This window comes from Sphingomonas sp. EC-HK361 (assembly GCF_902498785.1).
Taxonomy (GTDB): Bacteria; Pseudomonadota; Alphaproteobacteria; order Sphingomonadales; family Sphingomonadaceae; genus Sphingomonas.
Window position 1 is genome coordinate 921,304 of record NZ_LR701493.1, and the last position, 56,366, is coordinate 977,669.

50 protein-coding genes (2 of these 50 only partly in view) are annotated in these 56,366 nt (G+C 66.6%); 28 read left to right on the forward strand and 22 right to left on the reverse strand.

What is annotated here, in order from left to right; all coding sequences use genetic code 11:
• The 4 genes from rsmA to BOS5A_RS05835 form a co-directional block, all read right to left on the reverse strand.
• Positions 1-811: the 5' portion of a 16S rRNA (adenine(1518)-N(6)/adenine(1519)-N(6))-dimethyltransferase RsmA gene (gene rsmA / locus BOS5A_RS05820; protein WP_151954216.1), read on the reverse strand. 26 nt of this gene lie to the left of the window's left edge; the window shows 811 of its 837 coding nt (coding positions 1-811); its start codon is at positions 809-811; the stop codon falls past the left edge of the window.
• Complete coding sequence (pdxA, locus tag BOS5A_RS05825) at positions 808-1,818, reverse strand: 4-hydroxythreonine-4-phosphate dehydrogenase PdxA (RefSeq protein WP_151954217.1); 1,011 nt, start codon at positions 1,816-1,818, stop codon at positions 808-810. Before pdxA ends, rsmA begins: the two co-directional genes overlap by 4 nt.
• Before the next feature lie 17 nt (positions 1,819-1,835).
• A complete protein-coding gene (locus BOS5A_RS05830) occupies positions 1,836-3,230 on the reverse strand; it encodes a peptidylprolyl isomerase (RefSeq protein ID WP_151954218.1) in 1,395 nt (464 codons plus the stop codon).
• A gap of 77 nt (positions 3,231-3,307) precedes the next feature.
• Positions 3,308-5,539: an LPS-assembly protein LptD gene (locus BOS5A_RS05835; protein ID WP_199857226.1), complete on the reverse strand. Its 2,232-nt coding sequence runs from the start codon at positions 5,537-5,539 to the stop codon at positions 3,308-3,310.
• A gap of 205 nt (positions 5,540-5,744) precedes the next feature.
• On the opposite strand from BOS5A_RS05835, the gene BOS5A_RS05840 reads away from it, so the two are divergent.
• The 4 genes from BOS5A_RS05840 to BOS5A_RS05855 all read left to right on the forward strand — a co-directional run bounded on the left by BOS5A_RS05840 (position 5,745) and on the right by BOS5A_RS05855 (position 8,679).
• On the forward strand, positions 5,745-7,196 hold the full coding sequence (locus tag BOS5A_RS05840) for a leucyl aminopeptidase (RefSeq protein WP_151954220.1): 1,452 nt from the start codon (positions 5,745-5,747) through the stop codon (positions 7,194-7,196).
• Positions 7,197-7,209: 13 nt separating this feature from the next.
• The gene (locus BOS5A_RS05845; protein WP_151954221.1) at positions 7,210-7,650 is read left to right on the forward strand and encodes a DNA polymerase III subunit chi; all 441 of its coding nucleotides are present in this window, start codon (positions 7,210-7,212) and stop codon (positions 7,648-7,650) included.
• Between the two features lie 80 nt (positions 7,651-7,730).
• Entirely contained in the window at positions 7,731-8,153 is a 423-nt protein-coding gene (gene ndk / locus BOS5A_RS05850) for a nucleoside-diphosphate kinase (RefSeq protein WP_088366166.1), read from the forward strand.
• 4 nt (positions 8,154-8,157) lie between these two features.
• Positions 8,158-8,679 (forward strand): GNAT family N-acetyltransferase, encoded by a 522-nt coding sequence (locus tag BOS5A_RS05855; RefSeq protein ID WP_151954222.1) that lies wholly within the window; start codon positions 8,158-8,160, stop codon positions 8,677-8,679.
• A 106-nt stretch (positions 8,680-8,785) separates the two neighbouring features.
• Here BOS5A_RS05855 and BOS5A_RS05860 read toward each other — a convergent pair whose 3' ends face one another.
• The 4 genes from BOS5A_RS05860 to purM all read right to left on the reverse strand — a co-directional run bounded on the left by BOS5A_RS05860 (position 8,786) and on the right by purM (position 11,467).
• The gene (locus tag BOS5A_RS05860; protein WP_151954223.1) at positions 8,786-9,379 is read right to left on the reverse strand and encodes a hypothetical protein; all 594 of its coding nucleotides are present in this window, start codon (positions 9,377-9,379) and stop codon (positions 8,786-8,788) included.
• Complete coding sequence (locus BOS5A_RS05865; protein WP_151954224.1) at positions 9,376-9,741, reverse strand: MmcQ/YjbR family DNA-binding protein; 366 nt, start codon at positions 9,739-9,741, stop codon at positions 9,376-9,378. Before BOS5A_RS05865 ends, BOS5A_RS05860 begins: the two co-directional genes overlap by 4 nt.
• On the reverse strand, positions 9,719-10,291 hold the full coding sequence (purN, locus tag BOS5A_RS05870) for a phosphoribosylglycinamide formyltransferase (RefSeq protein WP_151954225.1): 573 nt from the start codon (positions 10,289-10,291) through the stop codon (positions 9,719-9,721). Before purN ends, BOS5A_RS05865 begins: the two co-directional genes overlap by 23 nt.
• A 69-nt stretch (positions 10,292-10,360) precedes the next feature.
• Entirely contained in the window at positions 10,361-11,467 is a 1,107-nt protein-coding gene (purM, locus tag BOS5A_RS05875) for a phosphoribosylformylglycinamidine cyclo-ligase (RefSeq protein WP_151954226.1), read from the reverse strand.
• 63 nt (positions 11,468-11,530) lie between these two features.
• On the opposite strand from purM, the gene BOS5A_RS05880 reads away from it, so the two are divergent.
• Genes BOS5A_RS05880 through BOS5A_RS05895 form a run of 4 tightly spaced genes read left to right on the forward strand, consistent with a single transcriptional unit; the run spans position 11,531 to position 17,069 of the window.
• Positions 11,531-12,769: a heavy-metal-associated domain-containing protein gene (locus BOS5A_RS05880; protein WP_151954227.1), complete on the forward strand. Its 1,239-nt coding sequence runs from the start codon at positions 11,531-11,533 to the stop codon at positions 12,767-12,769.
• Positions 12,766-13,383 carry an HdaA/DnaA family protein gene (locus BOS5A_RS05885; protein ID WP_151954228.1) on the forward strand — a complete coding sequence of 206 codons (618 nt, stop codon included), beginning with the start codon at positions 12,766-12,768 and terminating at the stop codon, positions 13,381-13,383. Before BOS5A_RS05880 ends, BOS5A_RS05885 begins: the two co-directional genes overlap by 4 nt.
• Before the next feature lies 1 nt (position 13,384).
• A complete protein-coding gene (locus BOS5A_RS05890) occupies positions 13,385-15,565 on the forward strand; it encodes an RNA degradosome polyphosphate kinase (protein ID WP_151954229.1) in 2,181 nt (726 codons plus the stop codon).
• Positions 15,522-17,069 carry a Ppx/GppA family phosphatase gene (locus tag BOS5A_RS05895; RefSeq protein WP_151954230.1) on the forward strand — a complete coding sequence of 516 codons (1,548 nt, stop codon included), beginning with the start codon at positions 15,522-15,524 and terminating at the stop codon, positions 17,067-17,069. Before BOS5A_RS05890 ends, BOS5A_RS05895 begins: the two co-directional genes overlap by 44 nt.
• Positions 17,070-17,072: 3 nt before the next feature.
• On the opposite strand, the gene BOS5A_RS05900 is transcribed toward BOS5A_RS05895, so the two are convergent.
• Together BOS5A_RS05900 and rnd are read right to left on the reverse strand one after the other, a co-directional pair.
• Positions 17,073-17,360 carry an I78 family peptidase inhibitor gene (locus BOS5A_RS05900; protein WP_151954231.1) on the reverse strand — a complete coding sequence of 96 codons (288 nt, stop codon included), beginning with the start codon at positions 17,358-17,360 and terminating at the stop codon, positions 17,073-17,075.
• Positions 17,357-18,529: a ribonuclease D gene (gene rnd / locus BOS5A_RS05905; RefSeq protein ID WP_151954232.1), complete on the reverse strand. Its 1,173-nt coding sequence runs from the start codon at positions 18,527-18,529 to the stop codon at positions 17,357-17,359. The genes BOS5A_RS05900 and rnd overlap by 4 nt, the downstream gene beginning before the upstream one ends.
• 165 nt (positions 18,530-18,694) lie before the next feature.
• Here rnd and aspS point away from each other — a divergent pair, with 165 nt between their 5' ends.
• Complete coding sequence (gene aspS, locus BOS5A_RS05910) at positions 18,695-20,488, forward strand: aspartate--tRNA ligase (protein ID WP_151954233.1); 1,794 nt, start codon at positions 18,695-18,697, stop codon at positions 20,486-20,488.
• A 77-nt stretch (positions 20,489-20,565) separates the two neighbouring features.
• Positions 20,566-21,342 (forward strand): polyphosphate kinase 2 family protein, encoded by a 777-nt coding sequence (locus BOS5A_RS05915; protein WP_151954234.1) that lies wholly within the window; start codon positions 20,566-20,568, stop codon positions 21,340-21,342.
• A gap of 140 nt (positions 21,343-21,482) precedes the next feature.
• Here the strand turns inward: BOS5A_RS05915 and BOS5A_RS05920 are convergent, their stop codons facing one another.
• Entirely contained in the window at positions 21,483-22,112 is a 630-nt protein-coding gene (locus BOS5A_RS05920; RefSeq protein WP_151954235.1) for a carbonic anhydrase, read from the reverse strand.
• A 137-nt stretch (positions 22,113-22,249) separates the two neighbouring features.
• Between BOS5A_RS05920 and lipA the strand changes: the two genes are divergently transcribed.
• Together lipA and BOS5A_RS05930 are read left to right on the forward strand one after the other, a co-directional pair.
• Positions 22,250-23,170 carry a lipoyl synthase gene (gene lipA / locus BOS5A_RS05925; protein ID WP_199857229.1) on the forward strand — a complete coding sequence of 307 codons (921 nt, stop codon included), beginning with the start codon at positions 22,250-22,252 and terminating at the stop codon, positions 23,168-23,170.
• Positions 23,170-23,649, forward strand: coding sequence for a type II toxin-antitoxin system RatA family toxin (locus BOS5A_RS05930; RefSeq protein WP_151954236.1), 480 nt, complete (start codon positions 23,170-23,172; stop codon positions 23,647-23,649). Before lipA ends, BOS5A_RS05930 begins: the two co-directional genes overlap by 1 nt.
• On the opposite strand, the gene BOS5A_RS05935 is transcribed toward BOS5A_RS05930, so the two are convergent.
• The 3 genes from BOS5A_RS05935 to BOS5A_RS05945 are packed head-to-tail and all read right to left on the reverse strand — an operon-like array spanning position 23,589 to position 25,770.
• Entirely contained in the window at positions 23,589-24,113 is a 525-nt protein-coding gene (locus BOS5A_RS05935) for a CinA family protein (protein ID WP_151954237.1), read from the reverse strand. The genes BOS5A_RS05930 and BOS5A_RS05935 overlap by 61 nt on opposite strands.
• A complete protein-coding gene (locus BOS5A_RS05940) occupies positions 24,110-24,646 on the reverse strand; it encodes a hypothetical protein (RefSeq protein WP_151954238.1) in 537 nt (178 codons plus the stop codon). Before BOS5A_RS05940 ends, BOS5A_RS05935 begins: the two co-directional genes overlap by 4 nt.
• Positions 24,643-25,770, reverse strand: a complete 1,128-nt coding sequence (locus BOS5A_RS05945; RefSeq protein ID WP_151954239.1) for a bifunctional 2-C-methyl-D-erythritol 4-phosphate cytidylyltransferase/2-C-methyl-D-erythritol 2,4-cyclodiphosphate synthase — start codon at positions 25,768-25,770, stop codon at positions 24,643-24,645. The genes BOS5A_RS05940 and BOS5A_RS05945 overlap by 4 nt, the downstream gene beginning before the upstream one ends.
• A 73-nt stretch (positions 25,771-25,843) precedes the next feature.
• Here BOS5A_RS05945 and dusB point away from each other — a divergent pair, with 73 nt between their 5' ends.
• From dusB to ntrX, 5 genes are all read left to right on the forward strand, one after another.
• Positions 25,844-26,842, forward strand: a complete 999-nt coding sequence (dusB, locus tag BOS5A_RS05950) for a tRNA dihydrouridine synthase DusB (protein WP_151954240.1) — start codon at positions 25,844-25,846, stop codon at positions 26,840-26,842.
• 67 nt (positions 26,843-26,909) lie between these two features.
• The gene (locus BOS5A_RS05955; RefSeq protein WP_151954536.1) at positions 26,910-27,908 is read left to right on the forward strand and encodes a two-component system sensor histidine kinase NtrB; all 999 of its coding nucleotides are present in this window, start codon (positions 26,910-26,912) and stop codon (positions 27,906-27,908) included.
• A gap of 10 nt (positions 27,909-27,918) precedes the next feature.
• Positions 27,919-29,337 (forward strand): nitrogen regulation protein NR(I), encoded by a 1,419-nt coding sequence (gene ntrC / locus BOS5A_RS05960; RefSeq protein ID WP_151954241.1) that lies wholly within the window; start codon positions 27,919-27,921, stop codon positions 29,335-29,337.
• A gap of 53 nt (positions 29,338-29,390) precedes the next feature.
• The gene (locus tag BOS5A_RS05965; protein ID WP_151954242.1) at positions 29,391-31,637 is read left to right on the forward strand and encodes a sensor histidine kinase; all 2,247 of its coding nucleotides are present in this window, start codon (positions 29,391-29,393) and stop codon (positions 31,635-31,637) included.
• Between the two features lie 3 nt (positions 31,638-31,640).
• Positions 31,641-33,011: a nitrogen assimilation response regulator NtrX gene (gene ntrX / locus BOS5A_RS05970; protein WP_151954243.1), complete on the forward strand. Its 1,371-nt coding sequence runs from the start codon at positions 31,641-31,643 to the stop codon at positions 33,009-33,011.
• A gap of 112 nt (positions 33,012-33,123) precedes the next feature.
• On the opposite strand, the gene BOS5A_RS05975 is transcribed toward ntrX, so the two are convergent.
• From BOS5A_RS05975 to BOS5A_RS05990, 4 genes are all read right to left on the reverse strand, one after another.
• Complete coding sequence (locus tag BOS5A_RS05975) at positions 33,124-34,200, reverse strand: PA0069 family radical SAM protein (protein ID WP_151954244.1); 1,077 nt, start codon at positions 34,198-34,200, stop codon at positions 33,124-33,126.
• 311 nt (positions 34,201-34,511) lie between these two features.
• Positions 34,512-35,039, reverse strand: a complete 528-nt coding sequence (moaB, locus tag BOS5A_RS05980) for a molybdenum cofactor biosynthesis protein B (protein ID WP_151954245.1) — start codon at positions 35,037-35,039, stop codon at positions 34,512-34,514.
• Positions 35,029-36,846 (reverse strand): lytic transglycosylase domain-containing protein, encoded by a 1,818-nt coding sequence (locus BOS5A_RS05985; RefSeq protein ID WP_151954537.1) that lies wholly within the window; start codon positions 36,844-36,846, stop codon positions 35,029-35,031. The genes moaB and BOS5A_RS05985 overlap by 11 nt, the downstream gene beginning before the upstream one ends.
• Before the next feature lie 2 nt (positions 36,847-36,848).
• On the reverse strand, positions 36,849-37,571 hold the full coding sequence (locus tag BOS5A_RS05990; protein WP_151954246.1) for a uracil-DNA glycosylase family protein: 723 nt from the start codon (positions 37,569-37,571) through the stop codon (positions 36,849-36,851).
• A gap of 120 nt (positions 37,572-37,691) precedes the next feature.
• Here BOS5A_RS05990 and BOS5A_RS05995 point away from each other — a divergent pair, with 120 nt between their 5' ends.
• The 6 genes from BOS5A_RS05995 to BOS5A_RS06020 all read left to right on the forward strand — a co-directional run bounded on the left by BOS5A_RS05995 (position 37,692) and on the right by BOS5A_RS06020 (position 44,640).
• A complete protein-coding gene (locus BOS5A_RS05995; protein ID WP_151954247.1) occupies positions 37,692-39,353 on the forward strand; it encodes an electron transfer flavoprotein-ubiquinone oxidoreductase in 1,662 nt (553 codons plus the stop codon).
• A complete protein-coding gene (locus tag BOS5A_RS06000; RefSeq protein WP_234419222.1) occupies positions 39,322-40,938 on the forward strand; it encodes a tetratricopeptide repeat protein in 1,617 nt (538 codons plus the stop codon). The genes BOS5A_RS05995 and BOS5A_RS06000 overlap by 32 nt, the downstream gene beginning before the upstream one ends.
• Positions 40,935-41,762, forward strand: a complete 828-nt coding sequence (locus BOS5A_RS06005; RefSeq protein ID WP_151954248.1) for a 4-(cytidine 5'-diphospho)-2-C-methyl-D-erythritol kinase — start codon at positions 40,935-40,937, stop codon at positions 41,760-41,762. The genes BOS5A_RS06000 and BOS5A_RS06005 overlap by 4 nt, the downstream gene beginning before the upstream one ends.
• A 101-nt stretch (positions 41,763-41,863) precedes the next feature.
• Positions 41,864-42,937: a recombinase RecA gene (gene recA / locus BOS5A_RS06010; protein WP_151954249.1), complete on the forward strand. Its 1,074-nt coding sequence runs from the start codon at positions 41,864-41,866 to the stop codon at positions 42,935-42,937.
• A 231-nt stretch (positions 42,938-43,168) separates the two neighbouring features.
• Positions 43,169-44,011: a class I SAM-dependent methyltransferase gene (locus BOS5A_RS06015; protein WP_199857230.1), complete on the forward strand. Its 843-nt coding sequence runs from the start codon at positions 43,169-43,171 to the stop codon at positions 44,009-44,011.
• Positions 44,008-44,640, forward strand: a complete 633-nt coding sequence (locus BOS5A_RS06020) for a glutathione S-transferase family protein (protein WP_151954251.1) — start codon at positions 44,008-44,010, stop codon at positions 44,638-44,640. Before BOS5A_RS06015 ends, BOS5A_RS06020 begins: the two co-directional genes overlap by 4 nt.
• 6 nt (positions 44,641-44,646) lie before the next feature.
• Here BOS5A_RS06020 and BOS5A_RS06025 read toward each other — a convergent pair whose 3' ends face one another.
• Positions 44,647-45,936, reverse strand: coding sequence for a dicarboxylate/amino acid:cation symporter (locus tag BOS5A_RS06025; RefSeq protein WP_151954539.1), 1,290 nt, complete (start codon positions 45,934-45,936; stop codon positions 44,647-44,649).
• A gap of 111 nt (positions 45,937-46,047) precedes the next feature.
• On the opposite strand from BOS5A_RS06025, the gene BOS5A_RS06030 reads away from it, so the two are divergent.
• The 3 genes from BOS5A_RS06030 to BOS5A_RS06040 all read left to right on the forward strand — a co-directional run bounded on the left by BOS5A_RS06030 (position 46,048) and on the right by BOS5A_RS06040 (position 50,999).
• Positions 46,048-47,301 carry a M24 family metallopeptidase gene (locus tag BOS5A_RS06030; RefSeq protein ID WP_151954540.1) on the forward strand — a complete coding sequence of 418 codons (1,254 nt, stop codon included), beginning with the start codon at positions 46,048-46,050 and terminating at the stop codon, positions 47,299-47,301.
• 489 nt (positions 47,302-47,790) lie between these two features.
• The gene (gene alaS / locus BOS5A_RS06035; RefSeq protein ID WP_151954252.1) at positions 47,791-50,448 is read left to right on the forward strand and encodes an alanine--tRNA ligase; all 2,658 of its coding nucleotides are present in this window, start codon (positions 47,791-47,793) and stop codon (positions 50,446-50,448) included.
• A 65-nt stretch (positions 50,449-50,513) separates the two neighbouring features.
• On the forward strand, positions 50,514-50,999 hold the full coding sequence (locus BOS5A_RS06040; protein ID WP_199857231.1) for a hypothetical protein: 486 nt from the start codon (positions 50,514-50,516) through the stop codon (positions 50,997-50,999).
• Between the two features lie 37 nt (positions 51,000-51,036).
• Here the strand turns inward: BOS5A_RS06040 and BOS5A_RS06045 are convergent, their stop codons facing one another.
• Both BOS5A_RS06045 and BOS5A_RS06050 read right to left on the reverse strand, forming a co-directional pair.
• Positions 51,037-51,609 carry a hypothetical protein gene (locus tag BOS5A_RS06045; RefSeq protein ID WP_234419223.1) on the reverse strand — a complete coding sequence of 191 codons (573 nt, stop codon included), beginning with the start codon at positions 51,607-51,609 and terminating at the stop codon, positions 51,037-51,039.
• Positions 51,610-51,698: 89 nt separating this feature from the next.
• On the reverse strand, positions 51,699-53,465 hold the full coding sequence (locus BOS5A_RS06050) for a cation:proton antiporter domain-containing protein (RefSeq protein WP_151954254.1): 1,767 nt from the start codon (positions 53,463-53,465) through the stop codon (positions 51,699-51,701).
• Here BOS5A_RS06050 and BOS5A_RS06055 point away from each other — a divergent pair.
• Positions 53,464-54,711 carry an FAD-dependent oxidoreductase gene (locus tag BOS5A_RS06055; protein WP_151954255.1) on the forward strand — a complete coding sequence of 416 codons (1,248 nt, stop codon included), beginning with the start codon at positions 53,464-53,466 and terminating at the stop codon, positions 54,709-54,711. The two genes, BOS5A_RS06050 and BOS5A_RS06055, sit on opposite strands and share 2 nt — an antisense overlap.
• A gap of 3 nt (positions 54,712-54,714) precedes the next feature.
• Here the strand turns inward: BOS5A_RS06055 and BOS5A_RS06060 are convergent, their stop codons facing one another.
• On the reverse strand, positions 54,715-55,935 hold the full coding sequence (locus tag BOS5A_RS06060) for an NADP-dependent isocitrate dehydrogenase (protein WP_151954256.1): 1,221 nt from the start codon (positions 55,933-55,935) through the stop codon (positions 54,715-54,717).
• 139 nt (positions 55,936-56,074) lie between these two features.
• On the opposite strand from BOS5A_RS06060, the gene BOS5A_RS06065 reads away from it, so the two are divergent.
• Positions 56,075-56,366, forward strand: partial view of a phosphatidylserine decarboxylase gene (locus tag BOS5A_RS06065; protein ID WP_151954257.1) — the start only. Its footprint extends 449 nt past the window's final position; the window shows 292 of its 741 coding nt (coding positions 1-292); the start codon lies at positions 56,075-56,077; its stop codon lies beyond the right edge, outside the window.

Genomic DNA, 56,366 nt, shown 5'->3' on the forward strand with positions numbered 1-56,366 from the left:
CGCGGGCGAGTGCCACGAAGGATTCGACCGGCACAGTCTCAGCACGACGGGTGACGTCGATATCGATCGCGTCCAGCGCGTCGATCGCGCCGGGCACGCCCTTTAGACTCTGCCGCAGCATCTTGCGGCGCTGACCGAACGCAGCCGCTGTCAGCCGTTCCAGCACCGCCAGATCCACGCGGTCAGGCCCATCGGCGGGGACGATATGAACGACCGCCGACATGACCTTGGGCGGCGGCGTGAATGCCGACCGGTGAACGGGCATCGCGATTCTGGCGGTCGATCGCCACTGCGACAGCACGGCGAGGCGCCCATAGGCGTCGTCATTCGCCTTCGCGACGATGCGGTCGGCGACCTCGCGCTGGAACATCAGCGTCAGGGTCTGCCACCACGGCCGCCATTCGGCCGACAGCCATCGCACCAGCAGGGCGGTGCCGACATTATAGGGCAGGTTGGAGACGATGTGCGGCGCGGTATCGAACAGCGCGGCGGCATCGATCTCCAGCGCATCGCCCTCGATGACATGCAATTTGCCGGGATAGGCCGTGCTCAACTCCGCTAGGGCGGGGATGCAGCGCCGGTCGCGCTCGATCGCGGTGACATTTGCGCCGGCGGCGAGCAGCGCCCGAGTCAAGCCTCCCGGGCCGGGGCCGATCTCCAGCACGGGCTGTCCCGTCAGATCGCCGGGGATGCGGGCGATCCGTGCGAGCAGCTGGGCGTCGAACAGGAAATTCTGTCCCAGCGCTTTCGACGCATTCAGCCCGTAGCGCGCGATGACCTCGCGCAGCGGCGGCAGATCGGCGCTACTCACGGGGCGGATGGGCAGGCCGACGCTGCGGCGCGGTGCCGAACCGCCTCGTCCGCCATCCGGATCGCGGCGATCATGGCGCCGGGATTGGCCTCGTCCTTGCCCGCGATCGCGAAGGCGGTGCCGTGGTCGGGCGAGGTGCGGACGATCGGCAGGCCGAGCGTGATGTTGACACCGTCGTCGAAGAACAGCGTCTTGATCGGGATGAGTGCCTGATCGTGATAGCAGCAAAGCGCCGCGTCGTAGCGGGCGCGGGCGCGGGGGTGGAACATCGTGTCGGCGGCCAGCGGCCCGGTGCCGTCAAGCCCCTCGGCGCGCAGGATGTCGATCGCGGGCACCAGGATATCGATTTCCTCGCGGCCAATCGCGCCCTGTTCGCCGGCATGCGGGTTCAACCCAGCAAAGGCGAGGCGCGGCGCCGCGATCCCGAAATTGCGGCATAGCCCACGGGCGGTCGCGCGCGCCTTTGCGACCACGAGCTCGACGCTGAGCAACCCGGGCACGTCGGCGATCGGGACGTGGGTCGTCATCGGCACGACCCGCAGATCGGGACCGGCAAGCATCATCACCGCATTGTCGCCGGCGATCCCGCAGCGTTCGGCGACGAATTCGGTCTGGCCCGGATGCGTGAAGCCAATGGCGTAGAGCTGAGCCTTCGAAACGGGTGCGGTGACGAGGCCGCTCGCGGCACCCGACCGGGTCAGGCCGACCGCCATCTCCAGCGATTGCAGCGCGCAACGGGCGCCATCGACATCGGGCTGACCGGGAACGATCGCGCCCGCGTTGAAGATGCTCAGCACCGGCAGCGCGTTCGCAAAGGCCGCGGCGCCCCGTTCGACATCGTTGACCCGTGCGATCGGCCCCTGCCACACCCGCTCGACCGCGCGTGCGTCGCCAACAACGACGAACGGCGCGATACCGGACGTGTCACGCGCTTCCCAGGCCTTGGCGATGATCTCGGGGCCAATTCCCGACGGGTCGCCCATCGCGACCGCAAGCGGCAGGGTCATGCCAGGCCGGTCGTCCGTCACCGATATTCGATGATCGCGTCGCGCCGCAGGTCGCGCATCGCCTGCTGCGCGCGCAGGTTGACGCGCTGCTGCTCGAGCTGGTTCTGAACCTGCTCGCTGCCCGGCAGCGACCCCGACACGGCGTCCTCACGCCCGCAGAGAACGAGGGTACGGACGCCCTCGGTCGGCGAGCCGAACGGCGGCGTGGCCTCGCCGATCTGGAGCTTCAGCATGATCGTCTGGAGCGGGGCGGGAAGGTCGCGGACCTTGATCTGGTCGTTGCCGACGACTTCGGCGCCGATCTGCGCGGCGACCTTGTCCACCGAGCCGCAGCCGCGCAGCGTCTGGATTTCCTTCGCAAACGCCGCCGTCCGTGCAGACGCCTGCGCCTCTGTCGTGCCGGGAGCGAACTTGATCGTCATCTGCTTAAGGCTGAGCTTCGAATCGCGCGGGTCGGCGGTCAGCACCGCACGCTTGTCGGCGAGGTAGATGATCGAGAATCCGCCCGGCACCTCGATCGGCCCGGCGACCTGGCCGACCTGCATCGACTGCGCCGCCTGGGCGAGCGAGGCGGGCAGCTGCGAGGCGCGCACGAAGCTCAGGTCACCGCCGACCGCTCGGGTCGAGGCTTCGGAAAAGTTGGTCGCGAAATAGCTGAACGGCGCCTTCCCCTTCTGGATTTCGGCGATCAGCTGCTGGGCGTTCGCGAACACCTGCTGGGCGCGGTCCGCGGTCGCCGAAAGGTAGATTTCGGCGAGGTGATATTCCTCGGTCCCCTTGTCGGCCTGCAACCGGTCGAGGATGGCCTTCACCTCTTCGTCGCCCACATTGACGAACGGCTCGACGCGCTTGCGCAGATACCGGCTCCATGCGAGCTCGGCCTCGATCTGGCGGCGGATCGATCGTTCGGACGATCCGGCCTTTTTCAAAAAGTCGCGAAACTGGTCCGGCGTCTGGCCGAAATTCTGCGCGACGCGGGTGAAGCTCTGCTTCACCTCGTCGTCGGTCACCGTCACGTCGGCGGTCTTCGCCTGCTGGATTTGCAGCACCTCGTCGATCAGCTGGCGCAGCACCTGCAGGCGAAGCTGCTGGCGTTCCTGGTCGCTGATCTGAGTCGCCTGCGGATTGGCGGCGATCAGCAGCGCGACGCGCTGATCTACGTCGGTCTGGGTGATGACGCTGTCGTTGACGATCGCGGTCGCCTTGCGGATGTTCGGATCGAGATTGCCGAAAATCTGCAGGTTCTTCGGGATGTTCAGCCCGGTGTTGTCGGGCAGCTGCTGGTCGGGTGCCTGCTGATCGGCGGCGGGAGCCTGCGGCGCGGTCTGGCCAGTGGCGGCGGCGCCGACGGCGAGCGCAAGGGCGCTGATCGCAAGACGAAGCGGCCTTGCCCGGCGCGAAACTGAAATCATCACTCGCTGTCTAACCCCATTACCCCGCGCAGCCGCGCCGATATGCGCGCTGTGCCCAAGACATGATGAACCGCGGCTTAGCGCCCGAGGTTCTTGAATGCCAGCGTCAACAGGTAGCTGTTGCCGCGCGTCGCGTCGCCCGTATCCTGATAGTCGCGCTTCCAGGTCAGCCCGAGCGTCAGGCAGTCATCCTCATAGGCGACACCCACGCGGTGGCGGATCGGCTGGAATCCGTCGGATTGCGACAGCGGATCCTCGGCGCGATTGGTCAGATCGACGACGGCGGATCCGAAGGCGGACCAGAATTTGGCGAACTGGACGCGCCCGGCGACACGCGCTTCCTCACGGTCCTGCAAATCCTCGACGCTGGTGATGTCGCGGTTGAGCCTCAGATAGCCGAGCAGCGCATAGGTCTGCCGGCTGCCGATCGTCGCGTCGATCTCGTTGCGGCGAACCGCGAAATTGTCCTTGTCCAGCCGGAAGCGGTGGGTGAGCGAGACGAAGTCGCGGAAGCGGACCTCGACGCGGCCGACGATGTCGGAAAAGCGATCGGACAGGCCGGTGCCATCGGGCAGGATCGAGGGCCGTTCGCTCAGGCGATAGCTCTGGCCGACGACGCTGTTGATGCTCAGCCCCGGTGCATCCAGCGCCCACTCCGCGCCGTAGGTGACCCGGCTCGAATCCTCCCACCGGTCGTAACCGGCAAAACGGTTGAGCGAGAACAGGTTGCTGTCGTCGAGATCGACCGCGCGCGAGTCCTCGTTGGGAATCTCGAGGTTCTTGATCCTGGGTTCGGCGACGATCTGGATACGCGGAGTAAAGCGCTGCGTGCCACCGAACGCTTCACCGACGAAGGGCCAGCGAACGTCGGCCGCCAGCGCGCCGATCAACCGACCCTGAAACCCCTCGATGCCGCGGTAGCTTTCGACCGCGGTCGAGAGGACGTCATGGGTATTGTAGGCATCGGCCCGCCCGAAGGCGGTCAGCGTCACCTCCTGGCCCCAGTTGGTGATCCGGCGCAGGTCCCACTGCGCGCTGGCGAAGGCGCGCTGCGTATCCTGCCCATCGGCTCGGCCAAGCGCGAGCGAGTTGAGCTGGAGGTTCAGCGTGCCCCCCGCGAGCCCCGGCACGCGCCGGCGATAGTCGATTTCCGGCAGCGCGACGGGCTGCATGCCCTGATCGTCGTTGACGCGCAGCGTCTGCACCGCCCAGCCGGCGATCGAGAGATAGCTGTTCGCGTCGATCCGTTCGACGGTCAGGTTGGTGCGCAGCCGGTCGTCGCGCGAAAGATCGTAGCGGCGCAGGAAGGTGCGATCGGTGACGAGACGCAGCGATCCGGACACGCTCCATTCCGGCGTAAGCTGGAAGCGCCCGACCCCGTCGATATAGCCGCGAAACGCCTGCTCGGTCGCGGTGGGGGTCAGCGTGTTCAGGTCGTCGCTGCGCCGGCTGGCGGTGGCATAGGCCGTCACCTTCAGCGCGCCGAGTTCGTTCAGCGCCTTGTAGTCCGCCTGCAGCATCGGCAGCACGTTGGTGTAGACGTGCGGCGTCACCGTCAGCCCGGCATTGTCGCCCATCCCGAAATAATAGGGGACCGCAACCTCGAACCCGTTCACCCGGGTCAGGCGCAACTGCGGACTCAACAGCCCCGAATCATTGCCGTCGCCGATCGGGTGGGAGAATTTGGGCAGCGGGATCGTCGGCAGCCCGAACAGGTGGAAGCGCGCGCCGACATAATAGACGCGCTGACGTTCGGGGCGGTAGGTCACGCGCACCGCGGTGATCTTCCACGTCGGCTCCTTGGGACAGCCCGCGGAATTGGTGACGTCGCACGGCGTGTAGGCGGCGCGGTTGAGGTTGATCGTGCCGTCTTCCTCGCGCGTGCCCTTCACCGCGGCCAGCCGACCGCCTTGCTCCAGCACGACGAGCATGTTGTCGACCACGCCGTCCTTCAGCAAATCGGTCAGCTCGATCGAATCGCCATAGGCGATGTCGCCTTCGGGGTTAGTGACCGCGATGTTGCCGTTGGCGAAGACCTTTCCGGTCTTGCGGTTCCACGTCACCTTGTCGGCGCGCAGCCGCTGGCCCTGGCGGAACATGCGGACCTCGCCGCTCGCCACGACGACATCGTTGTTGAGATCGTATTCGAGCTGGCCGGAACTGAACTGGACCTGGTCGTCGGCCAGCGGCTTTTCCTCGCCCGGCGGCGGCGGTGCGACCGGCGGGGTCTGAAAGTCCTGCGCCATCGCCCCGATCGGTGCGAGCATCGCCAGCGGCAGCACGCAGCACGCCATGAGGTGGGAACGCATCACGGTGATCGGTCAACTCCCGGACACGCCGGGATGGCGCGCACGAGCCTGCCCTATCGCATCACCGCGCAGGCGCTGCAATCGCGTGCGCGCGCACCGCGTGCCGCACGGTCGATTTCCGCGGCGCGCGTGGTTTTTGCGCCTCGCCTTGCCGTTGGTCGACCGGGGTCCTAGGGGCTTCGTTAACGCTTTCGAGGATTTGATGATGAAGATCGTTTTCGCTCCAGCCAAGCCTGTCGACGCCGCCCTGGTCGCCTATCCGGTAGCCAAGGGCGGCGTCGATGCGGTGCCTGCGGCCGCAAGCGCGCTGGCTGCGGCTGCGGCGAAGGCGCAGCGCTTTGACGGCGAAGCGGGCAAGCTCGTCGATCTGATCGTGCCGTCGGGTGATGGTGCGCAAAGGATCATTCTGCTGGGTGTGGGGGAGGGTGACGATGCCGCTTATGAGCGTGCAGGCGGTGCGCTGACCGCGGCGCTGCTGACCTCGGGCGCGACCTCGATCGCAGTCGATGTGTCGTCCGCACCGAACCCTGTCGCAGTCGCGCGGCTGGCGGCGGGCGCGGCGCAGCGGGCGTGGCGTTATGATGCCTACCGCACCAAGCTGGCCGACAACGCCAAACCCACGCTTGAGACGATCACGATCGTCGGCGCGCCGGACGGGACGGAAGCGGCCTGGGCTGCGCGCGATGCGGTGACGCAGGGGCTGGCGCTTACCAAGACGCTCGTCACCCTGCCGCCCAACATCCTTTATCCTGAAAGCTTCGTCGAGATCGTCCGCAAGGAAACCGAAGGCACCGGCCTCGAGATCGAAGTGCTCGACGAGGCGGCAATGGCCGCGCTCGGGATGGGCGCGCTGCTCGGGGTCAGCCAGGGGTCGCGGCGCGAGGCGCAACTGCTGGTGATGAAGTGGACGGGGGCGGGCGACGCCGCTCCGATCGCGCTGGTCGGCAAGGGTGTGACCTTCGACACCGGCGGCATCTCGATCAAGCCTGCCGCGGGCATGGAAGACATGAAGTGGGACATGGGCGGGGCCGGTGCGGTCGCTGGCGCGATGAAGGCGCTGGCGCTGCGCAAGGCAAAGGCAAACGTCATCGGCGTGTGCGGCCTTGTCGAGAACATGCCCGACGGCAACGCGCAGCGCCCCGGTGACGTGGTGACGAGCATGTCGGGCCAGACGATCGAGGTCATCAACACCGACGCGGAAGGCCGGCTCGTGCTGTGCGACGCGATCACCTGGGTGCAGAAAAAGCACGGGGTGAAGACGATTGTCGATCTCGCAACGCTGACCGGCGCGATGATCGTCAGCCTGGGCACCGAGCATGGCGGCATCTTCGCCAATGACGACGTGCTGGCCGACCAGTTGCTCGCGGCGGGTCGTGCGACGGGCGACCTGCTGTGGCGCTTCCCGCTCGCGGACAGCTACAACAAGCTCATCGATTCGCAGATCGCCGACATGAAGAATGTCGGCCCGCGCGGCGCGGGATCGATCACCGCGGCACAGTTCATCCAGCGCTTCGTCGAGGAGGGCGTGAAGTGGGCGCATCTCGACATTGCCGGGATGGTGTGGTCGGACAAGGCCGGTCCGACCTGGGACAAGGGCGCGACCGGCTACGGCGTGCGCCTGCTCGACCGGTTTGTCGCCGACAATTTCGAGAAGTGATCCTGGGCGCGCGATGCAGGTCGATTTCTACCATTTGACCGCATCGCCGCTGCCACGAACGCTTGCGCGGATTGCCGAGCGCATTCTCGCAGGCTCCGGGCGGTTGCTGGTGGTGCACGGCGATGCGGTGCAGCGGCAGGCGCTCGACCGGGAATTGTGGACCTACGCGCCTGAGAGTTTTCTGCCGCATGCGGTGACGGGCGCTGGCGACGATGCGGCCCAGCCAGTGCTGATCGCCGACCAGCCCGTTGCCGCCAACGGCGCCCGCCACATCGCGCTGGGTGACGGGGTTTGGCGCGAGGAGGCCCTGAGCTTCGACCGCGCGTTTCATTTCTTCGACGACGAAACCGTCGAAGGCGCCCGCGCGGCGTGGCGCGGGCTCGCCGAAAAGCCCGATGTCGAGCGCCGCTACTGGAAGCAGACCGATCGCGGCGGGTGGGAGCAGGCCGCCTGAGGCTTGCCATCGGGCGCGCCCCCGCCTAGGGGCGCGGCCATCTTCCGCTTCACACTCACGCACAGGAGCCCGTGACCATCATGGCCGCGAACCGTACTTTTTCGATCATCAAGCCCGACGCCACGCGTCGCAATCTCACGGGCGCCGTCACCAAGATGCTTGAGGAGGCCGGCCTGCGCGTCGTCGCGTCCAAGCGCATCCAGATGACGAAGGAGCAGGCCGAGGGCTTCTACGCGGTCCACAAGGAGCGGCCCTTCTTCAACGACCTCGTCAGCTTCATGATCTCCGGCCCGGTCGTCGTGCAGGTGCTGGAAGGCGAGAACGCCGTGCAGCGCAACCGCGACATCATGGGCGCGACCAACCCGGAAAACGCCGACGCCGGCACGATCCGCAAGGAACTGGCCGAATCGATCGAGGCGAACTCGGTCCATGGTTCGGACTCGGACGAGAATGCGGCGATCGAGATCGCCTATTTCTTCAAGCCCGAAGAGATCGTCGGCTGAGCCGATGACGATGTGGCGGCTGCGGCGGGCGGGCGAGGGGGACGCTCCCGCGCTCGCGATGGTCGCAGCCGCCAGCTTTCTCGAGACGTTCGCCGGCATCCTTAAAGGACCGGACATCATCGCCCACTGCGCGCGCAAGAGCTCGCCCGCGCAATTTTCTGCCTGGGCGCAGGATGCGGGAAGCGCGCTGACGCTGGCGGAGCATCCGGATGGCGCTGCGCCGGTAGGCTACACCGTGCTCTCCGTCCCAGATTTTCCCATCCCGACGACCTCCGACGATATCGAACTGCGCCGCATCTACGCGCTGTCGCTAACCCGCGGGACCGGGATCGGCGCTGCGCTGATGGCACGCGCGATCGACGATGCGCGGGCGCTAGGCAAGACGCGGCTGTTGCTCGGCGTGCTCGGCGCCAACCGCCGCGCGCGCGATTTCTACGAGCGGCAGGGCTTCACGCTTGCGGGCGAACGCCAGTTCCTGGTCGGAGAAAGCCTGTTCGACGACGTGATCTACGCGCGCGACCTTTGAGAAGCGTACTTTCATCAATCACTGCCGTTTGTGCTGATCGAAGTCGAAGCACGTCGTCTCGCATGCCCTTCGACTGCGCTCAGGGCGAACGGTTGTCAGGGAGTTTTCAGGCCGGCGGCGTCCACATCCGGTCAAGCGCAGCCGCGTTGCCGCTACGGTCCCGCAAACGCAACGCCTCCAGCTTCAGCGAACGGCCCCGCAGGATACGGCCTTCGGTTCGCCAGATGATGTCGTAGATCGCAGCGCCGGTTCTCTTCGTATCGCCGTCCCAATAGATGACCCGCACCAGCGCCGGCAGCTTGCCGGTCTGCGCATCGGGGCCGTTGTCCGTCGCTTTCAAAAGCGCATCGCGAAAGGCGCCGCTGTCGATCACCGGCTCCACCGGCTGCTGCGTCGGCACCCCGAGCGCTTTGGGGAAGGTGACCGTCACATCGGCGATCTCGTGCCGCGTATCGCGCAGCCGCAGGCGGTCCCCGCCATTTTCGACCGTAGCGACCAACGCAATCCGCGAGTCGACGCGCTCTTCCTGCGCAGCGGCGGAGGCCTTCTCGAGCGCGGCATCGCGGCGCTCGCTCCAGCTGTTCCACAGCGTCAGCGCGGCGATGAGGACGCCCGCGACCGCGACGACTTCGGCCAAGCTGATCCAGCGTCGGCGGGTGGCGGCGGCCTCGGCGCGCTCGGCGGGGGTTTCGTCGGTCATCGCCCGCCGGCCTCAAGCAGGCGCATGGGGGCGGCAAGCTCCCAGCTCCGCGCGATGCGATCCTCGACGAGCGGCCAATCGACATCGCCGGCAAGATTGACCCCGACCCATCCTGACGGGCCGAGATACGCAGGGCGGCTATAGGTCTCCGGCGCGGCCTCGATGAGCATCGCCTGCTCGTCGACGCCGCTCGTCTTCACGCACACGACGTGAAGGCCATCGCCGTGATGATCGTCGCGGACCTGCGCGAACTGCTTGCCGGCGACGAAGAAAGTCGGCTGGCCGTGGCTGACGCGCTCTTCCGTTTCGGGCAGCGCGAGTGCCGCCGCGCGGACGGTCTCAAGCGGGGTTGGGTCGCTCATTGGCAACGAACTCCTTCAAAACGCGCGGATATAACGCATGTTCGGCCGCGAGGACTCGCGCCGCGAGTATCTCGGGTGTGTCGCCGGGCTCGATCGGTACCTCGGCCTGACCGAGCACCGCGCCCCCATCGAGCTCTTCGGTCACGACATGCACCGAGCATCCGGCAACCGCATCGCCGGCCGCGATCGCACGGGCATGGGTGTCGAGGCCCTTGTATCGGGGCAACAGCGACGGGTGGATATTGACGATCCGGCCGCGCCACCGTGCGACGAAATCGTCGGACAGCAGCCGCATATAGCCGGCGAGCGCGATGATTTCGACGCCCGCTTCGCGCAGCGCCGCATCGATCTGCGCTTCATACCCGGCCTTGCCGATGCCTTTTGGCGACAGCGCGAAGGTGGCGATCCCTCGCGACTTCGCCCATGCGAGCCCGGGCGCGTCGGGCTTGTCGGACGCGACGAGCGCGACGTCGTAGCCGTCCGCCCGCTCGACAAGCGCCATCATGTTCGATCCGCGGCCGGAAATGAGGATGCCGATCCTTCTATTCATGCGGTGCCCGATGTGCCCCCGCGAAGGCGGGGACCCAGACTGGGTTCCCGCCTACGCGGGAACACATTGCTAAGCATGATGCGTCGCGCTCCAATCATCCCGCGCGCTCCAGGTTTCAGCCGAACCCTTCACGGTGCACCCGCGCGGCCCCGCCTCGATCGCGCCCATCCGGAACACCATCTCACCCGCGGCTTCAAGTTCCGTCGCGACCGAATCCGCCGCGCCCGCTGCAACGACGATAGCCATCCCGATCCCGCAATTGAACGTGCGCGCCATTTCCTCCGGCTCGATCGTCCCTTGCGCCTGCAGGAACGCCATCAGTCGCGGCTGCGGCCAGGCATCGGCGTCTACGACCGCGTGCGTATCGATCGGCAGGACGCGCGGGATATTCTCGAGCAATCCGCCGCCAGTGATATGCGCCATGCCCTTGATCCGCTTGGCGCGGATGAGCGGCAGCAAGCTTTTCACATAGATGCGCGTCGGCGCCATCAAATGGTCGATCAGCAGCCGGTCAGCATCGAACAGCGCCGGCCGGTCGAGCTTCCAGCCCTTGTCTGCGGCCAGCCGCCGGACGAGCGAGAAGCCGTTGGAATGCACCCCCGACGATGCGAGCCCGAGGATCACGTCGCCCGCCGCTATCTCTGCCCCGGTCAGCACCTGATCGCGTTCGACCGCTCCGACGCAGAAGCCGGCAAGGTCGTAGTCGCCGTCCGCGTACATCCCCGGCATCTCCGCGGTCTCGCCGCCGATCAGCGCGCAGCCGGCGTCGCGGCAGCCTTCGGCGATCGAGGCGACGACGCTTTCGGCCACGGCGGTATCGAGCTTGCCGGTCGCGTAATAGTCCAGGAAAAACAGCGGCTCCGCGCCCTGCACGATCAGGTCGTTGGCGCACATCGCGACGAGATCGATGCCGACGCCCGCATGACGATCCCATTCGATGGCGAGCTTCAGCTTCGTGCCGACGCCGTCATTCGCCGCGACCAGGAGCGGATCGGTGAAACCCGCTGCCTTCAGATCGAAGAACCCGCCGAACCCGCCGAGATCGGCATCGGTGCCGGCGCGCCGCGTCGATTTGGCGAGCGGACCGATCGCGCGGACGAGCGCATTGCCAGCGGCGATGGAAACCCCCGCCTTGGCATAGGTGTAAGAGGCGGGATGGGGCTGTTCGTCGCTCATGCGCAGATCGCCTAGCCATATCGCGCTTGGATTTCCACGCCTGCTTCGCCAAAAGGCTTGCCGATGCGTCTTCGTACTCCCGTCCTCGCCCTTGCCACCGCCGCACTCGCGTTCGGCGGGGCCGCCGTCATGGCGCAGATCGAAGGTGGTAGCCGCGGCGTCGCGCCGATCGATTCCTCCGGCAATTTCGAGGTTTCGGGCGTGACGGTCGATACCTCCGGCAAGAGCGCGGACGCCGCCCGCTATGCCGGCTGGCGGCTGGCGCAACGCAAGGCGTGGGTGCAGCTTTCGAACCGGCTTGGCGCGGGCGGCGGGCTGGTATCCGACGGCACGCTCGATTCGCTCGTCTCCGCGGTCGTCGTCGAGAACGAGCAGATCGGCCCCAACCGCTATATCGCCAAGCTCGGCGTGCTGTTCGACCGCGACCGCGCCGGCAGCATCCTGGGCGTCGTCGGCACCGTGAACCGGTCGGCCGCGATGGTCGTCATCCCCGTGCAATGGTCCGGCGGCGTCGGCCAGGTGTTCGAACAGCGCAGCGACTGGCAGGAGGCCTGGGCACGCTATCGCACGGGCAACAGCACGATCGACTATGTCCGCCCTGTGGGCACCGGCCCCGATCCGCTCCTGCTGAACGTCGGCCAGACCGAACGGCCGGGTCGCGGCTGGTGGCGCACCGTCCTCGATCAATATGGCGCGTCGGACGTGCTGATCCCGGTTGTCACGCTCTATCGCCAGTGGCCGGGCGGTCCGATCGTCGGCGTGTTCCAGGCGCGACAAGGTCCGGACAACCGCAAGCTCGCGCAGTTCGTGCTGAAAGTGAATAGCGCCGCGGGTTTGCCCGCGCTGCTCGATGCGGGGGTGAAGCGGATCGACGAGACCTATCAGGCGGCGCTGTCGCGGGGCCTCATCCGTGCCGATCCGGGGCTGATGTATCGCACACCCGAACCGACCCCCACGCCGACCGCCTTGCCGACCGATCTGCCGGCAGCCGTCACGACGACGGCCGCGACCGCGACGACGGCGTTCACGGTGCAGTTCGATACGCCCGACGTCGGTGCGGTCACCGCGACGGAAGGCGCGTTGCTGGGCATTCCGGGCGTATCCTCGGCATCGACGAGCAGCCTCGCGCTTGGCGGCATATCGCTGATGCGGGTCGGTTATGCGGGAGCGCCCGAAGCGCTGCGCGCGGCGCTGGAGGCGCGGGGCTGGCAGGTGCTCGGTTCCGGCACGACGCTACGCATCCGGCGCGGCCCGGCACCGCAGCCGCGGCCCACGCCAACGGGCACGCCGACCGCCGGATGACGCAGATCGGCCTCCCGTTCGCGTGGCCCGCGAGCCCGAGCGACGACGAATTCCTGGTGACCCCTTCCAACGCGCGCGCGGCACACACGCTGGAGCATTGGGGTGCATGGCCGGTGATGACCGCCATCCTCACCGGTCCGCGCAAATCGGGGCGCAGCCTGCTTGCGCGCATTTTCGCAGGGAAAAGTGGCGGCAGCATCGTCGATGACGCGCAGGCGCGTGATGAGGAACAGCTGTTCCACGCGTGGAACCGCGCACAAGCCGATCGCAAGCCGCTGGTGATGGTCGCTGATGTAGCGCCGCCAGAGTGGGCTGTGCGGCTCCCCGATCTGCGCTCCCGCCTCGCCGCGTGTCCGATCGCGACGATCGGTGCGCCCGACGATGCGCTGATGCACGCGCTGCTCGAGCGGCAGTTCGCGCGCAGGGGACTGGATGCCCGTCCCGACCTGCTCGACTGGCTCGTCGCTCGGATAGAGCGTAATCACGTCGCACTGATGCGCACCGTCGATCTGCTCGACCAGGAAGTGCTCGAACGCCGCAAACGGCTTTCCATTCCGTTTGCGCGGAGCGTGTTGGCGGAAGCCGCGTTGATCGAACCGAAACCGGAGACCTGAAGTGACCCGCCCCGTCCACATCGCCCGCGCCGTCATCGAGGATGACGACGATCCGTTCGAGGGCGAATCGGCGGAGCGTTACTTCAATCGCGAACTGTCGTGGCTCGCCTTCAACCGCCGCGTACTGGAGGAGGCGTGCAACGAGGCGCACCCTTTGCTCGAGCGCCTGCGTTTCCTGTCGATCTCCGGGTCCAATCTCGACGAGTTCTTCATGGTCCGCGTCGCCGGGCTGAAGGGCCAGCAGATGCAGGACGTCGATGCGCTGTCCGACGATGGGCTCACGCCCTCCCAGCAACTCGCCGCGATTACGCGGGAGGCGGATGCGCTGCTCGCCAGCCAGCAGGAGGTATGGCGGGACATCCGCCACGCGCTGGTCGAACAGGGCATCCAGGTGCTCGGCAGCCGCGTGATCGACGAGCGGCTCGAGGTGTCGGACGTGGCGTGGCTGGAAACGCATTTCCGGGAACAGCTTTTCCCGATCCTGACCCCGCAGGCGCTCGATCCGGCGCACCCGTTTCCGTTCCTGCCCAACAAGGGGCTGGCGGTGATGTTCGATCTTGAGCGGCTGTCCGATCAGGAGCCGATCCGCGAGCTGGTGATGCTCCCCTCCGCGATGCCGCGCTTCGTCCGCCTCCCGGGCGAAAAGGCGCGCTACGTCGCGATCGAATCGGTGCTGAAGCGGTTTTCGGGGATGCTGTTCCCCGGCTATGACGTGAAGGGCGCGGCCGAGTTCCGCGTGTTGCGCGACAGCGATATCGAGATCGAGGAAGAGGCGGAGGATCTCGTCCGCTACTTCGCCAACGCGATCAAACGGCGCAGGCGCGGCCGGGTCATCCGGCTGGAGCTGGAAACCGGCATGCCCGAAACGCTCGCCTCGGCGCTGCGCGAGGAGCTGGGCGGCAGCGACGCGATCATCACCGAATCGGGCGCCTTTCTCGGCATTGGCGATCTCGACGTGATCGTCGACGAGGACCGCCCCGACCTGAAATTCCCGCCCTTCACCGCGCGCTTCCCTGAACGCATCCGCGAATTCGGGGGCGATTGCTTTGCGGCGATCCGGGCGAAGGACATCGTCGTCCACCACCCCTATGAGACGTTCGACGTCGTGCTCGCCTTCCTGAAACAGGCCGCCGCCGACCCGGACGTGGTCGCGATCAAGCAGACGCTCTACCGCGCGGGGAAGCAGTCCGCGGTCATCAACGCTCTCATCGCCGCGGCCGAGGCCGGCAAGTCGGTAACGGCGGTAGTCGAGTTGAAGGCACGCTTCGACGAGGAGCAGAACCTCATGTGGGCCTCCGCGCTGGAGCGTGCGGGGGTGCAGGTCGTCTACGGATTCATCGACTGGAAGACCCACGCCAAGGTCTCGATGGTGGTGCGGCGCGAAGGCGGGCAGTTCCGCAGCTACTGCCATTTCGGCACGGGCAACTATCATCCGGTCACCGCGCGCATCTACACCGACCTGAGCTTCTTCACCGCCGATCCGCGCTGCGGGCGCGATGCGGCGAAGATGTTCAACTACATCACCGGCTATGTCGAGCCGCAGGGCATGGAGCTGGTTAGCCTGTCGCCCAAATCGCTGCGCAAGGAACTGATCGCGCGGATCGATGCGGAGATCGCCTTTGTGCGCGAGGGCAAGCCCGGCGCAATCTGGGCGAAGATGAACAGCCTCGTCGATCCCGCGATCATCGAGAAGCTGTACGAGGCGAGCGGCGCGGGGGTCGAGATCGACCTCATCATTCGCGGCATCTGCTGCCTGCGCCCCGGCGTGGAAGGGTTGTCGGACCGTATCCGCGTGAAGTCGGTGATCGGCCGCTTCCTCGAACACAGCCGGATCGCCGCGTTCGGCAACGGTGCCGCTTTGCCCAACGACGATGCCAAGGTCTTCATCTCGTCGGCTGACTGGATGCCGCGCAACTTCGATCGTCGCGTCGAATATATGCTGCCGATCGAGAACGAGACGGTCCACGATCAGGTGCTCGATCAGGTCATGGTCGCCAACCTCATCGACAACGAGCAGAGCTGGGAACTGAAGCCGGACGGCAGCTATGTTCGCGTCCAGCCGGGTGACAAACCGTTCAATCTCCATCGGTATTTCATGACCAATCCGTCGCTGTCCGGGCGCGGTGCGGCGCTGGAGGATGGCGGCGAGGTGCCGACGCTTTCGCTGCGACGCCGTGGTTGATCTTTCGCTGGCTCGGATCGTGCGATCGCGCGCGCCGGTTGCGGCCGGCCAACAGCCGCGCACGGCGATCATCGACATCGGATCGAATTCGATCCGCCTCGTCGTCTATCAGGGGCCGGCGCGGTTGCCGGCGATCCTCTTCAACGAAAAGGTGCTGGCGGGGCTCGGGCGATCGCTCGCCCAGACGGGCCGAATCGACGGACCTTCGATGCGGATGGCGGAAACCGCGCTCGTCCGGTTCGCAGCGCTCGCCCGCGAGATGGAGGCGGACGTCATCCGGACGGTGGCGACCGCGGCCGTGCGCGATGCCGCGAACGGCAAGGCGCTGATTGCTGTGGCCAACGCCGCCGGGTTGACGGTGGAACTGTTGTCGGGCGAGGATGAAGCGATCGGCGCGGGGCGCGGGGTCATCTCCGCCATCCCGAACGCGGATGGAATCGTCGGCGACCTTGGCGGCGGCAGCCTGGAACTGGTCCGGGTGCGGAACGGAGAAGTCGGGGAACGTGCATCGTTTCCGCTTGGCGTGCTGCGAATCGCCGCCATCCGCGCGGGCACGCAGGGCGCACTCGATCGTCGTGTGGCAAAGCTGCTGAAGGACGCGGGGTGGCTGGGGGCGGGGCGGGGACTGCCGCTCTATCTCGTCGGCGGATCGTGGCGCGCGCTTGCCCGGCTCGACATGCACGCGGTCGGCTATCCGCTGCCGATCATCCATGGCTATCCCATGCCGCCTGAAACGATCGCGCGACTGGGGCGCACGCTTTCACACGTCGCGAAGGGCAAGCTGAAGGGAATATCGGGCCTATCCTCGGGACGGATCCCGACGCTGGGCAACGCGACCGCGCTGCTCTCGGTCCTGCTGAAGCATCTGAAGTCGAGCACGACGATCACATCTGCATACGGCTTGCGCGAGGGCCTGCTGTTCGGCGCGCTCGACGCCGCGACGCAGCGGCAAGATCCGTTGATCGTCGCCGCGCGCGACGAGGGCGCCCGGTCGGGCCGCTTTCCGGAACATGGCGATCTGCTCGATCGCTGGATCGCGCCGCTGTTCGAGCGCGAGACGGCGGCGGACGCGCGGCTGCGCCACGCCGCGTGCCTGCTCGCCGATGTGGGCTGGCGCGCGAACCCCGAATATCGCGCGGAACGCGGCGTGGAGATCGCGCTCCACGGCAATTGGGTAGCGATCGACGCGCGGGGTCGCGCCATGCTGGCGCAGGCGCTCCACACCAGCCTTGGCGGTGGTGCGCCATCGCCCGAGCCGATTCCTGCACTTGCGAGCGGCGACGATCTTGTGCGCGCCCATGGCTGGGGGCTGGCGATGCGTTTGGGGCAGCGCCTCAGCGGAGGGCTGGCGGGTCCGCTCCAGCGCTCGCACCTGGCCGATGACGGCACGGCATTGACGCTGCACCTGGCTGGAGACGACCTCTCATTCTACGGGGAAACCGTCGCGAAACGTCACGCGGCACTCGCCGCGGCGCTCGGCCGGACGCCGATCGTCACCTCCTGACGCTTACCCGCAAGTGAAGCCGGTGACGACGTTCTTCAGGTCCATCTTCACGTTGAGCCGATCGACCCGGTAATCCATCGTCATCGCGGTGTCGGGATGAAGCCAGCGGATCGTTCGCGCGCCCGATCGGCGCAACGCCTCCGTCGCAAGGGTCGCGTCCGCCGGCTTGCCGATGAGATCGCCGATCGCGCTCGCATCGCAGCGGACGCCGCCCGGCATCGGCTCGGGCGCGGGGGTCGCGGCGGCGCAGCCGATGAGCGCGAGTGGGGTGAGCGCGGCCAGAGCCTTCATGCGTCCTCCGTCCGGGTCATCTTGAGCTTGCCGCCTTTCACTGCAAAGCCAAGCCGTCCCTCGACAAGATCGAGCGCATCCCGCCCGAACTGGTCGAACCGCCAGCCATCCAGCATCGACAGCCCGTCGCGCTGGCCGGCGGCGAGAAGCTCCAGTTCGTCGCTGCGGGCGAGCAGGCGAGGCGCGACATCGATGTCGCGCGCGCGGATTTTCAGAAGCAGCTTCAGCAGATCGGCGACGAGCGCGCCTTCCTTGCCGAGACCGGGCTTGCGATCCTCGCGCGGCGGCAACTCGTCCGCATCGAGCGGTTTCGCGGCTTCGATCGCCGCCATCAGCCTTCCGCCGATATCGTTGTGCGCCCAGGTCGCCGAAAGCCCGCGCACCTTGGCGAGATCGGCCTGCTTCTTGGGCGGATGGCCGGCGAGATCGGCGAGAGTCTCGTCCTTGACGATGCGGCCGCGCGGCAGGTCCTTGCCCCGCGCTTCCAGCTCGCGCCACCGCGCGATCGCCTTCAACCGGCCGAGCACGTCGGGCTTGCGGCCTGAAATCCGCACGCGCTTCCAGGCGAGGTCGGGGTCGTTTGCATAATTCAGCGGATCGCCGAGCCGCTCCATCTCATGGTCCAGCCACGCGCCGCGGCCGGTCTTGCGCAGCCGTTCGAGCATTCTGGGGAAAATCTTCGCCAGATGGGTTACGTCACCGATGGCATATTCGATCTGGCGCGCATCGAGCGGACGGCGGCTCCAGTCGGTGAAGCGCGCGCCCTTGTCGATCTGGATTCCCAGCCAGCTGTCGACGAGGTTCGAATAGCCGATCTGCTCGCCTTGCCCCAGCGCCATCGCCGCCACCTGCGTGTCGAACAGCGGGTGCGGGGTCGTGCCGGTCAGGTTGTAGATGATTTCCAGATCCTGCCCGCCGGCATGGAAGACCTTCAGCACATCCTCGTTCGCGACCATCAGCTCGAGCAGCGGGGCGAGGTCGAGTCCCGGCGCCATCGGGTCGATCGCCGCTGCCTCGTTCACGTCGGCGATCTGGATGAGGCAGAGCTCGGGCCAATAGGTGCTCTCCCGCATGAACTCGGTATCGATGCAGACGAAGTCCGCCCGGGCGAGCCGGGTGCAGAGATTGGCGAGGGTCGCGCTGTCGGTAATCAAGGGGTGTACGTGCATCGCCAAGCCCATAGACGCACCCGCGCGCCTTGACAAAGTGACGAGTGGAGAAGAAGCGCAGCGCCTTCTTTCCTCGTCATCCTCGCGTAGGCGGGGATCCAGAGTCACATGCGTGGTGCTCGGAACTCTGGGTTCCCGCCTGCGCGGGAACACGGAATGTTAGCCATGCACGCCTACCGCACCCATACCTGCGCCGCGCTGACCGCCGCCCAAGTCGGCGACACCGTCCGGCTGTCCGGCTGGGTCCACCGCAAGCGCGACCATGGCGGCGTGCTCTTTCTCGATCTGCGCGACCATTACGGCATCACCCAGATCGTCGCCGACAGCGATTCGCCCGCGCTCGCCGCGCTGGAGGCGATCCGCGCCGAATCGGTCGTGACGATCGACGGCGTCGTCAAGAAGCGCTCCGACGCGACGATCAACCCGAACCTGCCGACCGGTGAGATCGAGGTCTTCGCCCAGGGTGTCACCGTCCAGAGCGCGGCGCAGGAACTGCCTATGCCGGTCGCGGGCGAGGCGGAATATCCCGAGGATATCCGCCTGCGCTACCGCTTCCTCGACCTGCGGCGCGAGCGGCTCCACGCCAACATCCTGCTGCGCTCCAACGTCATCACCTCGCTTCGCCGCCGCATGATCGACCAGGGTTTCACAGAGTTCCAGACCCCGATCCTGACCGCCTCCAGCCCCGAGGGCGCGCGCGACTATCTCGTTCCCAGCCGCGTCCACCCCGGCAAATTCTACGCGCTCCCCCAGGCGCCGCAGATGTTCAAGCAGCTGTTGATGGTCGCGGGCTTCGACCGCTATTTCCAGATCGCCCCCTGCTTCCGCGACGAGGACGCCCGCGCTGACCGTAGCCCAGGCGAGTTCTATCAGCTCGATTTCGAGATGAGCTATGTCACGCAGGACGACGTGTTCGCCGCGATCGAACCCGTGCTCCACGGCGTCTTCGAGGAATTTGCGAACTGGCAGGGGAAAGGGCGCACTGTCTCGGCGCTGCCCTTCAAGCGCATCCCCTATCGCGAATCGATGCTGAAATACGGCAACGACAAGCCCGATCTGCGTAACCCGATCCTGATCTCCGACGTCAGCGATCACTTCAAGGGGTCGGGTTTCGGCCGCTTCGCATTGATCGTCGAAGCCGGCGACGTCGTCCGTGCGATTCCTGCGCCGGGTACCGCCGAGAAGAGCCGCAAGTTCTTCGACGACATGAACGCCTGGGCGCAAGGCGAAGGCTTTGCCGGCCTCGGCTACGCGACCCGCAAAGGCGGCGAGTGGGGCGGCCCGATCGCCAAGAATCACGGCGAGGACAAGATGTCGGCGATGGCCGACGCGCTCGGCCTCGGCCCCGACGACGGCCTGTTCTTCGCCGCGGGCAAGGAAGCGCAGGCGGCCAAGCTCGCCGGTCTCGCCCGCACGCGCGTCGCCGAGCAACTCAACCTCATCGACGAGAAGCGCTTCGAATTCTGCTGGATCGTCGATTTCCCGATGTTCGAATATGACGAGGACGCCAAGAAGATCGATTTCAGCCACAACCCCTTCTCGATGCCGCAGGGCGAGATGGAAGCGCTGGGAACCAAGGACCCGCTCGATATCCTCGCCTATCAATATGACATCGTCTGCAACGGCGTGGAGCTGTCGTCGGGCGCGATCCGGAACCACCGGCCGGAGATCATGTACAAGGCGTTCGAGATTGCGGGTTACACGCAGGCCGAGGTCGACACGAACTTTGCGGGCATGATCAATGCGTTCAAATACGGCGCGCCCCCCCACGGCGGCTCCGCACCCGGGGTCGATCGCATCGTCATGCTGCTGGCGGACGAACCCAACATCCGCGAGGTCATCGTCTTCCCGATGACGCAGAAGGCGGAGGACCTGATGATGGGCGCGCCGAACTTCGCGACGGCGAAGCAGCTGAAGGAGCTCAACCTGCGCTCGACGGCAGAGGTGACCAAGGCTTGAATGGATCCCCGCGAAGGCGGGGATCCAGCCTGGACTCACGCCTTCGCGGGCGTGCATTATTGCGCTAAGATCGCGCCATGACCATCGATCTGAACGACTTCGAATCCGGCAAGAAGTACAAGGGCAAATATGCCGACGATCTTGCCGAGCTTCAGACCCGGCTCGAGCATATCCAGGTCGCCCACATCGTCCGCCACCGCGCCGCGGTCGTCATGCTCGAAGGGTGGGATGCGGCCGGGAAGGGCGGCATCATCCAGCGGATGACCGCCGAGTGGGACCAGCGCAATTACGAGGTGTATCCGATCGCGGCGCCCAGCAGGGAGGAGCTTGCGCACGATTTCCTCTGGCGTTTCCGCACGCGGCTGCCCGAACCCGGCAACATCGCCGTCTTCGACCGCAGCTGGTATGGCCGGGTCCTCGTCGAGCGGGTCGAGGGCTATGCCACCCGCCCGCAGTGGAAGCGTGCCTATGATCAGATCAACCGCTTCGAAGCCAAGCTGATCGAAAGCGGGACGACGCTGGTGAAGCTGTTCGTCCATGTGAGCCAGAAGGAGCAGGACAAGCGGCTGAAGGCGCGGCTCGACGATCCGTGGAAACGCTGGAAGACCGGCCTCGACGACTATCGCAACCGGGCGAAGCGCCCCGAATATCTCGCCGCGATGCACGGCATGTTCGAGCAGACTGACACGCCCGGGGCGCCGTGGCACGTCATCGATGGCGACAACAAGAAGGCAGCCCGCATCGCCGCGCTTTCCATCGTGGCCGACGCGCTGGAAGCGCAGGTTTCGATGGAGCCGCCCGAGATCAACCCCGAAGTGGAAACGGTCGCGCGCGCTGCGTTCAAGACGCGCTAACGGTTTCACGGCAGCGTCGATTTGCGTGGACTGCGGACCGAACGATCCTGGGCGCCTGGGAATGCCCCGAAAAAATGCCGCGCAAATGCAAGCTCTTCACCCCGCGTGGAGCTGGAGCGGGGCACAAGGCCCCGCACCCTTTACGCTGGCGAAAAGACGCCCCCGTCGTCCATTACGTGGAGATTGCCATCGGCGATCGCGAAATAGGCGCCGCGAAGCTTGAGCGCCCCTGAGTCCACCGCGCTGCGGACGAAGGGGAAGGTTTCAAGATTCTCGATCGACGTCCGGACCGCCTCCATCTCCATTTCGCGCGACGCGTCCGGCCCGTCGCCGTGCGACGCCTTCACCTTGTCGCGCGCCTCATCGAGGATGCTGACCCAGTCGGCGATAAAGCCGCCTTCGCCGGGCGCTGCGTCCTTGAAGGCGTTGCTGAGTGCCGCCGCGCAGCCGCCGCACGCGCCGTGACCCATGACGAGGACTTCCTCGACCTTGAGCTTCGTCACAGCAAATTCCAGCGCGGCGGAAACGCCGTGGCGGCCACCGCCGGTTTCATAGGGCGGGACGAGCGCCGCGACATTGCGCACGACGAAGATTTCGCCCGGCAGCGTGTCGAATATCTGCGCCGGATCGACCCGACTGTCCGAGCACGCGATGACCATGACCTTGGGGCTCTGGCCGTCCTTCAACTCCGCCCAGCGTTCGCGCTGCCGGCGGTAATCGGCGGAGCGGAAACGATGATAGCCGTCCACGAGGTCGGAAAAATCGGTCATGTCGTCCTCTTGTTGAGTTCGTCGCGGCCTTGTGGCCACGATCTTGCTCTACATCAACCGAGCCGCCTGATGGCGGTTCCACTATGACAGCGGCGCGACCATTGTTTCATGCGCCGCGCGGGGCTATCTGCGCCGCCATGAACGAGATGACACCGCTCGCGCCGCGCTCGCGCGAACGCAAGCCCGACTGGATTCGCGTCAAGGCGCCGACCAGCGTCGGTTTCGCCGAGACCAAGGCGATGATGCGCCGGCTGAACCTGAATACGGTGTGCGAAGAGGCGGCCTGTCCGAACATCGGCGAGTGCTGGACGAAGAAGCACGCGACGGTGATGATCCTGGGGGACACCTGCACCCGCGCCTGCGCCTTTTGCAATGTGAAGACGGGCATGCCGCGCGCGGTGGATGCGCTGGAGCCGCAGCATACCGCGGATGCCGCCGCCGAGCTCGGTCTCGAACATATCGTCATTACCTCGGTCGATCGCGATGATCTCCCCGATGGCGGCGCGTCGCAGTTCGTGAAGGTGATCGAGGCGTTGCGCCGCACGACGCCGTCCACCACGATCGAGATCCTGACGCCCGATTTCCGCAACAAAAGCCAGGCCGCGGTCGAATCGATCGTCGCGGCGCGACCCGACGTCTATAATCACAACCTCGAAACCGTCCCGCGTCTCTATCCGACGATCCGGCCGGGCGCGCGCTATTATGCGTCGCTACGCCTGCTGGAGAGTGTGAAGCGCCACGATCCGTCGATCTTCACCAAGTCGGGCGTGATGCTCGGGCTGGGCGAGGAGCGGCTGGAAATCCACCAGGTCATGGACGACATGCGAAGCGCCGACATCGATTTCCTGACGATGGGGCAATATCTGCAGCCGACGCCGCGTCACGCGAAGGTCGCCGAGTTCGTGACCCCCAAGGCGTTCGATGCGTATGCCGGGATCGCACGCGCCAAGGGTTTCCTGCTGGTCGCATCCTCGCCGCTGACGCGATCGAGCTATCACGCTGGCGACGACTTCGCGAAGCTGCGCGCGGCGCGCGAGAGGCAACTCGCCCGCGTCTGATGCCAAAGCACGCCGAAACGCGCCGGATGCCCTATACGGCCGAGCAGATGTTCGATCTGGTCGCCGACGTGAAGCGCTATGCCGAGTTCCTGCCCTGGGTCAGCGCGATGCGGGTGCGTGAGGATAGCGAAACCCAGACGCTCGCCGACATGATCGTCGGTTTCAAGGGCCTGCGCGAAACCTTCACCTCGCGCGTCGAGAAGCAGCGACCGGACCATATCCGCGTCGACTATGTCGACGGGCCGATGAAATATCTGCACAACGACTGGCATTTCCGCCCGGATGGTGACGGATGCTTCGTCGATTTCGCGGTCGATTTCCAGTTCAAGAACCGCATGTTCGAAATGCTCGCGGGTCAGGTCTTCGGGCTGGCGCTGCGCAAGATGATCGGCGCGTTCGAGCAACGCGCGGCGCAGCTTTACGGGGCGGGCGTGGCCGGAACAGGCAGCAATAATTCGAGCGCCACCAGCGCCGCCTGAAGGCGTACGCTGCCGCGCCCGATCTCGCCGAAGTGCTTCTTGTCGGCGATGACGTCCTGCGGATCGCCGCCGCGTTCTGCGCGCGCGAAGACGACCGTGCCGACCGGCTTCTTCTCCGTGCCGCCACCCGGTCCAGCGACCCCGGTGATCGCCACCGCGACGTCGGCATCGGACTGCTCGATCGCGCCCTGCGCCATCGCCCAGGCGACCGCGATCGAGACGGCGCCAAAGGTGTCGATCACGTCCGCGCTGACGTTCAGCAGCTTGCGCTTCGTCGCGTTCGAATAGGTGATGAAGCCGGCCTCAAGCACGTCGGACGATCCGGGGATCTCCGTGAGTGCGGCGCTGACGAGCCCTCCGGTGCAGCTTTCCGCGACCGCCACCCGGCGACCGGCCGCACGGTTTTCCTCCACCACGCGGCGCGCGAGCGCGACGAGTTCGGCGGGAAGAACGGAATAGGTCATCGCGTGCCCCTGGTGCAGACGGGAAGATCGGGCACGTCCGCGACCGCGCCGTTCCCCTTCGCCTTTTCCGCCTTCAGATATTGCAGGGTCGTTACCACGATCCCCGCGGTGTTGCGCGGCGGTAGCGGTTCGAGCAGGGAAACGAGCCGGTCGATCGTGCCGCAGTCGTTGGTCGCGATCCGCCCGACGAGCAGCGGCACGAGGAGCGAAGTCAGCATCGGCCGCGCAAAATCGGACTGGAGCAGCATTTCCATGGCCGGATCGCTGAGTTTCACGACCGCCAGCTTGGCGGCGGGCCACGCCGCATCGGCGGCCGCGTCGTAACGTTGCAGGAAGGCGCTTTGCGGTCTGCGGACCAGGCTCGTGGCGGGAAGCGTCGCAGCGCAGATCTGCCCGGTCTGGCGGATGAGGTCGGGCATCGCGACGAGCGCGATCGACTCAGCTTCGGCGCTGGTCAGGCAGGCGGCGCTCGCCTGTGCAGGCACGGCGACGCTCATCAGAGCGGCGGCAAGCGCGAAAACCGCGCGCCTCACGCCTGCCACCCCGGCAGACGGATCGTCGCGATCGCCTGTGCGGCAATGCCTTCGCCGCGGCCGGTAAAGCCGAGCTTCTCGGTCGTCGTCGCCTTCACGCTTACGCGCTCCTCCGCGATATTCAGGATCGCCGCGATCCGCCGCCGCATCGCCTCGCGGTGCGGCCCGATCTTCGGCGCTTCGCACATCAGCGTCAGGTCGATGAACCCGATCTGGCCGCCCCGATCCCGCACCAGCGTGGCGGCATGGGCGAGGAACTGGTCGGACGCAGCGCCTTTCCACTGCGGATCGCTGGGAGGAAAATGCTGGCCGATATCGCCGGCCGCGATCGTGCCGAGCAGCGCGTCGGTGATCGCATGCAGCGCGACGTCGGCGTCGCTGTGGCCGGACAAGCCCTGCGTGTGCGGGATCAGGACGCCGCCCAGCCACAGCTCTTCGCCATCTTCGAGCCGGTGCACATCGAGGCCGCTCGCCGAGCGGGTTTCCCAGTCGATCCGCGCTTCCGCCACCGCGAAATCCTCAGCGTAAGTGATCTTTTCGAGCATGGGATCGCCCTGCACGAGCGCGATCGATCCGCCAAGCGCGCGCACCATCTGCGCATCGTCGGTGGCGTCGCGACCGGCGGGCCAGGCCGCATGGGCGGCACGCAAGACTTCGGTGCGGAATGCCTGCGGGGTCTGGATACGGTAGAGATCGTGCCGATCAACGAGCGTGCCGTCACCACGGCTGAGCGTATCGGCGACGGGAAGCGCCGGGACCGCGCCGTCGTCGATCGCGATCGCGGCGAGCAGCCGGTCGATGACCGCGCGCGAAAGGAGCGGGCGCGCCGCATCGTGGACCAAGACGCGCGCTGCATCCCCAGCCGCGTCCAGCCCCGCCCGCACCGAATCGAGCCGCGTCGCGCCGCCCGAAACGCTCTTCCATCCATCGGGCAGGCGGGCGGTTTCCTCCTCGGCTACGATGACGATGACGTCGTCGATCAGCGGATGCGATGCGAGCGCGGCATGGCTCCAGGCGATGACCGGGCGGCCGCCCAGCGTCTGGAACTGCTTGGGAACCGATCCGCCGGTGCGTTCGCCGCGGCCGGCGGCGACGATCAGGGCGACGGTCTTCGCGGAGGTCATGCGCGCGCCCTACCGCAAGGCTTCTACCTTGCCAATCGCGTGGCTTTCGCGTAGCTGCCCGTTTTTCAGGCATATGACGAAACTCGCTCCCATCCAGGTCGGTCCCGTGCGGATCGAGCAGCCCGTCGTGCTGGCGCCGATGACCGGCGTCACCGACATGCCGTTCCGCACGCTCGTCCGCCGCTATGGCTCGGGCTTGAACGTCACCGAGATGATCGCGAGCCAGGCCGCGATCCGCGAGACGCGCCAGTCGCTGCAGAAGGCGGCGTGGCATCCGCTGGAGGAACCGGTGTCGATGCAACTCGTCGGCTGCACGCCCTATGAAATGGGGGAGGCGGCGCGGCTGGCGGAGGATCGTGGTGCTGCGATCATCGACATCAACATGGGCTGTCCGGTCCGCAAGGTCACCAACGGTGATGCCGGCTCTGCATTGATGCGCGACCTGAAGCTCGCCGCCGCGATCGTCGAGGGCGTCTCGAAGGCGGTCACCGCACCTGTCACGCTGAAGATGCGGATGGGCTGGTGCCACGACAGTCTGAATGCGCCCGAACTCGCGCGCATCGCCGAGGATCTGGGCGTGAAGCTCGTCACCGTCCATGGTCGCACCCGCAACCAGATGTATAAGGGATCGGCCGACTGGCGGTTCGTGCGCTCGGTCAAGGATGCCGTCTCGATCCCGGTCATCGTCAACGGCGATATCTGTTCGATCGAGGATGCCGAGGCGGCGCTGGAACAGTCCGGCGCCGACGGGCTGATGATCGGCCGCGGCGCCTATGGCCGGCCGTGGCTGCTCGGGCAGGTCATGGAATGGCTGGCGAGCGGGCGGCGCGTCGCCGATCCCGATCTGGACGAGCAATACCGCGTCATTGCCGAACATTACGAGGCAATGCTGGAGCATTACGGCCCCGTCACCGGGGTGAACATGGCCCGCAAGCATATCGGCTGGTACACCAGGGGGCTGAATGGATCGGCCGATTTCCGCAACCGCGTGAACCAGGAACCCGAGGCGAAGGTGGTGAAGGCGATGCTCGCCGAATTCTACGCCCCCTGGCGCCACGCCGCGGCGGCATGATGCGCCTGGCGTGACCGTCGACGCGCCCGACTTCGCCGATCTCGTCGCGAGCCTGCCGCTCGCCGTGATGCTCGTCGATCCCGCCGGCCGCGTGACCCTGACCAATGCCGCTTGCGAGCAGCTGCTGAACGCATCGGAACGCGCGGTCATCGGCGCGGCGGTCGATTCGCTGCTGACCCTGACGGAGGAAACCGATCCACGTGAGGGGCGGACCTTCGCCGCCTTCGATACCGAGATCGAGACACCGCGCGCCGGCCGCCTGCGGGTGGACTTTGCCGACACGTTGCTGGCGGATCACCCCGGCTGGCGGCTCGTCACCCTGCACCATGCCGCCCATTCGCGCCGGCTCGGCGTCGCGGCCGAGCGCGCGGCTGCGGCGCGGTCTGCGGTGGGCGCCGCGGCGATGCTGGCGCATGAGATCAAGAACCCGCTCTCGGGTATCCGCGGCGCGGCGCAGCTTATCGCGGACGGCGCCGAAGCGGGTGAACTCACGCGGCTCATCATCACCGAGGTGGACCGGGTGGCGGCACTCATCGACCGGATGGAGGATTTCACTGATACACGTCCCCCATCCTTGCGTGCGACCAATATCTATCCGCTGCTCGCCCACGCCCGTGATGTCGCGCTGGCGGGCTTTGCGCGCGGCATCGCGATCGAGGAACGGTTCGATCCCTCGCTTCCCGCAGCGCTTGTCGATGGCGATGCGCTGCTGCAGGTCATCCTGAATCTCCTGAAGAATGCGGCGACCGCGCTCGGCGCGATCGGTGAGCGGCGGATCGTGCTGACGACTGCCTATCGCCACGGCATGGCGGTTGCCGCAGCGCCCGGCCGTCCGCGCCAGCCGCTGCCGATCGAGATCTGCGTCATGGATACCGGCCCGGGCGCGCCGGAGGATATCGCCGAGCATCTTTTCGACCCGTTCGTGTCGAGCCGGCCGGAAGGCAAGGGGCTCGGCCTCGCGCTCGTCGACAAGCTGGTGCGCGACATGGGGGGAATCGTCCAATATTCGCGCGAAGGACATCCGCACATGACCGTGTTTCGCCTGCTCCTGCCCCGCGCATTCTGAGAGTCTACGCATGAGCGCCGACATCCTCCTGTGCGACGACGATGCCGCGATCCGCACGGTCGTGGCGCAGGCGTTGCGTCGCGCTGGGCACAGCGTGCGCGCGGTGACGAAGTTGGCGGAACTCGACCGCGCGCTTTCCGAACGCGTCCCCGACGTGGTGGTGACCGATGTGGTGCTGCCCGATGGTGACGGGCTCGACCGGGCGGCGGCCTTGTCGCGGGACCTGCCCGATCTGCCGATCGTCATCCTGTCGGCGCGTAATACGCTGAGCACCGCCGTGCGCGCGGCGGAGGCGGGGGCGTATGAATATCTGCCAAAGCCCTTCGACCTCGAAACGCTCGCGCGCACCGTCAGCGCTGCACTTGCGCGCAAGGGCGGCACCCCCGCAGGCGACGATCTGGAGGAGGACCGCGCACTGCCGCTCATCGGTCGATCGCCGGCGATGCAGGAGGTCTACCGCATCATCGCCCGCGTCGTCTCGAACGACCTGACGGTGCTGATTTCGGGCGAGTCGGGAACGGGCAAGGAACTGGTCGCGCGCGCGTTCCATGAACTGGGCGCGCGCCGCGCGGCGCCGTTCGTTGCGATCAACATGGCGGCGATCCCGCGCGATCTGATCGAGGCGGAGCTGTTCGGGCACGAACGCGGCGCCTTCACTGGCGCCGCGCAGCGCACGGCCGGACGGTTCGAGCAGGCGGCGGGCGGCACGCTGTTCCTCGATGAGATCGGCGACATGCCAATCGAGGCACAGACCCGGCTGCTGCGCGTCCTCCAGTCGGGCGAGTTCACCACTGTCGGCGGCTCGCGCACGATCCGGGCCGATGTGCGCATCGTCGCCGCCACCAACCGCGACCTCACGCAGTCTGTTGCGGACGGGCGGTTTCGCGAGGACCTGTTCTACCGATTGAACGTCGTGCCCGTCGCGCTCCCGGCGTTGCGCGAGCGGCGGCAGGATATCGCGCTGCTCGCGCGGCACTTTCTCGATCGCGCGGCAGAACAGGGGCTGCCGCGCAAGGCGCTCGATGCGGCCGCGATCGCGACGCTGGAGGCCTATGACTGGCCCGGCAATGTCCGGGAACTCGAAAACCTCATGCGCCGCCTCGCTGCGCTCTCGCGCGACGAGACGATCGGGCAGGGCGATGTTGCGGCGATTCTCGGCGCGGCGGGTGCGGCTTCTTCAGGCGGGGACGTGTCGATCGACGCAGCCGTCCGCCTGCTGGTCGATCGCCTCGCGCGCGAGGCGCCGGCGGCGCTCGACGACGGCACCCTCTACGACCGCGTGGTGGCGGCAGCGGAACGACCGCTGATCGAAGCGATGCTGGTGCGCCACGCCGGCAACCAGCTCCGTGTCGCGCGCGCGATCGGCATCAACCGGAACACGCTTCGGAAACGCCTCGATGATCTCGGCATCGAGCCACAGCGTCGGTGACGCGTTAAGAATATGTGTTTTCCGGGCAACAGTGATGGTGTAGCCGGGGAGCAATGACTTCGACGGTCGATAGCGTAGAGGACCTGCCGCCCCCGGGCCGCCGCTTTCGCGTGACGCCCGCCGTTGAACTGGCGGTGGTGGCCGCCGCGATCGTCATCGCCGCATTCAGCTATGCGGCCCTGTCGCATGTCGGTCCGTCCGAGCGCCTTATCGAGCCGCCGATTATCGCGCTGGTACTTGTCGCTAATCTCGTATCGGGGGTGGCGCTTTTGATGTTGTTCGGCCGGCGGCTCGCGCTGCGCCGCGCTGCGGCGTCCGCGCTAGGCGGGCGCGGGCGTCTCCATGTGCAGCTTGTCGCGATCTTCTCGGTCGTCGCTGCAGTGCCGATGCTTCTGGTCACGATCTTCGCATCGCTGCTGTTCCAATACGGCGTGCAATTCTGGTATTCGGATCGCGCGCGCGGTGCGTTCGAAAATGCTACTGCACTCACGCAAAGTTCTTACGCGATCATTCTTCAGCGCTGGGAGGAGGCGACCGCCACGATGGCGGACGATCTTGGAGCGTATCTACAAGAACGACCGATCGATACGCGGTTTGGCAAATATTTCGCGCAACAAGTCTATTATCGCAGCCTGTCTGAAGGCGCCTTATTTCGGGTGACGCCCTCGAACAGCATCCAGACCTTGGCGATCGTGAACCCGTACGAGGTAAATTTCCAGCAATGGCTGACACCTGCCTCGATTGCGAAGCTGCGTAGCGGCCAACGCAGCGTTGTGGTCGTGACTGGCGGGCGCATACAGGTTTTCACTCGGCTTTCCGGCACGGAAAACACCTATCTCTATGCCGCCCGCGTTTCACAAAATCCGCGCGAGATGACTCAGCAGACGGACCGGGCCATTGCCGCACAGGCCGACTACCGCGCGCTTCTGGCACGATCGCGAAGCCTTCAGCTCCAGTTCAATGCGGCCTTGCTCATCATATCGCTGCTGATCGTCGGCCTTTCGGTGTGGATTGCTCTCGCGGTCGCCGACCGTCTCGTCAGGCCGGTGGCTGAACTTGTCGGGGCGGCAAGACGGGTCGAGCGCGGCGATCTGACGGCACGCGTGCCCGAAACCGATACGCGCGACGAGATCGGCACGCTTTCCAACGCCTTCAACCGCATGACCGAGCGGCTGGAGTCGCAGAATACCGCGCTGGTTACCGCCAATACACAACTCGACAGCCGCCGCGCGCTGATCGAGGCGGTGATGTCGGGCGTTTCCGCAGGCGTCGTCTCGATCGCGGAGGATCGGACGATCCGGCTCATCAACAGCTCGGCCGAGGCGCTCCTCGGGACCGGCAGCGGCAGTTCGGTCGGGCGTCCGCTCGCCGAGGTCGCGCCGGAGCTCGACGCGATGCTCGACCAGCCGGCGCGCGAGGCGGTGGTGCAGATGACGGTCGCGGGCGAGGCGCGCACGCTTGCCGTGCGGATCGCGCGCGACGGCACCGGGCCGATCCTGACCTTCGACGACATCACCCAGCAACTGCTCGATCAGCGCCGCGCCGCCTGGTCCGATGTCGCGCGGCGGATCGCGCACGAGATCAAGAACCCGCTCACCCCGATCCAGCTCGCCGCCGAACGCCTGCAGCGGCGCTACGGCAAGACGATCGACCCGGCCGACACGACCTTCGCGCGGCTGACCGACACGATCGTCCGCCAGGTCGGCGATCTGCGGCGGATGGTCGACGAATTCTCGTCCTTCGCGCGGATGCCGAAACCCGTGTTCCGGCGCGAATCGCTCGTCGATATCGCGCGCCAGACGATGTTCCTCCACGAGGTCGCGCATACCGGCATCGCCTTCACCCTCGTCCATGACGATCCCGGCCCGGTGCTGGTGTGCGATCGTCGTCAGATGGGCCAGGCGCTGACCAACATCGTCAAGAACGCGGTCGAGGCGATCGAGGCGACCGGCGAGGCGGGCGGGGCCGTTACGATGACGCTGACCGAGGCACCCGACTCAATCACGATCGAGGTCGCCGACAGCGGCGTCGGCTTGCCGGTAGAGCGCGACCGCATCGTCGAACCCTATATGACCACGCGCGCACGTGGCACCGGCCTGGGCCTCGCGATCGTCAAGAAGATCGTCGAGGAACATGCCGGCACGATCACCTTTGCGGACCGCGCGGAGGGCGGCACGCTGGTGTGCATGGTGTTCGACACCCGCGCGCTGGCCGCGATCGAAACCGACGGCGATGCCTCCGCCGACGACCTGTCCTCAGACGGCGGCCAGCTTGCCGCCCTCACACGTAATCGGAACTGATTGATGGCGCTCGACATCCTTGTCGTTGACGACGAAACCGACATCCGCGAGCTGGTCGCAGGGGTCCTCGAGGACGAGGGCTACGAGACGCGTGGCGCGGCCGACAGCGATTCCGCGCTCGATGCCATCGCGACGCGGCGACCTTCTCTCGTGCTGCTCGACGTGTGGTTGCAGGGCTCGCGGCTCGACGGGCTGGAATTGCTCGACGAGATCAAGCGCCGCGATCCGTCGATTCCGGTGCTGGTGATCTCGGGTCACGGCAATCTCGACACCGCGGTCGCCGCGATCCGCAAAGGCGCGGTGGATTTCATCGAGAAGCCCTTCCAGGCCGAGCGCCTGCTGCTGATGGTCGAGCGCGCCACCGAAACCGAGCGCCTGCGCCGCGAGATCGCGAGTCTTCGTGCTTCGGCGGGCCGGGAGGACGACCTGACCGGGAGTTCGGCCGCGATCAACACGGTGCGTGCGACCTTGAAGCGGGTCGCTTCAACCGGCAGCCGCGTGCTCGTGATGGGCGGTGCCGGCGTCGGCAAGGAAGTCGCCGCGCGCCTTCTCCACGGCTGGAGCCAGCGCGCCGAAGCCCCGTTCGTCATCGTCAGTGCGGCACGGATGACGCCGGACCGGGTCGAAGAAGAGCTGTTCGGGGTCGAGGAAGGCGGCGACCTCGTCCGCCCCGGTCTGCTCGAACAGGCGCATGGCGGCACGCTGTTCCTCGACGAGATCGCCGACATGCCGATCGCGGCGCAGGCGCGCATCCTGCGCGTCCTGACCGATCAGAGCTTCAGCCGTGTCGGCGGGCAGCGGGTTGTGAAGGTGGATGTGCGAGTCGTCTCCGCGACCTCGCGCGACCTGACCGACGAGATCGCCGAAGGCCGCTTCCGCGAGGACCTCTATTACCGGCTGAATGTCGTGCCCGTGGTCATCCCGCCGCTGGCCGACCGGCGCGAGGATATTCCGACGCTCGTCGATCACTTCGTCGCGCACTATGCGTCCGAACGCCGCGTGCCGACGCCTGAGATCGCGCCCGATGCGATGGTCGCGCTGCAATCCTATGACTGGCCGGGCAACGTCCGCCAGTTGCGCAATGTGGTGGAACGCACCGTCATCATGGCACCGGGCGACCGGATCGGGCGGATCGATGTCGATCTGCTGCCGGCGGAAGTGCTGGGCGACCGTGATGCCGGCGCAGGAACGTCCGCGATCATGGGCGCGCCGTTGCGCGAAGCCCGCGAGACGTTCGAGCGCGAGTATCTACGAGTCCAGATCCGCCGCTTCTCGGGCAACATCAGCCGCACCGCGAGCTTCATCGGGATGGAACGGTCGGCGCTCCACCGGAAGCTGAAGTTGCTGGGAATCACCGAGACGCGCGAGGATTGAGTCGCTGACCTTGTCGTCACCTCGGCCTTGAGCCGGGGTCCCGCTACCTTAGTCTCGCGAGAAGCGGGACTCCGGATCAGGTCCGGGGTGACGAAACTCGGTGTATCGCTCCTTAAAACAACTCCCCCTGCGCACCCGCCGGCGGGCGGAACAGTTCGCTGCGCAGGACAATCCGCGATTCGTTGAGTCCTAGCTTGCGGCAGGCAATCTGGAAGCGTGTGCGCAGCAGATCCGCCCAGGGGCCTGCGCCTTTCATGCGGGTGTGAAAGTTCGGGTCGTTGTCGCGTCCGCCGCGGATCGACTGGACGATCGCCATGACCTTGCCAGCGCGGTCGGGGAAATGCTCGTCGAGCCACGCACGGAACAGCGGTGCGACTTCATGCGGCAGGCGCACCGGCAGAAAAAACGCGGCTTTCGCGCCGGCCTCCGCGGCGCGCGACAGGATGCGCTCGATCTCGTGATCGGTGATCGCCGGGATGACCGGCGCGATCGAGACATAGGTGGGGATGCCCGCGTCGGCGAGGCGACGGACCGCGGTCAGCCGCCGCTCGGGGCTGGGCGCGCGAGGTTCCAGCGTCATCGCGATCCGCGGATCAAGCGAGGTGATCGAGACCGCGACAGCGGCGAGTCCCTTCGCCGCCATCGGCGCCAGGATATCGATGTCGCGCACGACGCGGTCGGACTTGGTGGTGATCGTCAGCGGATGGTTCGTCTCGGCCAATATCGCGATAATGCTGCGCGTGATCTGCCACTTCGCCTCGATCGGCTGGAAGGGATCGGTGTTGGTGCCAAGCGCCATCGGTGCGGCGACGTAACCGGGCTTCGCAAGCGCCGCCTGCAGTAGTTTTGCGGCATCGGGTTTTGCGAAGAGGCGGGTCTCGAAATCCAGACCCGGCGAGAGATCGTGAAAGGCGTGGGTTGGCCTGGCGAAGCAATAGATGCAGCCATGCTCGCAGCCGCGATAGGGGTTGATCGACCGGTCGAACGGGATGTCCGGCGAGGCGTTGCGGCTGATGATCGACTTCGGGTGCTCGACCGTCACGGTGGTGCGAAGCGGCGGCGCGGCCCCGTCGATCGCTTCGCGCGCATCCAGCCAATCCCCATCCGCCTCGGTCTGCGGCAGGTTGAAACGCGTGCTCTCCGCATTGAGCGTGGCACCGCGGATCGCGCGGGATTTGGCGTTGACCATTGCGGAGTAATACCGGTTGCGCAGGAACGTATCAAGAACATGACGACCGGCGGGGGAGAACGCGCTGTATCGCGAACGGGCTGGTTTCCGAGGAGAATGGCTCGTCCCGATTGAATGCGCTCCATTGCCGTGCGAAATCCGCCCTAGGTTGACACGGTTGACACCTAGTCGCGGGTGCGCGCGCGCCTGCGCGTTGCATATAAGCGGGGCTGTAGGACAGCCGGTATCTACGGTTTGAAAGAGCGATGCCGGAGATGCCCGAAAAGGCGCGTGTAGGACAGGCGCGAAATCCGCGTCGCTGGCGTCTCGCTCTACCGTTCCATCAACCGCGGCATCAGCTCGACGAAGTTGCAGGGGCGGTGGCGGCTGTCGAGCTGGTCCTTGAGGATACCGTTCCATGCGTCCTTCACCGCACCGGTCGAACCCGGCAGCGCGAAGATGTAGGTGCCGTCGGCCACGCAGGCGCAGGCGCGTGACTGGATCGTCGAGGTCCCGATCGTCTGGAAGCTAAGCCAGCGGAACAGCTCGCCGAAGCCGGGGATCATCTTGGTTGCCACCTGCTCGACCGCCTCTGGCGTAACGTCGCGCCCCGTTACACCGGTGCCGCCGGTGGTCAGGACGCAGTCGATCGCAGGATCGGCGATCCAGCCGCGCAGGGTCGTCACGATCGTGTCGATATCGTCCCTTTCGATCCTGCGCTCGGCCAGCACATGGCCCGCCTCGGTCAGCCGGGCGACAAGCGTGTCGCCCGAGCGATCCTCGTCGAGGCCGCGCGTGTCGGAAACGGTCAGGACGGCAATGTGAACGGGCGTGAAGGCCCGCGTCTCGTCAATCGGCACCGGCTACCGCAGGCGTTGCGTTGACCGCGATCGTCGGCTGCGCGGTCGTCAGGCTCGCCTGCTGCGTTGCGTTCGGTCGCGCATCGAGCCGCACTGCGCTCGCGCCCTTCAGCCCCGGAAAGCGCGGCCACATACCCTGTGCCAGCGCGGATCGGCTCGGCAGATCGGTCTTGCCGGCCTGCCGCTCATACATCCAGTAGTTGCGCAGCACCGTCGTCACATAGCCGCGCGTTTCCCAATAGGGGATGCTCTCGATGTAAAGCAGCGGGTCGCCATTGTCGTGGACGATGCTGTTCCAGTCCTGCACCGGCTTCGGCCCGGCATTATAGGCGGCGATGACCTTGGGCAGCAGCCCGCCGGTCAGCCCCATGTCGCGCAGCTTTTCGAGATGGCGCTGGCCGATATCGATGTTGGTGGACGGTCGCGAGAGCGACGACCGGTCGATCGGCAGGCCCCGTTCGCGCGAATAGTCGGTTGCCGCCGCCGGCATGATCTGCATCAGGCCATAGGCACCGGCCGGGCTGACGACGGTGTTGCGGAATCCCGATTCCTGGAGCGCATGGGCGAACACCAGCGCCTTGTCGACGCGCCAGCCGGTATCGGGCGTCCAGCGCGGCATCGGGAAGCGCGCCTCGGCGGTTGCGGTCACGCCCTGCGGGCAATTGTGAGCGAGCCATACGGCGCTCGCGGGGAGATTGAGCTGGCTGGTGAGCCGGGTCAGACTTGCGAACTCGCGCGGATCGCCGATGCGCGCCTGCTGGCGGATGACCGCGTCGGCCTCGTCGGTCTCGCCGATCTCGACGAGCGCTGCGGCGACGCGGACGTTGGGGCGACCCTGAAGGGCGGTCCAGTCCGCCGTGACCGGCGCTGCGCTTTCCTTGCCCACGTCGCGCAGGCCGAGTGCCTGGCGCGCGAGCTGGCCGTAGAAGCTCTCGCGGTACTGTGAGGCGGTCTTCAGTCGCGCCTCGACCCGGTCGGGTCGTCCGGCGGCGGTATCCGCGCGCGCCGCCCAATACAGCCCGGCCGAGCGCAGATCGACATTGTCGGTCGCGCGCGCGGCGACGCCTTCGAACGCGCTTTCCGCCGCCGGGTAATCGCCCTGTCGCCAAGCCGACAGCGCTCCCATCCAGCGTGCCTGGAGCGCCCAGTCGCCCTCGCCATTCTGCGCGAGCGCTGCCTGGAAGCGCGCATTGGTGTCGTCGCCCTGAAGGAAATACATCCACGCGACCTTCGCGCGCCATTCGGTAGCGGCCTCGTTCGACAACCCTTGCGTCGAATCGAGCAGCGCCTGCGCGGGACCGCCGAGATCGTCCTTGATATAGGGCTGCATCTTCGCCGCGAGATCGGCGGCGATGAGGTCGCTCTTGATGCTCTTCGCCCGGATGCGGGTCGGTGCGCCGTCCTGCCAGATGAGCCGCTGCGTGACCGGCAGCGGAGGGAGCGCCGTGCCGCCACGCACCTGGGCCAGCCGTGCGATCTGCTCGGCCTGGGGAAGCTCGGGCGCCTCGTTTAGCAGCTTGACGAGCGGGTCGAGCTCGACCCGCGGGCTGCCCTTGGCGGTGTAGAGCTCGGCCCGGGCGAAGGCATGAAGCGGGCCGGGCTCCATCGAATCGAGTTGCAGTTGCGCATCGGTCCAGCGCTGGTCGCGGATGGCGGCGAAAACCGCGCGGTAGGCGGTGCGCTGCGCCTCGGTCAGCTGATCGGGGATGCCGGCGGTCATCGACGATGCGGACGCAACGGGCGCTGCGGCGAGCGCAGCCGCGGGGAGGGGGGAGAGCGCCAGAAGCGATACCGCCGCCAGTAACATCCTCACGAAGCCAGTCCCCCGATTGCCAATTGCAGGTCGCGCCACGCCTCGGCCTTCAGCGCCGGCCGCTCGATCAGCAGGCGCGGGTGATAGGTCGAAACCATGTCGATCATCTGTCCGCTTCTATGGTTAAGTGGCTGTAAACGCCCGCGCGCTTCGCGGACATCCATCGCGCAGATCGCACGGCTCGCCGCATCGCCCATCACGATCAGCCGTTTCGGCCCGACGAGCGCGATATGATGACGCGCCAAGGCCGCCAGCCTGTCCTGCGTATCGCGCGGCAAGCGCCCCGCCAGCGGGCGCGCATAGGCGACCGCGGCCAGATGCACCGTCTCGCGCGACTGGCCGATCGCGGCGAGCATCCGGTCGAACAATCGGCCGACCGCGCCCTCCATCAGGCATTCGCGGTCGTCCTTCTCCGGACAATCGACGAGGATCATCAGCGCCGCCGAGGCGGGGCCTGCCGCGGTGATCCGGACACCCGGCCAGCCGGCCTCCGGCGCGTCGGCACCGCTGCGATAGGCGAGAAAGGAGTCGAGCGTTTCGGCCAGCACGTCGCCCGGTTGCGGAGCCGGTGCTGGAATGAACGCTGCCGGTGCCGCTGGCGGAGGCGCGAGCCAGTTGCGGGGAGGCTCGTCGACCAGCGCATCGACGCCCGCGTCACGCCACCACTCGAGCGCGCTCGCCGCCAGCCGGTTCCAGTCGAGATTCTGATCCGCCCCCATAGCGTGCCACTAGGAAGCGAGTTGACGTGGCGGTCAATTCGCTAGACTGGCTTTCACCGACAGGACGTGGCCGCGATGCGCCCGGTTGCCGGGGCGTGCCGCTGCAATGGGGAGTGAGTGATGAGCGAACGCGAGTCGATGCCGTATGACGTTGTGATCGTTGGCGCGGGGCCGGCCGGGCTTTCCGCGGCGATCCGGCTGAAACAGCGCGCCGCGGAAAAGGACGCCGACATCTCGGTGTGCGTGCTGGAAAAAGGGTCCGAGGTCGGCGCGCACATCCTGTCCGGCGCGGTCATCGATCCTCGCTCGCTCGACGAACTGCTGCCCAACTGGCGCGAAGATGGGTGCCCCCTGGCCGAGGTGCCGGTTACCGAGAACCTCCACTGGGTGCTGTCACGCACCGGCAAGTCGAGCCTGCCGCACATCCTCACCCCGCCATTCCTCCACAACAAGGGCACCTATACCGGCAGCCTCGGCAATTTGTGCCGATGGCTCGCGGGCAAGGCGGAAGAGCTTGGCGTCGAGATATTCCCCGGCTTCGCCGCGGCGGAAGTGCTGTTCAACGACGACGGGTCGGTGAAGGGCGTCGCGACCGGCGACATGGGCGTCGCGCGCGACGGGGAGCACAAGCCGGACTATCAGCCGGGGCTAGAGCTGCATGCCAAATATACCTTCTTTTCAGAAGGCTGCCGCGGTCATCTGACAAAACAACTCATCCGAATCTTTGGTCTGGCGACGGACAGCGATCCGCAGGTCTATGGCCTGGGCGTCAAGGAATTGTGGGATATCGATCCAGCGCTTCATCATCCGGGACGCGTCATCCACACCCAGGGCTGGCCGATCAGCGAGACCGACGGGACCAACGGCGGCGGCTGGGTGTATCATCAGGCGAACGGGCAGGTCAGCCTCGGGTTCGTCACCTGGCTCAACTACACCAACCCTTATGTGTCGCCGTTCCAGGAGATGCAGAAGTGGAAGACTCATCCCGAGATCGCGGCGCTGCTGAAGGGGGCCAAGCGCGTCAGTTATGGCGCGCGCGCGATCAGCGATGGCGGGCTTCAGTCGATTCCGAAGCTCGTCGCGCCGGGCATGGCGCTGATCGGCGACAGCGCCGGGTTCCTCAACGTGCCGCGGATCAAGGGCACACATACCGCGATGAAATCGGGGATGATGGCCGCCGACGCCGCGGTGGACGCGATCCTTTCGCAGCGCAGCCACGACGAACTCGCGGCCTATCCCGAGGCTTTCGAAGAATCGTGGGTTCGCAAGGAGTTGTCGGTCGTTCGTAACGTCGTTCCTCTGGTCAAGCGGTTCGGCGATTTCATGGGTTCGGGCCTTGCCGGTATCACCATGTGGCTCGAGCATTTCGGGCTGAAGATGCCCTTTACGCTGAAGCATCACCCGGACCACGAAACGCTATGGCGCAAGGACCTGGTGAAGCCGCCCGTCTATCCCAAGCCCGATGGCGTGCTGACGTTCGACCGGCTGTCCTCGGTGTTCCTGTCGAACACCAACCACGAGGAGGATCAGCCGGTCCATCTGACCCTCAAGGACCCGGACGTCCCGGTCGAATACGACCTCCCGCTCTACGACGAGCCGGCGCAGCGTTACTGCCCGGCCGGGGTCTATGAGATCGTCGGTGAGGATGTGGGCGAGCCGAAGTTCGTCATCAACGCGCAGAACTGCGTCCACTGCAAGACCTGCGACATCAAGGACCCGACCCAGAACATCAACTGGGTCGTGCCGGAAGGTGGCGGAGGTCCCAATTATCCCAATATGTAAGCGCCTGTTCTTCGCAGCCGCCCTCATCATCATTCCCGGGGCGGCGCTTGCCGATGGCGGCGGGTTATCGGCGTATCTCCGAGCGCGCGTCGCAGACGCCGATGGGCGGACGGCGCTGGCAGCAGCCGATTATGCGCGCGCGCTCGATGCGGCGCCCGCGGACAGTTCGGTCGCGGTGCGCGCCTACCGTGAGGCGCTGGCGGCGGGCGACGACGGTCTTGCTGATCGGGCTGCCGCCATCCTGACCCGGTCCGGAAAAGCGCCGCCGGACGTCGTGCTGGGCGCCATCGCCCGCGCAGCCGCTACGAGCGATCCCGCTGCGATCGACGCCGCCATCGCGAAGATCGGCACCAGTCCGATCGCGGTGATCGGCGCGTCGCTCCGCGCCTGGGCCGCGTTCGGGCGCGGTGCCGATCCCTTTGCGGTGTTGCGGTCCCGGCCCGGGGACGTCGTCGCCGCGCGCTTCGATGCGGAGAACCGCGGCCTGCTGCTGCTGGCGACCGGCAAGACGGCCGAGGGCGTGAAGGTCCTGACCGCGCTGCTCGGCACCGATCAGTCGAGCCTCGATATCCGGGTTGCCGCTGCGCAGATTCTCGCCGCGCAGGGAAAGGCTGCCGCTGCGGCCCCGTTGCTGGTCGGCGACGACCCTGCGATCGTTGCCCTGCGTCGCGACGCGGGAAAAGGGGTGATGCCCTCCTTCGCCTTCGGTGCCTCGCGGCTGTTCTCGCGTATCGCGTCCGATCTCGCCGCCGGGAAGGTGGGGCCGTTGTCGATCGCGCTCACCCGCGCGGCACTGCGTGCGGACCCCGGCAACGACCGCGCGCGGCTGCTCCTCGCCAATGCGCTCGCCGCCGATGGGGCTACGGCGCAGGCTGTCGCGGCGCTCGATGCGGTTCCCCCCGGCAGCCCCTATGCGGCGCAGGCGCGCGCGGGGCGTGTTCAAGTCCTGGCTCAGTCGGGCGACGATCAGGGTGCGCTGGTGGCGGCTCGCGCCCAGGCCAGCGCGCCGGGTGCGACGCCAACCGATATCGAGCGCCTCGGCGATCGACTGGTGCTGGCGGGGAAGAACGAAGACGCTGCCGTGCTTTACAAATCGTTGCTGAAAGATCGCGAGAACGACTGGGTCGCGTGGTTTCAATATGGCGGCGCGCTGGAGCAGGCGGGGCGCTGGAAGGAAGCCGAGCCGGCGCTCGCGCAGGCGGTGGCGCTCGCACCAGACGAGCCGCTGGCGCTCAATTATCTCGGCTATGCGCGGATCGATCATGGTGGGGCGGTTGCGCCGTCTCTGGCGCTGCTGGAGCGGGCGCATGCGCTCATGCCCGACGATCCCTCCATCCTCGATTCGCTCGGCTGGGGCTATTTCCGCGCCGGCCAGACCGCGCGGGCGCTTCCCCTGATCGAGCGCGCCGCGGCTGCCGCGCCCGACAATGCCGAGATCGCCGATCATCTCGGGGACCTCTATTGGTCGCAGGGTCGCCGGTATGAGGCGCGTTATGCCTGGTCCGCGGCGAAACTTTACGCCGATACCGAAGACGCCAAGCGGATCGCCGCCAAGATCGCCAACGGGCTGCCGGCTAAGCGATGATCGTCGAGACGGCGCCGGCCAAGATCAACCTTGCCCTCCATGTCCGCGGCCGTCGTCCAGACGGCTATCACGAGATCGAGACGCTGTTCGCCTTTTGCCGTGATGGCGACAGCGTGAGTGTCGCATCCGCCGGGCAGAACAGCTTCGCGGTTACCGGGCCGTTTGCAGCCGCGCTGGATGGGGATGGGGAGAACCTCGTCATCCGCGCCGCGCTTGCCTTTGCCGCTGTGTTTGCGCCGGCTACTGCCCATGCGATCGTTCTCGACAAGCACCTGCCGGTCGCATCCGGGATCGGCGGCGGATCGGCCGACGCGGCAGCGACGCTTCGGGCGCTGGCGAGTCTTCACGGCGTGCCGCGGGCCGAGCCGAAGTTCGTCGATATCGCCAAATCCCTCGGCGCGGACGTGCCGGCGTGCCTTGCCGGCGTGGCCGCGCTGGGGCGAGGGCGGGGTGATGATCTCGTTGCGGTGGAGGGACTTGCCGGGCTGCCCGTCCTCCTCGTCAACCCCGGCGCTGCGGTATCGACGGCGCAGGTCTTTCGCGCATGGGACGGGATCGATCGCGGCGCGCTGGACTGGTCTGGAGATCCGATCGCCGCTGCCGGACGATCGCGCAACGATCTCGAAAGAATCGCGCGGGCGATCGTCCCCACGATCGATGCGGTGATCGGGGTCCTGTCCGCCGCCTCCGGCGCACGGCTGGTGCGCATGTCGGGCTCGGGCGCGACGTGTTTCGCGATATTCGAGGATCGGGAGCAAGTCGCGGAAGCAGCCCGCGTTGCGCGGTCGCGCGGCTGGTGGTGCCTGGAAACGGCGCTTGCCTGACCCAAATGTTCCGCACTTGTTCTAACGGAACAAATGCTATACGCCTTTGCCATCAGACGCGTTGAACGGTTCACGCGCATGGCTTAAGCGGAGGGTCCACAATGGCCGCCAACCTGAAGGTGATCGATACCGGCATGGCAACCGCAACTACAGACCGTCAAAAGGCGCTCGACGCCGCCCTCGCGCAGATCGACCGCGCCTTCGGCAAGGGGTCGGCGATGAAGCTGGGCCAGAAGGAGGCGATGCAGGTCGAGGCGATTTCGACCGGCAGCCTGGGGCTCGACATCGCGCTCGGCGTCGGCGGACTGCCGCGCGGCCGGGTGATCGAGGTCTATGGCCCGGAAAGCTCGGGCAAGACGACGCTGGCGCTCCATGTCATTGCCGAAGCGCAGAAGAACGGCGGTACCGCGGCCTTCGTCGACGCCGAGCACGCGCTGGACCCCGTTTATGCCAAGAAGCTGGGCGTCGACATCGACGAACTCATTGTTTCGCAGCCCGATACCGGCGAGCAGGCGCTGGAGATCGTGGACACGCTCGTCCGGTCGAATGCGATCGACGTGCTGGTGGTCGATTCGGTCGCGGCGCTCGTTCCCCGCGCCGAGATCGAGGGCGAGATGGGCGACAGCCATGTCGGCCTGCAGGCGCGGCTGATGTCGCAATCGCTGCGCAAGCTCACCGGCTCGATCAGCCGATCGCGCTGCATGGTGATCTTCATCAACCAGCTGCGCATGAAGATCGGCGTGATGTACGGCAATCCGGAGACGACGACGGGCGGCAATGCGCTGAAATTCTATGCCTCGGTCCGCCTCGATATCCGTCGCACTGGTGCGATCAAGGACCGCGACGAGGTGACCGGCAACGCGACCCGTGTGAAGGTCGTCAAGAACAAGGTCGCGCCGCCGTTCAAGCAGGTCGAATTCGACATCATGTATGGCGAGGGGATCTCGAAGATCGGCGAAATCCTCGATCTGGGCGTGAAGGCCGGGCTGGTCGAAAAATCGGGGTCGTGGTTCAGCTATGATTCTGTCCGGATCGGGCAGGGGCGCGAGAATGCCAAGATTTACCTCAAGGAGAATCCCGACATGGCCGACCGCCTGGAAAAGGCGATCCGCCAGCGCACCGACAAGGTCGCCGAGGAAATGATGACGGGTCCGGAAGCGGACGACGATCTTTGAGCCGCTCCTTCATGGAACGCTGATATAAAAGGGGCTCGCCATTCCGGCGGGCCCTTTCGCGGTAGGAGGGCTTGCGGTTCAGCCGGCCGCTGCTCAAGGCCGAGCATCATTCCCATCTCCCTGCGCAATCCGGGATTGAGCGCGCTATGGTGCGGCGTTCCGTGCGCGTATGGAATGGCGGGCGGCAAGGGAATCGCGGCCCGATCTCGAGTTCATCTGGAAGGCGAGAGCATGACCGATCGGAGGGATTGGCAGAGCGGGGTGGGGGAGACATGGGCGGCCGAATGGCGCCGCACCGATCGCAGTTTCACGAACCTCGCCCAGGACCTCGATGCCGCGATCCTTGCGGTTGCGCCCGCCAGTGGCCAGGCGGTCGATATCGGGTCGGGAGCGGGCGCGACGGCCGCAGCGGTCGCCGCGGCGCTTCCGGGGCTCTCGGTTCTCGGCATCGATCTTTCCAGCGCCCTCGTCGATACGGCGCGGCGCGAGCGTTCGGGACTGCCGAACCTGCGGTTCGTCGTCGGCGATGTCGCAAGCGAAGTCGCGCAGGCCGCGCCGGTCGATCTGTTTTTCTCGCGCCACGGCGTGATGTTCTTCAACGACCCGGTGGCGGGCTTCACCGCGCTGCGCGGTGCAGCGCGCGGAGGCGCTGCGATCGTCTTCAGCTGCTTTGCCGCGCGCCGGGAGAACGAATGGATCACGCTGCTCGATTCGGTGGTCGGCGCGCCGCCCGAAGCGCCGGGCTTCGCACCCGGACCGTTCGGGTTTGCCGAACCCGCGATCGTCCGGGATGTGCTCTCGCGGTCGGGCTGGACGGGAGCTAGCCCGATGCGGGCCGATTATCGCTACCTTGCCGGGAAGGGCGAAAAGAACGAGGTCGCGATCGACGATGCGACCGCGTTCTTTTCGCGGATCGGCCCCGCCGCGCCGATCATCGCGGCGGCACCCCCCGAGGAACGCGTCGCAATCACCGCGCGCCTCCGCGACGTGCTTGCGCCCCATTGCCGCGACGGCGTTGTCGTGCTCGACGCCAGTGCCTGGATATGGACCGCACACGCAGGGGAAGCATCATGACGATCATCGTTCATCATCTCGAGAACAGCCGCTCGCAGCGCATCCTGTGGATGCTTGAAGAGCTGCAGCTGCCGTATGAGATCAGGCGTTATGAGCGCAACACGGCGACGATGCTCGCGCCGCCGGAACTCAAGCGTGTCCATCCGCTCGGCAAATCCCCGGTCATCGAGGATACCGAGACGGGCCTGGTCATCGCCGAAACCGGCGCGATCGTCGAATATCTCGTCGATCTCGCCGATGGCAAGCTGGGCTCGCCGGCGAAGCGCGACGACGCGCTGCGCTACCGGTTCTGGCTGCATTATGCCGAAGGATCGCTGATGCCGCCCCTGCTTGTGAAGCTGGTCCTCACGCGCGTGCCGATCTTCGGCAAGGCGGCGCAGAAGCGCATCCAGCCGATGATCGACGTCCATCTGGATTATGTGGAGGCCGAACTGGCCAAGCGCCCATGGTTCGCCGGCGACGCGATGACCGCGGCCGATGTCATGATGAGCTTCCCGCTCGAAGCGGCGCGGTCGCGTGGCGGTCTGGACGAATCGCGCCCTGCGACGATCGCATGGCTGGACAAGGTGCACGCGCGGCCCGCCTATCAGACCGCGCTGGCGAAGGGCGGCCCCTACGCCTACGCCTGACCGGGATCAGCCCGCGCGGCTGGGCGCGTGGGTCGGCTCGATCTCGGCGGGAAGCTGCGCCTCAAGCCCGCCCTCCCACTTCGCGACCACGGTCGCGGCGATCGCGTTGCCGACGACGTTGGTCGCGGAGCGCCCCATGTCGAGGAAATGGTCGATCGCGAGCACCAGCAGCAGCCCCGCCTCGGGCAGGTTGAACTGCGACAGCGTGGCGGCGATCACGACGAGGCTCGCGCGTGGGACGCCGGCGATCCCCTTGGACGTGATCATCAGCGTCAGCAGCATCGCGATCTGCGTGCCGAGATCGAGGTGGATGCCGTAGGCCTGCGCGATGAACAGCGACGCGAAGGTCATGTACATCATCGACCCGTCGAGGTTGAACGAATAGCCCAGCGGCAGGACGAAGCTCGACACCTTGTTCGGCACCCCGAACCGGTCGAGCGCCTCGAGCGTGCGCGGGAAGGCGGCTTCCGACGACGCGGTCGAGAAGGCGACGAGCACTGGCTCGCGAATGTAGCGCAGCAGCGACCCGATCCGCCGCCCGACGATCAGGAACGCGACCGCGATCAGCACGACCCACAGCAGCGCGAGCCCGAGATAGACGCTCCCCATGAAATAGGCGAGGCGGGCGATGACGCCGGGGCCCTGCTCGATCAGCGTCGCCGCGACGGCCGCGAAGACCGCGATGGGGGCGAAGCGCATGACGTAATCGGTGATCTGGAGCATCACCGCCACCAGCGCCTCGGCCGCGGTCACGAGCGGCTTCGCCTTTTCGCCCACCGCGGTGATCGCGACGCCGACGAAGACCGAGAAGATGACGATCTGGATGATCTCGTTCGTCGCCATCGCGTCGATGATCGAGGTCGGGAAAATGTGCGTGATGATCTTCGCTGCGTCGAAATTGCTCTTGTCGAGCCCGCTGGTCGCGGTCGCGGGGGGCAGGGCCAGGTTGATCCCGACGCCGGGCTGCAGGATGTGGACGAGGATCAGGCCCAGCGTCAGCGAGACGAGGCTCGCGCTGATAAACCAGAACAGCGACTTCGCCCCGACCCGGCCCAGTGCACCGGTGTCGCCCATATGCGCGATGCCGACGACGAGCGTGCCGAAGACGAGCGGTGCGATAATCATCTTGATGAGATGCAGGAAGATCGTCGTGAGGATCGAGAACCAGCCGGCGATCGACTTCAGATAGGCCGCGTTGGCCGCGCTGCCGTCATCGAACGCCGCGTTGATGCCCCAGCCGACGACGAGGCCGAGCACCAGCCCGATCAGGATGAAGGTCGTCAGCCGCTTCGCCAAAATCATGCACTCCCGTTATGGCCGTCCGTCATGCCCGTCCGTTATGGGCGTCGGCACCGAAGGGGATTGCGGGCGCCGGGTCAAGAACCGTAACGCAGACCTATGAAGCGCATGCCCCTGACACCCGGCCGCCGCGACGTGCTGCGCGCCGCCGCCATCCTTCCGCTCGCGACTGCCGCCGTCGTGCGTGCAGCGGAGCCGGACCTCTCCGGGCTCAATGACCTGACGGGTGCTGCGAAGCCGATCGACGCGGGCGAGCGGGCGGGGCGGCTGAAGCGCGCGCAAGGACTGATGCGCGCGAACGGGATCGGCGCGATCGTCGTCGAATCGGGATCGAGCCTCGTCTACTTCACCGGCGTGCGCTGGGGCCGCAGCGAGCGGCTGACCGCGGCGGTCATCCCGGTCGAGGGCGAGCCGTGCATCGTCACGCCCTTCTTCGAGGCGCCGTCCATTGCCGAAACGCTGGCCGTGCCCGCGCAGGTCCGGGTGTGGCAGGAGGACGAGGACCCTATCGCGGTCATCGCCGGATTTCTGAAGGATCGCGGGCTCGCCGGCAGGTCGGTGGGCATCGAGGAGACCGTGCGCTTCTTCGCCTATGACGGCCTCGCGCGCCGGATGCCTGGAAAGATCGTTTCCGCCAATCCGGTCGTGCGCGGCTGCCGCATGGTGAAGACTGCGGCCGAAATCGCGCTGATGCAGACCGCGACCGATGTGACGATCGCCGCCTATCGCTGGGTCCATCCGCGCGTCGAAGCCGGAATGACGGGGCACGATATCGGCGCGCTGATGGACGCCGCGACCCGCAAGCTGGGCGGCGACCCCGAATTCAGCATGGCGCTGATCGGCGAGGCCGCGGCCTATCCGCACGGCAGCAAGAAGGTGCACAAGGTCGCGGACGGGCAGATCGTCCTGATGGACTGCGGCTGCACGGTGCAGGGCTATCAGTCCGACGTCTCGCGCACCTTCGTCTTTGGGGCAGCGTCAAAGCGCCAGCGCGCGGTGTGGGATCAGGTGGCACGCGGCCAGCAGATCGCGTTTGCCGCCGCGAAGATCGGTACGCCGGCCGGCAGCGTCGACGATGCGGTGCGCGGCTTCTACGCGTCGCTCGGCTACGGCCCCGGCTACAAGCTCCCCGGCCTGTCGCACCGCACCGGCCACGGCATCGGCATGGACGGCCATGAGCCGGTCAACCTGGTCCACGGAGAGACGACGAAGCTCGCCGCCGGCATGTGCTTCTCGGACGAACCGGGGCTTTACATCCCGGGCGAGTTCGGCGTGCGGCTGGAGGACTGCTTCCACATGACCCCGTCCGGCCCGAAATGGTTCAGTGTGCCACCACCGTCGATAGATCAACCAGTGGGCTGAAGGAGCGCGTCCATGAAGTCATCGATAATCCTTGCAATCACCGGCACCGTTATCGCGACAACGACCGCTCCTGCTACGGCCGATCCTGTTCGCGGACTGAGCCGAGTCGGCCAATGCGCCGTAACCAAAGTCAAATGGGTTGGGCAGCGTCTGGAGGATCGCGGTAAACCGGTGCCAGATTCGGGATCGTCGATCATTTTGGCAAACGGTGTCTACGGGGTCGACTACAGCCAAGTATCGGCAGTCAATCGGTCGCGGGTCGGTGATCCGGTTCGGGTATGCCTCATCAGCATACCCCGCGGTTGCCCGCGCGGCGATATGCGAGGGCGCATGTATAGGGGCACCAACCTGCGAACCGGACAATCATGGAACTTGCCCGATGCGGAGCATCAATGCGGCGGAGCATAGCGCGCCAGAGTTCATGTCGGCTCCAACCGCGAGTGTCGGCCACGCTTGAGCAACGCCGACGTGTCGCCTAAGTCGCGCTCCATGACCTCGACCAACGACATCCGCCGCGGCTTTCTCGACTATTTTGCAGGGACCGGCCACACCGTCGTGCCCTCGGCGCCGCTGGTGCCGCAGAACGATCCGACGCTGATGTTCGTGAATGCGGGCATGGTGCCGTTCAAGAACGTGTTCACCGGGCTGGAATCGCGGCCCTATTCGACCGCGACGTCCTCGCAGAAGTGTGTGCGGGCGGGCGGCAAGCACAATGATCTCGACAATGTCGGCTATACCGCGCGGCATCATACCTTCTTCGAGATGCTCGGCAATTTCAGCTTCGGGGACTATTTCAAGGAGCAGGCGATCACCCATGCGTGGACGCTGCTGACCGGTGAATGGGGCATCCCCGCGGAAAAGCTGACCGCGACCGTCTATCACACGGACGACCAGGCGTTCGACCTGTGGCGCAAGATCGCGGGATTGCCCGAAGAGCGCATCATCCGCATCGCGACCAAGGACAATTTCTGGGCGATGGGCGCCGATGGTCCGTGCGGGCCGTGCTCCGAAATCTTCTACGATCACGGCGATCACATCCCCGGCGGCCCTCCGGGCAGCCCGGACGAGGATGGCGACCGCTTCGTCGAAATCTGGAACCTCGTCTTCATGCAATATGTGCAGGAGGCCGACGAAATCACCGGCGATCTGCCGCGGCCGTCGATCGACACCGGCATGGGGCTGGAGCGCGTCGCCGCGGTGATGCAGGGCGTCCATGACAATTACGATACCGACACGTTCAAGGCGCTGATCGCGGCCTCGGGCGAACTCACGCACACCGCGACGACGGGCGCCAATCAGGCGAGCCACCGCGTCATCGCCGATCACCTGCGCTGTGCCGGCTTCCTGGTCGCGGACGGGGTGCTGCCGGCCAATGAAGGCCGCGGCTATGTGCTGCGCCGGATCATGCGCCGCGCGATGCGCCACGCGCATCTGCTGGGCGCGAAGGAGCCGTTGATGCACCGGCTCGTCCCTGCGCTCGTCGCCGAGATGGGCGGGGCGTATCAGGAGCTGGTCCGCGCGCAGCCGCTGATCGAGGCGACGCTGCGGCAGGAGGAGACACGCTTTCGCCAGACGCTCGATAAAGGGCTGAAACTTCTCGACGAGGCGACCGAGGGCATGAAGCCGGGCGAGACGCTGGCGGGCGAGACGGCGTTCAGGCTCTACGACACCTTCGGCTTCCCTTACGATCTGACCGAGGACGCGCTTCGCGCGCAGAACCTGCATGTCGATCGCGCCGGCTTCGACGCGGCGATGGCCGAGCAGAAGCGAGCGGCGCGCGCCGCGTGGAAGGGATCGGGCGCAAAGGCTTCGGACGAATTGTGGTTCGACCTGGCCGAGGAGATCGGATCGACCGAGTTCGTCGGCTATGCGAGCGATACCGGCGAAGGGCAGGTCCTCGCCCTCGTCAAGGACGGGGAGCGGGTCGATCGCGCCGGTTCTGGCGAGAAGGTCGACGTGATCGTCAACCAGACACCCTTTTATGGCGAGAGCGGTGGGCAGGTCGGCGATGCCGGCACGCTGTCGAGTGATGGCGGGCTAAAAGCCGACATTTCGGACACGTCGAAGCAATTGGGACGCCTCTTCGTTCACCACGCGACCGTCAAGGCGGGCGAGGTGAAGATCGGCGATGCGGTTCGCCTTTCGATCGACGTGGATCGCCGCGCGCGAATCCGCGCCAACCATTCCGCGACTCATCTGCTGCATGAGGCGCTGCGCCAGCGGCTGGGCTCCCATGTCGCGCAGAAGGGTTCGCTCGTCGCACCCGACCGGCTGCGCTTCGACGTGTCGCATCCGGTTGCGATGGCGGCGGACGAGATCGCCGATGCGGAAGCCGCGGTGAATGCAAAAATCCGGCAGAACGGGGCGGTGACGACGCGGCTAATGACTCCCGACGATGCGATCGCGATGGGGGCGATGGCGTTGTTCGGCGAGAAATATGGCGACGAAGTCCGGGTCGTATCGATGGGCAGCGACGACGACGGCGAAACCTATTCGATCGAGCTGTGCGGCGGCACGCATGTGAGTGCGCTCGGCGATATCGGGCTTTTCAAGGTCGTGGGCGAGGGGGCGGTGTCGTCCGGCGTCCGGCGTGTCGAGGCGCTGACCGGCGAGGCGGCGCGCGCCTGGCTGACCGCTCGCGACGAGAAGCTGCGCGAGGCGGCATCGGCGCTTCGCGTTACCCCGGACGAGGTGCCGGCGCGGGTAGCGGTGCTGATCGAGGATCGCCGGCGGCTCGAGCGCGAGCTTGCCGACGCCAGGAAGGCGCTGGCGATGGGCGGCTCCGGCGGTGAGGCAGCGGCGGCGGCGGAGAGCATTGCCGGCACCAACTTCGTTGGACAGTTGTTCGACGGGTTCGACGCAAAGGGTCTGCGCGGCGCGGTCGACGAAGCCAAGCAGCGGATCGGATCGGGCGTCGCCGCCATCGTGGCGACCAATGACGGGAGGGCATCGGTTGCGGTTGGCGTGACTGACGATCTCGTCGGCCGGTTCAGCGCGGTCGATCTGGTGAAGGCCGCGGTCGCGGCGCTTGGCGGACAGGGCGGCGGCGGACGACCGGACATGGCGCAGGGCGGCGGGCCGGATGCCGACAAAGGCTCGGCTGCACTGGATGCGATCCGCGCTGCGATGGATCAGGCACGCGGTTAACCGCGCTTGCAGCGGGATTTTCAACCGATCGCCTTTAAGTTGGCGGCGATCTCGCGAGAAAATCGATGCTGTTGGGAATCATGCTGCAAGTCACGCCGATCGTCGCGCCGCCGGCGCCGGTGCTGGTGACAAGCGCGCGCCGGACTGCGTTTGCAGACGAGGGCGCAGCTTCCACGGGCTATCCGGTTTCGGTGGAGGTGCGTGGGGGTGGGGCCGTGCTCTATCGCGGGACTGTGCGCGTCGCTCTCAATTCCCAAAGCATGGTGCGTCAGACGCAATCGGAACCTGCTGTCAGGACGTGCGGCGCGGCGCAGGGTTATCGTCCATCGATGGAAACCGGGCTGACCCTGACGTTTCAGTCCGCGAACTACGGCGCGGGCGAAGGTCGGGTTCGAGTGACGGTTCGCTGGGTTCGCGCGGGCGCAGACGCATGTCCCACAACGGACGTGACGCGCGCGGTGGAATTGAACGCGGTGGTCGATCTGTCCGGGGGGGCGGTGGGCCTCGACGGAGACGGCGGGCTGTCGATCCGCTTGAAACGCGAAGGGTGACGCAGCGGGACGGTCAAGTCCCGCCGCATCCGATGAATTATTTGCTCGGCGGCGTGGACGTCACCGGCGCAGCGGCTGCACCCGACACCGCCGCGTCAAACTGTTGCGCGGTGAGGCCGACGATCAGACCATTCGGCCCCATCGAGAATCCGTTTGCCGGCAGCTTAACCTCGCCCTTGGCAGTCGTCAGCGTCACGAACTGCGCATCGGCCGACTTGATCGTGCCGACCACGGCGGTGCCGTTAAGGCTCTTTACCTGCGCGCCGGCCACGAGCGACTGCTGAAGCTGCGCCTGAGCCTGCTGTTGCTGCTGGGCAGCCGCTGTATCGAGCTGTGCCTTGGTCATCGCCATGGTCGGGCCCTTGGCGCCCTTGCCGATGGAGGTCATGGGCACGCCAGCCTTGTGCGTGCCGGTATCGATGACGACAACATCGCCATTGACGCTGGCGACGGTGCCGACGGTGCCGCCTGCGGTGTCAAAGACGGTCGCGCCAGCGGCGACGCTCGCCGTGGCAGGTGCAGCCGGCGTTGCGGCGGGGGCCGGTGCCGTCTGCGCGAAAGCGGGTGCAGCCGCGAGCATGCCGATGGCGAGCAGGGGCATACGGATCATCTGGTTATCTCCCAATTGTAAACCTACCGAAACGAACGCGCATCGGCGCGACAGGGTTCCTGTCATTTCGCCTGCGTATCCGTCTCGGCTCAACTGCGCTGGCGGATACGCCGGATGCGCGGTTCGCGGCCGAGATTGGCCGCGCGCCTGATGGTCTGGCGCAGTTCGTCACGCTTTTCATGGATCGATGCGATGACCGGACCCATCGCCACGCCCAAGTCCACCAACACCGCCTCGGACAGTTGGAGCGAGCTTTCGAGGGTTTCGGGGACGGCATCGGTGACGCCGGCGCGGTAGAGCTCCGCCGCATGCCCCGCGTCTCGCGCGCGGGCGATGATCGGCAGGTTGGGGGCGAGCGTGCGCATCCGGCGAACGAAGCGCGCGGTCAGCACCGGATCGTCCATCGTCATGATGAGCGCGCGCGCATTGGCCAGATCTAGCCGCTCGATCCATTCGCCGCGCGCAATGTCGCCGAACATCACCGAATAGCCGGCGCGCTGCGCGGCCTTTACCGAATCGATATCCGCCTCGATCGCGAGATAGGGCTGGTCGTGACAGGCGAGCATATCGGCGACGAGGCGGCCGACGCGGCCGAAGCCGACGATGACGCTGCGCCCTTCGGGACCCGCCAGTTCGCGTTCGGGTTCGCGCGCGGGCGCCGGTTCGACGCGGCGCGCGATGACTCGCCCCGCCTTCGCGAGCAGCGGCGTGATGGTCAGGCCGATCGCGGTGACGGTCTGCCAGAAGGCGGCGGTCGACCCCTGGATCAGCTGTGCCTGCGCCGCCGTTGCCAGCACGATCAGCGTCGTCTCGGACGGGCTGCCCATCAGCACGCCGGTTTCGATCGCCACCCCGCGCCGGGCGTTCGCGACGCGGAGCAGGAGATAGACGACGATCGCCTTCACCGCGACCACGCCGGCAACCGCCAATGTCAGCTCCACCCAGTTCGCCATGATGAGCCGCAAATCGAGGCTCATCCCCACGGTGATGAGGAAGACGCCGAGCGCGAGGCCCTTGAAGGGCGCGGTGATGACCTCGACCTCGCCGTGATATTCGGTTTCCGCAATCAGCAATCCCGCGAGCAGTGCCCCGACGATCGGGGAAAGGCCCGCCGCGGTGGTCGCGACACTGGCGACGATGACCACCAGCAGCGACGCCGCCAGGAAAAGTTCCGGGCTCTTCGTCCGTGCTGCCTGCGCGAAGAGGCGGGGAAGGAGAATTCGGCCAGCGAGATACATGGCGACGACGGTGACGCCGCCAGCCATCGCGACGCCGGCGAGCCCGCGCCAGCCATCATCGCTCGCGGTCGGGGCGAGCGCGCCGAGGATGAAGATGATCGGGACGAGCGCGAGATCCTCGAACAGCAGCATCGCAAAGGCGCCGCGCCCGACCGGGCTTCTGGTCCCGGCAAGCGGGATGACGAGCGCGGTCGAGGACAGCGCGAGCGCGAAGCCAAGGCCGAGCGCCCCGGCCCACTCCTGCCCGAGCATGTGCAGCGCGGTTCCGATCATCGCGCCCGACAGCAGCAGTTCCGCCGCCCCCGTCCCGAAAACCAGCCGCCGCATCGTCCACAGGCGTTTGAGCGAAAGCTCAAGTCCGATCGAAAAGAGGAGCAGGATGATGCCGAACTCGGCGAACGGCTCGATCGAATGCGGATCGGATATGGTCACATAATAGAGCCACGGATGCTGCGCGGTGAGCGCGCCGAGGCCGGCCGGGCCGACCAGCGCCCCCACCAGAATGAAACCGATGACCGGACTGATCTTGAACCGGGCGAACGCCGGGATCACCATCCCGGCTGCGCCGAGAATGACCAGTGCGTCGCTGAAACCCTTGTTGTCGAGACCGATTGCCATGCCCGCTTCTAGAACGACGATTGCCGATTCGTCTTGGACGACGGGCGAAAAGTCTTGCGACGTCCTGATCCTGGGGGGTGGCCCTGCCGGGATGATGGCCGGGCTGCTCTTTGCGCGCGCGGGACTGGATACCGTGGTTGTCGAGAAGCATCGTGATTTCCTGAGGGATTTCAGGGGCGATACCGTTCACCCCTCGACGCTCCAGCTCATCCACGAACTCGGCCTGCTGGATGCGCTGCTCGCCCGTCCGCACAACAAGGTGGAGACGATCGGTGCGAGGATCGGCGGTCAGCCGGTCGAGATCGTCGACTTTCGCCATCTGCCCGTCGCGGCACCCTTCATCGCGCTGATGCCGCAATGGGATTTCCTCGATTTCGTCGCGGACGCGGCGCGGCGCTATCCGACGTTCCGGCTTGTGCAGGGATGCGAGGCCGAGACGCTTGTCGAGGCAGACGGCCGTGTCGCCGGCGCGCGGATGCAGGGTGGCGAAACCATTGCCGCACGACTGACGATCGCGAGTGACGGACGGGATTCACGGTTTTGCTCGGGCTTGCCCGCGACGACGATCGGGGCGCCGATGGATGTGTTCTGGTTCCGCATTCCCAAGGCCCCGGCGCGCGAAAATGACAGCATGGGGGTGTTCGATGCGGGGCGCATCTTCGTGCTCATCGATCGCGGCGATTACTGGCAGTGCGCGTTCGTCTTCGCCAAGGGCACCGCCGAAACCGTGCACTCAGAGGGTTTCGACGCGTTCGTCGCGCGGGTGCTGGCGGTGGGGCCGGAGACGGCGCGCGCTACGGAAGGGCTGCGGTCGTGGGACGATGTGAAGCTGCTGACCGTCACGGTCGATCGGCTCGAACGATGGCATCGTCCGGGGCTGCTCGTCATCGGCGATGCGGCGCACGCAATGTCGCCGATCGGCGGGGTCGGAATCAACCTGGCGATTCAGGATGCGGTCGCGGCCGCCAATCTGCTCGCCGCGCCGATGCGGGCCGGGGAGGACATCGACCCGCTGCTGCACCGCGTGCGCGATCGCCGGCACCGCGCGGTCCAGCTGACCCAGCGCATGCAGCGGCTGGTTCAGGACAGGGTGATCGCGCCGATGCTGTCTCGGGAAGACGCGGTCAGCGGTGCCCCCGCCTTCGCGCGACTGCTCGACCGGATTCCGATGCTGCGGCGGATTCCCGCGCGCATTATCGGACTGGGCTTCCGGCCGGAACATATCCAGTCGCCGGAAGCCCGCTAGTCGTCAGGCCCAGTTGGCCATCTTCGTCTCGAGGTTGCCGCGAACCGCCTCGAAGAACTGCTCGGTCGTCATCCAGCGCTGGTCCGGGCCGATGAGGATCGCGAGATCCTTGGTCATGTCGCCATTCTCGACCGTCTCGATGCAGACCTGCTCCAGCGTTTCGGCGAAGCGGGTGACGTCGGGCGTGCCGTCGAACTTGCCGCGATATTTCAGGCCGCCGGTCCATGCGAAGATCGACGCGATCGGGTTGGTCGAGGTCGCCTTGCCCTGCTGATGCTGGCGGTAGTGGCGGGTGACGGTGCCGTGGGCAGCCTCCGCCTCGATGGTCTTGCCGTCGGGAGTCATCAGCACCGAGGTCATCAGCCCCAGCGAGCCGAAGCCCTGCGCGACCTGATCCGACTGGACGTCACCGTCGTAATTCTTGCAGGCCCAGACGAACTCGCCGTTCCACTTGAGTGCGCTGGCGACCATGTCGTCGATGAGGCGGTGTTCGTAGACGATGCCGGCATCCTTGAACTGACCCTTGAACTCGGCCTCGAAAATCTCCGCGAACAGGTCCTTGAAGCGGCCGTCATAGGCCTTGAGAATCGTGTTCTTGGTCGAGAGGTAGAGCGGCCATTTGCGGCCCAGCGAATAGTTCATGCTCGCCCGCGCGAAATCGCGGATCGATTCGTCGAGATTGTACATGCCCATCGCAACGCCGCCGGCGGGGAAATCGAATACTTCGTGCTCGATGACCTGGCCGTCGGTGCCCTCGAACTTCATCGTCAGCTTGCCGGCGCCCGGCACCACGAAGTCGGTCGCCTTGTACTGATCGCCGAACGCGTGGCGGCCGACGACGATCGGGTGGGTCCAGCCGGGGATCAGGCGGGGCACGTTCCTGATGACGATCGGCTCGCGGAAGATCACGCCGCCCAGGATGTTGCGGATGGTGCCGTTGGGCGACTTCCACATCTTCTTCAGGCCGAATTCCTCGACCCGCGCTTCGTCGGGGGTGATCGTCGCGCACTTCACCGCGACGCCGTATTTCTGCGTCGCCTTCGCGCTGTCGACGGTCACCTTGTCGTCGGTCGCGTCGCGGTGCTCGATGCCCAGGTCGTAATAATCGAGGTCGATGTCGAGATACGGCTTGATAAGGCGCTCGCGAATCCATTCCCAGATGATCCGCGTCATTTCGTCGCCGTCGATCTCCACGACGGGCGTCTTCACCTTGATCTTGGCCATGCTCACTTCCTTGGGAGAGATTGGGGAGGTTTTGCGGGTCCGCTTAGGGGAGGGTGGCGCGGCGATCAACCGCCCGGCGCCACACGGGCGCGCACCCAATAGCGTTGTGTCGCCCCGCACGCGCGGTTAGACGAGGGCGATGCCATCACTTGAAAAGTCGCCCACGGGCGCCGTTCCCGTCACCACGACCGTCAAATGGCGGTTCCCGACGGTCCATCCCGAAGGGCGTAAATACGTCTTCATCGCCGCCGGCCTGACGCTGCTCGCCACGTGGCTTACGGCCGTGCTGTTCTGGCCGATGGTCGGGCTGACGATCTGGGTCGCCGCGTTCTTCCGCGATCCGGTGCGCACCACGCCGCAGGGCGACGACCTGATCGTCAGCCCGGCGGACGGCCTCATCACCATGATCCAGAGCGTGCCGATCCCGCGGG

Excerpts from the sequence above, each read along its gene's own strand:
- pdxA (WP_151954217.1), bottom strand. The coding sequence starts at position 1,818 with ATGACCCTGCCGCTTGCGGTCGCGATGGGCGACCCGTCGGGAATTGGC.
- BOS5A_RS05830 (WP_151954218.1), bottom strand. The coding sequence starts at position 3,230 with ATGATTTCAGTTTCGCGCCGGGCAAGGCCGCTTCGTCTTGCGATCAGC.
- BOS5A_RS05835 (WP_199857226.1), bottom strand. The coding sequence starts at position 5,539 with ATGCGTTCCCACCTCATGGCGTGCTGCGTGCTGCCGCTGGCGATGCTC.
- BOS5A_RS05840 (WP_151954220.1), top strand. The coding sequence starts at position 5,745 with ATGAAGATCGTTTTCGCTCCAGCCAAGCCTGTCGACGCCGCCCTGGTC.
- BOS5A_RS05845 (WP_151954221.1), top strand. The coding sequence starts at position 7,210 with ATGCAGGTCGATTTCTACCATTTGACCGCATCGCCGCTGCCACGAACG.
- ndk (WP_088366166.1), top strand. The coding sequence starts at position 7,731 with ATGGCCGCGAACCGTACTTTTTCGATCATCAAGCCCGACGCCACGCGT.
- BOS5A_RS05855 (WP_151954222.1), top strand. The coding sequence starts at position 8,158 with ATGACGATGTGGCGGCTGCGGCGGGCGGGCGAGGGGGACGCTCCCGCG.
- BOS5A_RS05860 (WP_151954223.1), bottom strand. The coding sequence starts at position 9,379 with ATGACCGACGAAACCCCCGCCGAGCGCGCCGAGGCCGCCGCCACCCGC.
- BOS5A_RS05865 (WP_151954224.1), bottom strand. The coding sequence starts at position 9,741 with ATGAGCGACCCAACCCCGCTTGAGACCGTCCGCGCGGCGGCACTCGCG.
- purN (WP_151954225.1), bottom strand. The coding sequence starts at position 10,291 with ATGAATAGAAGGATCGGCATCCTCATTTCCGGCCGCGGATCGAACATG.
- purM (WP_151954226.1), bottom strand. The coding sequence starts at position 11,467 with ATGAGCGACGAACAGCCCCATCCCGCCTCTTACACCTATGCCAAGGCG.
- BOS5A_RS05880 (WP_151954227.1), top strand. The coding sequence starts at position 11,531 with ATGCGTCTTCGTACTCCCGTCCTCGCCCTTGCCACCGCCGCACTCGCG.
- BOS5A_RS05885 (WP_151954228.1), top strand. The coding sequence starts at position 12,766 with ATGACGCAGATCGGCCTCCCGTTCGCGTGGCCCGCGAGCCCGAGCGAC.
- BOS5A_RS05895 (WP_151954230.1), top strand. The coding sequence starts at position 15,522 with ATGGCGGCGAGGTGCCGACGCTTTCGCTGCGACGCCGTGGTTGATCTT.
- BOS5A_RS05900 (WP_151954231.1), bottom strand. The coding sequence starts at position 17,360 with ATGAAGGCTCTGGCCGCGCTCACCCCACTCGCGCTCATCGGCTGCGCC.
- rnd (WP_151954232.1), bottom strand. The coding sequence starts at position 18,529 with ATGCACGTACACCCCTTGATTACCGACAGCGCGACCCTCGCCAATCTC.
- aspS (WP_151954233.1), top strand. The coding sequence starts at position 18,695 with ATGCACGCCTACCGCACCCATACCTGCGCCGCGCTGACCGCCGCCCAA.
- BOS5A_RS05915 (WP_151954234.1), top strand. The coding sequence starts at position 20,566 with ATGACCATCGATCTGAACGACTTCGAATCCGGCAAGAAGTACAAGGGC.
- BOS5A_RS05920 (WP_151954235.1), bottom strand. The coding sequence starts at position 22,112 with ATGACCGATTTTTCCGACCTCGTGGACGGCTATCATCGTTTCCGCTCC.
- lipA (WP_199857229.1), top strand. The coding sequence starts at position 22,250 with ATGAACGAGATGACACCGCTCGCGCCGCGCTCGCGCGAACGCAAGCCC.
- BOS5A_RS05930 (WP_151954236.1), top strand. The coding sequence starts at position 23,170 with ATGCCAAAGCACGCCGAAACGCGCCGGATGCCCTATACGGCCGAGCAG.
- BOS5A_RS05935 (WP_151954237.1), bottom strand. The coding sequence starts at position 24,113 with ATGACCTATTCCGTTCTTCCCGCCGAACTCGTCGCGCTCGCGCGCCGC.
- BOS5A_RS05945 (WP_151954239.1), bottom strand. The coding sequence starts at position 25,770 with ATGACCTCCGCGAAGACCGTCGCCCTGATCGTCGCCGCCGGCCGCGGC.
- dusB (WP_151954240.1), top strand. The coding sequence starts at position 25,844 with ATGACGAAACTCGCTCCCATCCAGGTCGGTCCCGTGCGGATCGAGCAG.
- BOS5A_RS05955 (WP_151954536.1), top strand. The coding sequence starts at position 26,910 with ATGCTCGTCGATCCCGCCGGCCGCGTGACCCTGACCAATGCCGCTTGC.
- ntrC (WP_151954241.1), top strand. The coding sequence starts at position 27,919 with ATGAGCGCCGACATCCTCCTGTGCGACGACGATGCCGCGATCCGCACG.
- BOS5A_RS05965 (WP_151954242.1), top strand. The coding sequence starts at position 29,391 with ATGACTTCGACGGTCGATAGCGTAGAGGACCTGCCGCCCCCGGGCCGC.
- ntrX (WP_151954243.1), top strand. The coding sequence starts at position 31,641 with ATGGCGCTCGACATCCTTGTCGTTGACGACGAAACCGACATCCGCGAG.
- BOS5A_RS05975 (WP_151954244.1), bottom strand. The coding sequence starts at position 34,200 with ATGGTCAACGCCAAATCCCGCGCGATCCGCGGTGCCACGCTCAATGCG.
- BOS5A_RS05985 (WP_151954537.1), bottom strand. The coding sequence starts at position 36,846 with ATGTTACTGGCGGCGGTATCGCTTCTGGCGCTCTCCCCCCTCCCCGCG.
- BOS5A_RS05990 (WP_151954246.1), bottom strand. The coding sequence starts at position 37,571 with ATGGGGGCGGATCAGAATCTCGACTGGAACCGGCTGGCGGCGAGCGCG.
- BOS5A_RS05995 (WP_151954247.1), top strand. The coding sequence starts at position 37,692 with ATGAGCGAACGCGAGTCGATGCCGTATGACGTTGTGATCGTTGGCGCG.
- BOS5A_RS06005 (WP_151954248.1), top strand. The coding sequence starts at position 40,935 with ATGATCGTCGAGACGGCGCCGGCCAAGATCAACCTTGCCCTCCATGTC.
- recA (WP_151954249.1), top strand. The coding sequence starts at position 41,864 with ATGGCCGCCAACCTGAAGGTGATCGATACCGGCATGGCAACCGCAACT.
- BOS5A_RS06015 (WP_199857230.1), top strand. The coding sequence starts at position 43,169 with ATGACCGATCGGAGGGATTGGCAGAGCGGGGTGGGGGAGACATGGGCG.
- BOS5A_RS06020 (WP_151954251.1), top strand. The coding sequence starts at position 44,008 with ATGACGATCATCGTTCATCATCTCGAGAACAGCCGCTCGCAGCGCATC.
- BOS5A_RS06030 (WP_151954540.1), top strand. The coding sequence starts at position 46,048 with ATGCCCCTGACACCCGGCCGCCGCGACGTGCTGCGCGCCGCCGCCATC.
- alaS (WP_151954252.1), top strand. The coding sequence starts at position 47,791 with ATGACCTCGACCAACGACATCCGCCGCGGCTTTCTCGACTATTTTGCA.
- BOS5A_RS06040 (WP_199857231.1), top strand. The coding sequence starts at position 50,514 with ATGCTGTTGGGAATCATGCTGCAAGTCACGCCGATCGTCGCGCCGCCG.
- BOS5A_RS06045 (WP_234419223.1), bottom strand. The coding sequence starts at position 51,609 with ATGATCCGTATGCCCCTGCTCGCCATCGGCATGCTCGCGGCTGCACCC.
- BOS5A_RS06055 (WP_151954255.1), top strand. The coding sequence starts at position 53,464 with ATGCCCGCTTCTAGAACGACGATTGCCGATTCGTCTTGGACGACGGGC.
- BOS5A_RS06050 (WP_151954254.1), bottom strand. The coding sequence starts at position 53,465 with ATGGCAATCGGTCTCGACAACAAGGGTTTCAGCGACGCACTGGTCATT.
- BOS5A_RS06060 (WP_151954256.1), bottom strand. The coding sequence starts at position 55,935 with ATGGCCAAGATCAAGGTGAAGACGCCCGTCGTGGAGATCGACGGCGAC.